This is a genomic window from Pseudomonas sp. RC10, assembly GCF_038397775.1.
In the GTDB taxonomy this organism is placed as follows: domain Bacteria; phylum Pseudomonadota; class Gammaproteobacteria; order Pseudomonadales; family Pseudomonadaceae; genus Aquipseudomonas; species Aquipseudomonas bambusae.
Map to the genome: position 1 here is coordinate 2,617,327 of NZ_CP151650.1, position 57,671 is coordinate 2,674,997.

At 61.5% G+C, this 57,671-nt stretch carries 42 protein-coding genes (2 of these 42 only partly in view); 18 read left to right on the forward strand and 24 right to left on the reverse strand.

The window, feature by feature from the left end; translation table 11 throughout:
• From AAEO81_RS12200 to glcD, 5 genes are all read right to left on the reverse strand, one after another.
• Positions 1-2,067 carry the 5' portion of a malate synthase G gene (locus AAEO81_RS12200; protein ID WP_341963858.1) on the reverse strand. It extends 111 nt beyond the left edge of the window, so the window shows 2,067 of its 2,178 coding nt (coding positions 1-2,067); it begins with the start codon at positions 2,065-2,067; its stop codon lies beyond the left edge, outside the window.
• Positions 2,068-2,312: 245 nt separating this feature from the next.
• Positions 2,313-2,720, reverse strand: coding sequence for a heme-binding protein (locus AAEO81_RS12205; protein WP_341963859.1), 408 nt, complete (start codon positions 2,718-2,720; stop codon positions 2,313-2,315).
• Between the two features lie 45 nt (positions 2,721-2,765).
• On the reverse strand, positions 2,766-3,989 hold the full coding sequence (gene glcF / locus AAEO81_RS12210) for a glycolate oxidase subunit GlcF (RefSeq protein WP_341963860.1): 1,224 nt from the start codon (positions 3,987-3,989) through the stop codon (positions 2,766-2,768).
• A 2-nt stretch (positions 3,990-3,991) separates the two neighbouring features.
• A complete protein-coding gene (glcE, locus tag AAEO81_RS12215) occupies positions 3,992-5,089 on the reverse strand; it encodes a glycolate oxidase subunit GlcE (RefSeq protein WP_341963861.1) in 1,098 nt (365 codons plus the stop codon).
• Positions 5,089-6,588, reverse strand: coding sequence for a glycolate oxidase subunit GlcD (glcD, locus tag AAEO81_RS12220; protein ID WP_341963862.1), 1,500 nt, complete (start codon positions 6,586-6,588; stop codon positions 5,089-5,091). Before glcD ends, glcE begins: the two co-directional genes overlap by 1 nt.
• Before the next feature lie 388 nt (positions 6,589-6,976).
• On the opposite strand from glcD, the gene glcC reads away from it, so the two are divergent.
• Positions 6,977-7,750, forward strand: coding sequence for a transcriptional regulator GlcC (gene glcC / locus AAEO81_RS12225; protein WP_341963863.1), 774 nt, complete (start codon positions 6,977-6,979; stop codon positions 7,748-7,750).
• 6 nt (positions 7,751-7,756) lie between these two features.
• Here the strand turns inward: glcC and AAEO81_RS12230 are convergent, their stop codons facing one another.
• On the reverse strand, positions 7,757-10,726 hold the full coding sequence (locus AAEO81_RS12230; RefSeq protein ID WP_341963864.1) for a C2H2-type zinc finger protein: 2,970 nt from the start codon (positions 10,724-10,726) through the stop codon (positions 7,757-7,759).
• Between the two features lie 170 nt (positions 10,727-10,896).
• Between AAEO81_RS12230 and maiA the strand changes: the two genes are divergently transcribed.
• A complete protein-coding gene (gene maiA / locus AAEO81_RS12235; RefSeq protein WP_341963865.1) occupies positions 10,897-11,529 on the forward strand; it encodes a maleylacetoacetate isomerase in 633 nt (210 codons plus the stop codon).
• A 142-nt stretch (positions 11,530-11,671) separates the two neighbouring features.
• Positions 11,672-12,748 (forward strand): 4-hydroxyphenylpyruvate dioxygenase, encoded by a 1,077-nt coding sequence (hppD, locus tag AAEO81_RS12240; protein WP_341963866.1) that lies wholly within the window; start codon positions 11,672-11,674, stop codon positions 12,746-12,748.
• 201 nt (positions 12,749-12,949) lie between these two features.
• Here the strand turns inward: hppD and AAEO81_RS12245 are convergent, their stop codons facing one another.
• Entirely contained in the window at positions 12,950-13,741 is a 792-nt protein-coding gene (locus AAEO81_RS12245) for an IclR family transcriptional regulator (protein WP_341963867.1), read from the reverse strand.
• Positions 13,742-13,848: 107 nt separating this feature from the next.
• On the opposite strand from AAEO81_RS12245, the gene hmgA reads away from it, so the two are divergent.
• Together hmgA and fahA are read left to right on the forward strand one after the other, a co-directional pair.
• Positions 13,849-15,168 carry a homogentisate 1,2-dioxygenase gene (gene hmgA / locus AAEO81_RS12250; RefSeq protein ID WP_341963868.1) on the forward strand — a complete coding sequence of 440 codons (1,320 nt, stop codon included), beginning with the start codon at positions 13,849-13,851 and terminating at the stop codon, positions 15,166-15,168.
• Positions 15,165-16,463: a fumarylacetoacetase gene (gene fahA, locus AAEO81_RS12255; protein WP_341963869.1), complete on the forward strand. Its 1,299-nt coding sequence runs from the start codon at positions 15,165-15,167 to the stop codon at positions 16,461-16,463. The genes hmgA and fahA overlap by 4 nt, the downstream gene beginning before the upstream one ends.
• A 260-nt stretch (positions 16,464-16,723) precedes the next feature.
• Here the strand turns inward: fahA and AAEO81_RS12260 are convergent, their stop codons facing one another.
• From AAEO81_RS12260 to AAEO81_RS12275, 4 genes are all read right to left on the reverse strand, one after another.
• On the reverse strand, positions 16,724-18,181 hold the full coding sequence (locus tag AAEO81_RS12260; protein WP_341963870.1) for a D-aminoacylase: 1,458 nt from the start codon (positions 18,179-18,181) through the stop codon (positions 16,724-16,726).
• A gap of 3 nt (positions 18,182-18,184) precedes the next feature.
• A complete protein-coding gene (locus tag AAEO81_RS12265; RefSeq protein WP_341963872.1) occupies positions 18,185-19,045 on the reverse strand; it encodes a MurR/RpiR family transcriptional regulator in 861 nt (286 codons plus the stop codon).
• Positions 19,046-20,395: a gluconate:H+ symporter gene (locus AAEO81_RS12270; protein WP_341963873.1), complete on the reverse strand. Its 1,350-nt coding sequence runs from the start codon at positions 20,393-20,395 to the stop codon at positions 19,046-19,048.
• Positions 20,396-20,780: 385 nt separating this feature from the next.
• Positions 20,781-21,761 (reverse strand): helix-turn-helix domain-containing protein, encoded by a 981-nt coding sequence (locus tag AAEO81_RS12275; RefSeq protein ID WP_341963874.1) that lies wholly within the window; start codon positions 21,759-21,761, stop codon positions 20,781-20,783.
• Between the two features lie 110 nt (positions 21,762-21,871).
• Here AAEO81_RS12275 and AAEO81_RS12280 point away from each other — a divergent pair, with 110 nt between their 5' ends.
• Positions 21,872-22,549, forward strand: coding sequence for a DJ-1/PfpI family protein (locus tag AAEO81_RS12280; protein WP_341963875.1), 678 nt, complete (start codon positions 21,872-21,874; stop codon positions 22,547-22,549).
• Here AAEO81_RS12280 and AAEO81_RS12285 read toward each other — a convergent pair.
• Positions 22,546-23,175, reverse strand: coding sequence for a TetR/AcrR family transcriptional regulator (locus AAEO81_RS12285; RefSeq protein ID WP_341963876.1), 630 nt, complete (start codon positions 23,173-23,175; stop codon positions 22,546-22,548). The two genes, AAEO81_RS12280 and AAEO81_RS12285, sit on opposite strands and share 4 nt — an antisense overlap.
• A gap of 217 nt (positions 23,176-23,392) precedes the next feature.
• Here AAEO81_RS12285 and AAEO81_RS12290 point away from each other — a divergent pair, with 217 nt between their 5' ends.
• Complete coding sequence (locus AAEO81_RS12290; RefSeq protein ID WP_341963877.1) at positions 23,393-24,490, forward strand: MBL fold metallo-hydrolase; 1,098 nt, start codon at positions 23,393-23,395, stop codon at positions 24,488-24,490.
• 314 nt (positions 24,491-24,804) lie between these two features.
• Here the strand turns inward: AAEO81_RS12290 and AAEO81_RS12295 are convergent, their stop codons facing one another.
• The 3 genes from AAEO81_RS12295 to AAEO81_RS12305 form a co-directional block, all read right to left on the reverse strand.
• Positions 24,805-24,969, reverse strand: a complete 165-nt coding sequence (locus AAEO81_RS12295; protein WP_341963878.1) for a hypothetical protein — start codon at positions 24,967-24,969, stop codon at positions 24,805-24,807.
• Positions 24,970-25,006: 37 nt separating this feature from the next.
• The gene (locus AAEO81_RS12300; protein WP_341963879.1) at positions 25,007-26,560 is read right to left on the reverse strand and encodes an FAD-dependent oxidoreductase; all 1,554 of its coding nucleotides are present in this window, start codon (positions 26,558-26,560) and stop codon (positions 25,007-25,009) included.
• A 183-nt stretch (positions 26,561-26,743) separates the two neighbouring features.
• On the reverse strand, positions 26,744-27,232 hold the full coding sequence (locus tag AAEO81_RS12305; protein WP_341963881.1) for a GFA family protein: 489 nt from the start codon (positions 27,230-27,232) through the stop codon (positions 26,744-26,746).
• A gap of 183 nt (positions 27,233-27,415) precedes the next feature.
• On the opposite strand from AAEO81_RS12305, the gene AAEO81_RS12310 reads away from it, so the two are divergent.
• The 3 genes from AAEO81_RS12310 (at position 27,416) to AAEO81_RS12320 (ending at position 31,073) form a co-directional block, all read left to right on the forward strand.
• Complete coding sequence (locus AAEO81_RS12310) at positions 27,416-29,041, forward strand: methyl-accepting chemotaxis protein (protein ID WP_341963882.1); 1,626 nt, start codon at positions 27,416-27,418, stop codon at positions 29,039-29,041.
• Positions 29,042-29,214: 173 nt separating this feature from the next.
• A complete protein-coding gene (locus AAEO81_RS12315; RefSeq protein WP_341963883.1) occupies positions 29,215-30,459 on the forward strand; it encodes an AGE family epimerase/isomerase in 1,245 nt (414 codons plus the stop codon).
• Complete coding sequence (locus AAEO81_RS12320; protein ID WP_341963884.1) at positions 30,456-31,073, forward strand: LpxA family transferase; 618 nt, start codon at positions 30,456-30,458, stop codon at positions 31,071-31,073. The genes AAEO81_RS12315 and AAEO81_RS12320 overlap by 4 nt, the downstream gene beginning before the upstream one ends.
• A 142-nt stretch (positions 31,074-31,215) precedes the next feature.
• On the opposite strand, the gene AAEO81_RS12325 is transcribed toward AAEO81_RS12320, so the two are convergent.
• A complete protein-coding gene (locus AAEO81_RS12325; protein WP_341964527.1) occupies positions 31,216-32,295 on the reverse strand; it encodes an AbrB family transcriptional regulator in 1,080 nt (359 codons plus the stop codon).
• 122 nt (positions 32,296-32,417) lie between these two features.
• Between AAEO81_RS12325 and AAEO81_RS12330 the strand changes: the two genes are divergently transcribed.
• A complete protein-coding gene (locus AAEO81_RS12330; protein WP_341963886.1) occupies positions 32,418-33,320 on the forward strand; it encodes a LysR family transcriptional regulator in 903 nt (300 codons plus the stop codon).
• A 71-nt stretch (positions 33,321-33,391) separates the two neighbouring features.
• Positions 33,392-33,598, forward strand: coding sequence for a hypothetical protein (locus AAEO81_RS12335; protein ID WP_166595130.1), 207 nt, complete (start codon positions 33,392-33,394; stop codon positions 33,596-33,598).
• 14 nt (positions 33,599-33,612) lie between these two features.
• On the opposite strand, the gene AAEO81_RS12340 is transcribed toward AAEO81_RS12335, so the two are convergent.
• Positions 33,613-34,134 carry a nucleoside 2-deoxyribosyltransferase gene (locus AAEO81_RS12340; protein ID WP_341963890.1) on the reverse strand — a complete coding sequence of 174 codons (522 nt, stop codon included), beginning with the start codon at positions 34,132-34,134 and terminating at the stop codon, positions 33,613-33,615.
• Positions 34,135-34,287: 153 nt separating this feature from the next.
• On the opposite strand from AAEO81_RS12340, the gene AAEO81_RS12345 reads away from it, so the two are divergent.
• Positions 34,288-35,955, forward strand: a complete 1,668-nt coding sequence (locus AAEO81_RS12345; protein WP_341963891.1) for a VRR-NUC domain-containing protein — start codon at positions 34,288-34,290, stop codon at positions 35,953-35,955.
• Between the two features lie 112 nt (positions 35,956-36,067).
• A protein-coding gene (locus AAEO81_RS12350; protein ID WP_341963893.1) for an IS3 family transposase occupies positions 36,068-37,416 on the forward strand; the annotation gives its coding sequence in 2 pieces (ribosomal slippage) (positions 36,068-36,532 and positions 36,535-37,416; 1,347 coding nt in all).
• Between the two features lie 612 nt (positions 37,417-38,028).
• On the opposite strand, the gene AAEO81_RS12355 is transcribed toward AAEO81_RS12350, so the two are convergent.
• From AAEO81_RS12355 to mfd, 3 genes are read right to left on the reverse strand one after another with little or no spacing between them, the layout of a single operon-like run.
• Positions 38,029-40,734: a DEAD/DEAH box helicase gene (locus AAEO81_RS12355; RefSeq protein ID WP_341963895.1), complete on the reverse strand. Its 2,706-nt coding sequence runs from the start codon at positions 40,732-40,734 to the stop codon at positions 38,029-38,031.
• Positions 40,735-40,747: 13 nt separating this feature from the next.
• Positions 40,748-41,284, reverse strand: coding sequence for a CsiV family protein (locus AAEO81_RS12360; RefSeq protein WP_341963897.1), 537 nt, complete (start codon positions 41,282-41,284; stop codon positions 40,748-40,750).
• Between the two features lie 9 nt (positions 41,285-41,293).
• Entirely contained in the window at positions 41,294-44,746 is a 3,453-nt protein-coding gene (mfd, locus tag AAEO81_RS12365) for a transcription-repair coupling factor (protein ID WP_341963898.1), read from the reverse strand.
• Between the two features lie 169 nt (positions 44,747-44,915).
• Between mfd and AAEO81_RS12370 the strand changes: the two genes are divergently transcribed.
• Entirely contained in the window at positions 44,916-46,379 is a 1,464-nt protein-coding gene (locus AAEO81_RS12370) for a glyceraldehyde-3-phosphate dehydrogenase (RefSeq protein WP_166595136.1), read from the forward strand.
• Between the two features lie 378 nt (positions 46,380-46,757).
• Here AAEO81_RS12370 and AAEO81_RS12375 read toward each other — a convergent pair whose 3' ends face one another.
• Entirely contained in the window at positions 46,758-48,047 is a 1,290-nt protein-coding gene (locus tag AAEO81_RS12375; protein ID WP_166595137.1) for an MFS transporter, read from the reverse strand.
• A 298-nt stretch (positions 48,048-48,345) separates the two neighbouring features.
• Here AAEO81_RS12375 and AAEO81_RS12380 point away from each other — a divergent pair, with 298 nt between their 5' ends.
• Positions 48,346-52,548 carry a DUF6543 domain-containing protein gene (locus AAEO81_RS12380; protein WP_341963899.1) on the forward strand — a complete coding sequence of 1,401 codons (4,203 nt, stop codon included), beginning with the start codon at positions 48,346-48,348 and terminating at the stop codon, positions 52,546-52,548.
• A gap of 1 nt (position 52,549) precedes the next feature.
• Here the strand turns inward: AAEO81_RS12380 and AAEO81_RS12385 are convergent, their stop codons facing one another.
• Complete coding sequence (locus tag AAEO81_RS12385) at positions 52,550-53,116, reverse strand: chalcone isomerase family protein (protein ID WP_341963900.1); 567 nt, start codon at positions 53,114-53,116, stop codon at positions 52,550-52,552.
• Between the two features lie 507 nt (positions 53,117-53,623).
• Between AAEO81_RS12385 and sthA the strand changes: the two genes are divergently transcribed.
• Positions 53,624-55,018, forward strand: coding sequence for a Si-specific NAD(P)(+) transhydrogenase (sthA, locus tag AAEO81_RS12390; protein WP_341963901.1), 1,395 nt, complete (start codon positions 53,624-53,626; stop codon positions 55,016-55,018).
• 42 nt (positions 55,019-55,060) lie between these two features.
• Here the strand turns inward: sthA and AAEO81_RS12395 are convergent, their stop codons facing one another.
• A complete protein-coding gene (locus tag AAEO81_RS12395) occupies positions 55,061-55,783 on the reverse strand; it encodes a glycerophosphodiester phosphodiesterase (protein WP_166595141.1) in 723 nt (240 codons plus the stop codon).
• A 40-nt stretch (positions 55,784-55,823) separates the two neighbouring features.
• Positions 55,824-56,411, reverse strand: a complete 588-nt coding sequence (locus AAEO81_RS12400; RefSeq protein ID WP_166595142.1) for a PilZ domain-containing protein — start codon at positions 56,409-56,411, stop codon at positions 55,824-55,826.
• Between the two features lie 126 nt (positions 56,412-56,537).
• Between AAEO81_RS12400 and AAEO81_RS12405 the strand changes: the two genes are divergently transcribed.
• On the forward strand, positions 56,538-57,671 hold the 5' portion of the coding sequence (locus AAEO81_RS12405) for a lipoprotein-releasing ABC transporter permease subunit (protein ID WP_341963902.1). The gene runs 117 nt beyond the window's last position; 1,134 of the gene's 1,251 nt are visible here — the first part of the coding sequence; the start codon lies at positions 56,538-56,540; the stop codon falls past the right edge of the window.

Here is a 57,671-nt window from a genome sequence, read left to right on the forward strand (position 1 = left end):
CGACTTCTCGAAATTCTCGGTCATCGGCTTGTAGGCCCGGTCCCCGGCGTTCTGTTTGTCCACGACCTTGGCCATGCGCTTGAGGGTTTCCATCGCCTCATGCTCATGAATCACGCCGTGGCGCAGCCAGTTGGCAATGTGCTGGCTGGAAATGCGCAACGTGGCGCGGTCTTCCATCAGGCCGACGTTGTGAATGTCCGGCACCTTCGAACAGCCCACGCCTTGTTCGACCCAGCGCACCACGTAGCCCAGCAGGCCTTGAGCGTTGTTTTCGACTTCCTGCTGAATCTGCTCGGGTGTCCATTTCGGATCGGCAGCGACCGGAATGTTCAGCAAGTCCAGGAGGATCTGTTCGCTCTCGCTGTCCAGATCGATGTTCTCCAGCGTCTGCTGCACGGCCTTCACATCGACCTTGTGGTAGTGCAACGCATGAAGGGTCGCCGCCGTCGGCGAAGGCACCCACGCAGTCGTCGCACCAGCCTGCGGATGGCCGATTTTCTGTTCCAGCATGTCGGCCATCAGGTCCGGCATCGCCCACATGCCCTTGCCGATCTGCGCACGACCGCGCAAACCGCAGGCCAGCCCGACCAGCACATTGTTGCGTTCGTAGGCCTTGATCCACGGGGTGGCTTTCATGTCGCCCTTGCGCAGCATCGGCCCGGCTTCCATCGAGGTGTGCATCTCATCGCCGGTGCGGTCCAGGAAGCCGGTGTTGATGAACGCGACCCTGGCCGAGGCCGCGTTGATGCAGGCCTTGAGGTTCACGCTGGTGCGCCGTTCTTCGTCCATGATCCCCATTTTCAGGGTGTTGCGCGGGACCTTCAGCACGTCTTCGATGCGCCCGAACAACTGATCGGCGAACGCCACTTCCGCCGGGCCGTGCATCTTCGGTTTGACGATGTATACGCTGCCGGTCCGCGAGTTGGTGCGGTCGTGGAGGTCGTGCAGGGCGATCAGGCTGGTGATCACGCCGTCGAGAATGCCTTCGGGAATTTCTTTGTTGCCGTCGTACAGGATCGCGGGGTTGGTCATCAAGTGGCCGACGTTGCGAATGAACAGCAGCGAGCGCCCGTGCAAGGTCAGCCGACCGCCGTCCGCGCCCACGTATTCGCGGTCAGGGTTCAGGCGGCGAATGATTGTCTTGCCACCCTTGACCAATTCTTCGGTCAGGTCGCCTTTCATCAGGCCCAGCCAGTTGCGGTAGATCACCAGCTTGTCGTCGGCATCGACAGCCGCCACCGAGTCTTCGCAATCGATAATGGTCGACAGTGCGGCTTCCAGCAGCAGGTCTTTGATGCCTGCCGGATCGGAGCTGCCGATAGGGCTGGTAGGGTCGAGTTGGATTTCGATGTGCAGGCCGTGGTTCTTCAGCAGAATCGCCGTGGGCTGTGCGAGATCGCCCTGATAGCCGACGTATTTTTCCGGTTGTGCAAGCGGCGACTGGCTGCCGTCGGTGAGGGACACGATGAGCGTGCCGCTGTCCACGGCGTAGGCTTTGGCGTCCACGTGGGAACCGGAGGCGAGCGGGGCGGCCTCGTCAAGCAGCGCGCGAGCGAACGCGATCACCTTGGCGCCCCGCAGCGGGTTGTAACCGGCCTTGATCTCGGCGCCATTGGCGCTGGAAATGGCGTCGGTGCCGTACAGCGCGTCGTACAAAGAACCCCAGCGAGCGTTGGCGGCGTTGAGGGCATAACGGGCGTTGGCGGCGGGCACCACCAGTTGTGGACCGGCTTGCTCGCTGACCTCGATGTCGACCTTGCTGGTGGTCGCCTGGACGGTACCGGGCACCGGTTGCAGGTAGCCAATGGAATCGAGAAAGGCAATGTACGCGGGCATGTCAGTGACCGGGCCCGGGTTGGATTTGTGCCACTTGTCGAGCTGGGTCTGCAAGCGATCACGCTCGGCCAGCAGCTCGCGGTTGATCGGCGCCAGGTCGTGGACCAGCGAATCGAAATCGGCCCAGAACACCTCCGGGCTCAACCCTGTTCCGGGAAGCACGTCCTCGTCGACAAAGCGTTTCAGATTAGCGGCCACCTTGAGGTTGTGGCTGTTGACGAATTCGGTCATCTCGGGGTCCTCGTTAAAAAATACTGAATGAAACTACGCAGTTTTGTCTCTGCCCGACGGACGTGATTCTGGCCGAAGGCCGTGGGAGTTGGCTTGCCTACGATCTGGCGCGAAGCGGCAGCAAATCCTGCAAACTCGGTTGTGCCAGGCACACCGCATACACCGGTTTTACTGCCAGTTCCTGGCAGATCGCAGGCAAGCCAGCTCCTACGCCCTCCGGGCAAAATCAAAAGCGTGGCAGCTACTTAATCTGCGTTCACAGTCGCCACGCCAGCCTTGGCCACTTGCGCGTCCTGATCGGCCTTTACCCCTGACACGCCCACCGCGCCGATGGTCTCGCCACCGACAATCACCGGCACGCCACCTTCCAGCGACGTCAGCAAAGGCGCCGTCACGAACGCGGTGCGCCCGCCATTGACCATTTCTTCATAGCCCTTGGACTCGCGACGACCCAGTGCCGAAGTGCGGGCTTTTTCGATGGCGATGTAGCCGCCGATCGGCGCGCAGCCGTCCAGGCGTTCGAAGCCCAGCAGGTGGCCGCCGTCATCGGTCACGGCAATCGACACCGCCCATCCATTGGCCTGCGCCTCGGCACGGGCAGCAGCGAGGATCTGGGTGACTTCGGTCTGGGTCAATACGGCTTTGGTTTTCATGCAGCGCTCCTTAGGGGTGTGGTCAGTGTGCAAGACGGCCCGTGATCAACTGGGATGCAAGGCGTCTTCGATAAGTTCGATCCAGTGTTTGACCGGGGTGCGCCCGGTACTGGCCAAATGGGTCTGGCAACCGATGTTGGCGGTCGCGATGACCTCCGGGTTGCCGCTTTCCAGCGCATTCATTTTGTTGTCGCGCAGCTGCTTCGAGAGCACCGGCTGGGTGATCGAATAGGTGCCCGCCGAGCCACAGCATAGGTGACTGTCCGGCACGGCGGTCAGGTTGAAGCCCAGCCGCGTCAGGACCGACTCCACCGCGCCGCCCAATTTCTGCGCGTGTTGCAGCGTGCAAGGGCAGTGGAACGCCAGCTTGACACTGGTGCACGCGCCGAGTTTTTCCAGCGGCTCGGCGCGCATCACTTCCACCAGGTCTTTGGTCAGCGCGCTGACTTTCGCCGCCTTGTCGGCATAGGCGGGGTCGTCCCGCAACATGTGCCCGTAATCCTTGACGAACGCCCCGCAACCGCTGGCCGTTTGCACGATGGCTTCGGCCCCGGCCTGCACGCTCGGCCACCACGCGTCGATGTTGCGACGGGCGCGTTCCAGGCCTTGCGCCTGAGCGTTCAAGTGATAATCCACCGCGCCACAGCATCCGGCCTGGGCGATGGATTTGACGCTGATGCCCAGTCGATCCAGCACCCGCGCCGTCGCCGCATTGGTGTTCGGCGACAGGCCTGGCTGCACACAGCCTTCGAGGATCAACACCTGACGGGCGTGCTGCTGGGTGGGACGCGCCTTGGCCGGACGAATCTGGCCCGGAAGCTTGTCCTTCAACGCGCCGGGCAGCAGCGGCCGAAACGCGTTGCCCATCTGGGTCAAGGATTTGAACAGCCCGGCGTTCGGCACCACGGCACGCAGGCTTTCCCGCATCACGCGCTGACTCATCGGACGCGGCACGGCGGCATCGACCACCGCCCGGCCAATGTCCAGCAGGTTGTGGTAATTCACCCCGGACGGGCAGGTGGTTTCGCAGTTGCGGCAGGACAGGCAGCGGTCGAGGTGCAGCTGGGTTTTCTCGGTGACTTCCTTGCCTTCCAGCACCTGCTTGATCAGGTAAATCCGGCCACGGGGGCCGTCCAGCTCGTCGCCCAGCAATTGATAGGTCGGGCACGTGGCGTTGCAGAAACCGCAGTGCACGCAACTGCGCAGAATGCTTTCTGCTTCTTCGGCGCGGGGCAGGCTTTTCGCGTGTTCACTCAGGGTGGTCTGCATGGTCAGATCTCCGCGTACATTCGGCCCGGATTGAAGATTCCGTGCGGATCGAGTTGCGCTTTGAGCTGGCGGTGATAGCGCAAAAGTGGCTCCGCCAACGGCTGAAACGGGCTGTCGTCCAGACCGTGGCTGTAACAGGTGGCGTGGCCGCCGACGGCGGTAACGAGGGCGCGGATTTCGCTGCCCGCGGCGTCGCTTTTCAGCCAGCGTTGCGCGCCGCCCCAGTCGATCAGTTGATCCCCTGGCAGGTCCAGCACCCCGGTGTTCGTCGGCAACGACAGGCGCCACAGGGGGCGGCCATCGGTGAAGAAATCCAGCCGATGTTCGTTCAGCGCGCCCCAATACGCAGGGTCGATGGACTCGCCACCGAGACGGTCGTGGGCGGCGGCCACCGAGCCTTCACCACCTTCCAGACGCAATCGCAGCACGCGCCCGTCATGGCACGCCGCGCTGATCGGCAGCGGTTGCTGACCCCATTCTGCCAGGCGGGCGAGGGCGTGAACGCTGTCCATTTCCAGCGCGAGGCTGGTGCACAGCCGAGGCTTGGGCAGGACTTTCAGCGAAACCTCGGTGATCACCCCAAGGCAGCCGAAACTGCCCGCCATCAGGCGCGACAAGTCGTAGCCCGCGACGTTTTTCATCACTTCGCCGCCGAATTTCAGATGCTTGCCCAGGCCAGTGATGACGCGAGTCCCGAGAACGAAATCCCGCACCGAACCGGACCAGGGCCGACGCGGCCCCGACAGCCCGGCTGCAATCATCCCGCCCACCGTCGCGTCGGTCACGCCGCCGTCGCTGTAGGTCGGTGGCTCACACGGCAGCATCTGGCCCGCCGCCTCAAGCGCGGCATTCAACTCACTGAGCGTGGTTCCGGCGCGGGCGGTGATCACGAGTTCAGTCGGGTCATACGTCACGATGCCGCGATGAATGCGGGTGTCGAGCACTTCACCCGCCACTTCGCGACCGAGAAACGCCTTGCTGTTGGCGCCCTGAATGCGCAGTGGCAGCCCCACTTGAATGGCCTGATTGACCTGTTCCAGCAGCACGTCGCTGGCGTCGCGGTCCGACGCGCTGAGGTTCAATTGACGTTCGGCACCCATCAGAAACGCTCCAGTTCAGGGAAGGGCAGCTTGCCCATGTGCACGTGCATCGAGCCGAATTCGGCACAACGATGCAAGGTCGGAATGTTCTTGCCTGGGTTGAGCATGCCGCCGGGGTCGAACGCGGCTTTCACAGCGTGAAACAGGGTCAGTTCGTCGCCGTTGAATTGCGCGCACATCTGATTGATCTTTTCGCGGCCCACCCCGTGCTCGCCGGTGATGCTTCCGCCAACCTTCACGCACAGCTCCAGAATCTTGCCGCCCAAGGCTTCGGCGCGGTCCAGCTCGCCGGGTTGGTTGGCATCGAACAGAATCAACGGGTGCATGTTGCCGTCGCCCGCGTGGAAAACATTGGCGACCCGCAGGCCGTATTCCTCGGACAGCGCGGAAATGCCCTTCAACACGCCCGGCAGTTCCCGACGGGGGATGGTGCCGTCCATGCAGTAGTAATCCGGCGACAACCGACCCACGGCAGGGAAGGCGTTCTTGCGACCGGCCCAGAAGCGCACGCGCTCGGCCTCGTCTTTGGCCTGACGCACCTCCGTGGCCCCGGCCCTTTCCAGAACGGCCCGCACGCGATCGCAATCGGCGTGCACATCGGCCTCAACGCCGTCGAGTTCGCACAGCAGAATCGCTTCGGCATCCACCGGGTAACCGGCGTGAATGAAGTCTTCAGCGGCGCGAATCGCCAGGTTGTCCATCATTTCCAGCCCGCCAGGAATGATGCCCTCGGCGATGATGTCGCCTACGGCGCGCCCGGCTTTTTCCACCGAATCGAAGGCTGCCAGCAGCACCCGCGCCACTTGCGGTTTGGGCAGCAGCTTGACGGTGACTTCGGTGATGATGCCGAGCATGCCTTCGGAGCCGGTGAACAGCGCAAGCAGGTCGAAACCGGGGGTGTCCAGCGCATCGGAGCCCAACACCATGCGCTCGCCCTCGACCGTCAGGATGTCGACCTTAAGCAGGTTGTGCACGGTCAGGCCGTATTTGAGGCAGTGCACACCACCGGCGTTCTCCGCGACATTGCCGCCAATGGAGCAGGCAATTTGCGAGGACGGGTCGGGGGCGTAATAAAGGTCGTAGGGCGCTGCGGCCTGGGAAATCGCCAGGTTGCGCACGCCGGGTTGTACACGGGCGAAGCGGCCAGCGGGATCGATGTGCAGAATCTTGTTGAAGCGTGCCATCACCAGCAGCACGCCTTTCTCCAGCGGCAGCGCGCCGCCTGAGAGCCCCGTACCCGCGCCACGCGCGACCACCGGTACGCCGCGTTCGTGGCAGATCTTGAGCAGCGTCTGCACCTGCTCGACCCGCTCGGGCAACACCACCAGCATCGGCGTGGTGCGGTAGGCGGAGAGGCCGTCGCATTCGTAGGGGCGCAGTTCTTCCTCGCGGTGGAGGATGTCCAGATCCGGGAGGCGGGTCTGCAGGGCCTGTAGCAGCTGGGCCTTGTCGATGGCAGGCAGCGCGCCGTCGACGCGTTCGTCGTACAGAATATTCATGGTGGGGTTCGCAACCCTGTTTTGTTCTTATTGATTAAGGCCCGTTCACGGTGGGAACGTTCTACGGCTGACTTGCATCATTGGCTGCGCGGGATTTACTGTCCATGTCTGAACGCACTGGTCGAACCAGTTTTTTTTGGCGTTTGCACAATGCGATTTTATAAAACTCAGATAAATCAGTCACATGTTCATAGTCTTCGGTTTAAGGCCGATCTCAATCGGCACTGGTCATACCACCGTCGATACGCGAAAAGACCTGTAGGAGCCCGCTTGTTGGCGAATGAGTTATATCAATCACCTTAACCGGTGCAGCCAGGCCGCTTTCGCCAGCAAGCCGGCTCCTACAAGGGATGCGCGCTTTTCACCCTCTTGCAAGGCATCACCACTCATGGACACTTTCAAACCCGAACGTCCGCAACAAGTCGCCGATGTGGTCAGCGAACGCATTGAGCGGCTGATCGTCGACGGTGTGCTCAAGGTCGGGCAATTGCTGCCCTCCGAACGTCGTCTGACTGAAAAGCTCGGCGTGTCCCGCACGGCGCTACGCGAAGGGCTCAAACTCTTGCGTGCCCGGGGCATTATCGACACCCGCCACGGCCAAGGCTCGTTCGTTGCGCAAATGGGCGGCCTGGGCGTCACCGCGGCTTCCCCGATGATGCACCTGTTCGCCTCGCAGCCTCGCACCCTGTACGACCTGTTCGAAGTGCGCAGCCTGCTGGAAGGAGAGTCCGCACGGCTGGCGGCGCTGCGAGGGACCGACGCCGATTTTGTCCTCATCACCCGCGCCTACGATGCCCTTGTTGCCGCTCACGATCACGAACTGCCTGCGCCCGAACACGCACGGCTCGATCACGCGTTTCACCTGGCCATCTGCGAAGCGTCCCACAACCCGGTGCTGGTGCAGACCCTCCGTTCGCTGACGGATTTGCTGCTCAATACCGTGTTTGCCTCGGTCAACAACCTGTATCACCGGCATGAGCAGAAACGCCAGATCGACCGGCATCACGCCAGGCTTTACAACGCGGTGACAGGAAGGCTGCCGGAGCAGGCGCGCAAGGCCGCCGTCGCGCACATTCAGAGCATTTGCGAGAACCTGCGCGAGATTGAAAACGAGGAGCAGCGGTTGGTAAGAGCGACGTTGCGGTTGGAGGGGTGGGTTTGAAGGGCGTCAGGATCTAGCCTGATGATCGTGGCGTCCTTGGTGGTAATGCAGATTGGCTTTAGTGGAATAACCTTTGGCGCAGACTGGGCAAACATAGGGGAATTCGCCGGTATGTCTTCTTCGATGCGTTTTTAAAGCGCTGGAATCGTGGAAGGACTTGTTGCAATCAACGCAAACATGCTGTCTTTCGCCGGTGTGGATCCGTCGATGGCGTAGCAGGTGGGCTGATTGAGAGAAGGACTGTTCGCAGATGTCGCAGCGATGAGGTTTTTCGCCAGTATGAGACTGTTGATGACGCTGCAGGAGATATAGAAGAGAAAAGGACTTTTCGCAAACCTCGCACCGATAAGGCTTTTCCCCGGTATGAGTCCTTAGATGACGTTGCAGAAGGCTTGGAGTTGCGAAGGACTTCTCGCAATTCTCGCATCCGTACTTCCTGTTGCGTGTTTGTCCGTTGCCCGAACGGCCGGGGACTGCCGAGCGTGAAGCGTCGATGACCCGGTACGACGCTCCTGCAGGACCGGGTATCGCAGTCCAACCTCCCCACTGGCTACCTGTCGCCCTCACGGATGGCCCCGGTATGGCTGGTCTGCGGAATGCTTGATCGTCACTACCAGATGACCTATCGACCTCTTGGGTGGTAGCCACTGGCGCTGGGCTGGCTAGTGGTGAGTCGAACATTTCCATGACGATCGAGGCCGGGCTTGGCGGTGCGGAATTGAATAGTTCAGTAACGACTGACGCCGGGCTCGGCAGTGGCGAACCGAACATTTCAGTATCGAAGGACGCCACCGATAGCGAACGGCTGGGCCGAGGTGGATCACCCGTGTCTGCGGGTTCCCACATCCGCCCATCCCCATCCACCCTCGTCACCGGATTATTCCCGACAAACCCGTACAGATTCAGCCCATCGATATTCCCCGCCGGATCGGGATTCAGCCAGCGACACAACCACGGCGCAAGATACCGATAGCCGTAGTCATAAAGCCCTGTCGCATCGCGCTCTTTACCGCTGTAGCGAAGGGTCTTGAACGACACTTCCACTTCATTGCGACTGGCGATCATCGCCGTGCTACCGAAGGGGTAATACTCCTCGCGGCTGGCCACTTGACCGTGCTCGTCGGTCTCCAGCGTGACTGAGCCCAGCTGATTATCGAAGCCGTAATACAACGAATTTTCCGGCAAGCCTGCGGGCGGCGTGCTGAGCCAGTGCATCCACCTGATCTTTCCTCGCCCGGCATTGATGTTCACCACTTGGCGACGCTGGCCGGTGGCGCTGTCTTCGTGCAGTTCCAGTCCTGGCAAATAGCGGGTCTCCGCGTGATGCATGACGCCGCTGGCGTGGCGATTGGCGTATTTGCGCAGGCGCCTTCCTCCCCCGCCGTAGATATAACGTTCGGCGTCGCTTTGGTTGTTTTCGCGTTCGATCAGGGTGACCTGGGCCAGTTGATTGCGCAGGTCCCAGTGCAGGGTTTGGCCGAGCTGCAATTGGTTGAGGTTGCCGTTAGCGTCGAAGGTGTTTTCGATCTGCTCGTCGCTCAGCCCCTCTCGCCAGGGGATCGATTTGTTGGACAGGTTAGAAACCGCCATGCGCAAGCGGTGTGCCTGGCCATTCTGACCCTGATGCTGCATCAGCAGCAGGTTGCCGCCGGCGTCGTACTGATAGTGCCGGGTGTAGGTGCCGATCAGCGATTCGTCGTTGCCGGAGAAGTCGATCACGCCCGGCAGCTCGGGGCCTCGACCTGCGCCGAGGCGTTCGCGACCGCTGGCTTCGATCAGTTGGTAGAGGCTGTCATAGCGGAATGTCGACACGGGATCGATCCGGCGATTGCTGTGGTATCGGCTTTCGATGCTGTGATCTTCATGACGGACGACGTTGCCCAAGGGGTCGTAAAAATAGGAAATATCCTGCAGGGCTTTGGCGTCATTCGCAGGTTTGCACAGCGAGCGGGACAGTCGACCATCGGCGGGATCGTACGTGGTTTCGGTGATCAGGCCGTTGCCTGCCACTTGTGACTGCACTTGATCGAAGACGTTGTAGCGGATCTGCTCGACGAGCGCGGCAGAGGTTTCCTGCCCTGAGGGCTGTAACGTGCTGACCATCAAGCGGCCTGCAACGTCGAACCGTTGCTGGTGGTGATTCCCCGCCGCATCGGTCATCCCCACTTGTTCACCCCAAGGCGAATATTCCCACCGGCTGAGGAAGCCGTCGCCGGATTCCAGCAGCGCGTCGCGAGCGTCGTTGTCGGCAGGCCAGTCGGGCAACTCAAGGCTTTCGAGAAAACGCTGCCGTTCCAGTTGCGGCAGGCCGTTCAGGTCATACGCATGCAAATGACGAGTGCCTGCGGGATCGTCATGGCGCAGCATCTGCCGACGCAGGTTGTAGGAGGAATCGGCTTGGTCGTCGCCATAGATGAAGCGCTCAACGCACCGTTCGCCTGCACCCCCAGACGCTTCAAACACTGCCATGACTCTGCGCAGGACGTCGTACTCGTAGCGCGTGTAAGTGGCTCGGCTGTCGCGACGCTCAGCGGTCGAGCCATCTTCGTTGTTCAGCGCGACATGCCAGCCAGCATCCGCGCTATCGGACTTCAACGTGTTGCCAGACAGGCTGTGAACCGTCGCCAGGTTCGGCCCAGACTGTGTAAAAACTACTGCGCTCGATGATGCTGCGTTAAAAACAGGCGAAAAATGCTCATTTAGAACACCTAGACTCCGCTTTTTCGCCTGTTTTTGCCTTGCCTCATCATCGCTCATGACGTTTTTACACACTCTGGGCCGAGCAGCGGCAGAAGCAAACAGCCGCGCATCCCGCTGTTCGACCACCCGACCCCACGCATCGAGCCGTGATTGCGAAACCTGTGCTTCAGCCTCGACTTCGCTCTCGGCCCGATACCAGCGAACCGAGCGCACCGTGAGCCCGCGTGGCTCCAGCGCCGTCAGGGTTGGGGTATGGGCATGAAGGGCAGAAGACACGGCAGCAATCCTTGCTAGGTGTACGTTTTACTCTAGCCCCGGCAGTCCGAATGCAGCAGAACGCGTAGGACGTATCTGACGGATGGGCTTTCTTGACACCGCGCACTGGGTGCGTCAACTTACGCACAGCGTAAACCGTTTACGAAAATAACAAAAAGCAGGGCCTGCCCGTGGATCTCTACACCTACTACCGCTCGACCTCCAGCTACCGCGTGCGCATTGCGCTGGCGCTGAAAGGGCTTGAGGTCAACGCCATTCCCGTCAACCTGATCCGAGACGGCGGCGAGCATCGCAAGGCTGATTATCTGGCGGTCAATCCTCAGGGCCGCGTGCCGGCGCTGCGTCTGGAAGAGGGCGAGGTGATCATTCAGTCGCCCGCTATCATCGAATACCTCGAAGAGTCCTTCCCGCATCCTGCGTTGCTGCCCGAAGACCTTTTCCAGCGTGCCCGGCATCGTGAAGTCGCGGCGCTGATCGGTTGCGACATTCACCCGTTGCACAATGTCGCTGTCCTGAATCGCCTGCGTGGCCTGGGCCATGACGAAAGCGATGTGAACGCCTGGATCGGCCACTGGATCACAGAAGGCTTCAAGGCCGTCGAGGCGCTGATCGGCGACGAGGGGTTCTGCTTCGGGGCCGTCGGTCTGGCCGATGCCTATTTGCTGCCGCAGCTGTATGCCGCGCGCCGGTTCAATGTCGATCTGGCGGCGTTCCCGCGTATTTGCCGGGTCGAAGCGTTGGCGCTGCCGCACCCGGCCTTCCAAAAAGCGCATCCTGATGCGCAATCCGACAAGCCGGAGTAACCTTTCCTACATGAAAATCTTCGGTCTGCAATTGATCTTCGGCGACTTCCTCGCCCGCAGCGTTCGGGGCATTCCCTGCGCGCCACCTGCTGAACAGTGATCCTCGCCGCTGTGCATTTCACTTTTTAGCAGGAGCAAGACCGTGACTGATCTCTACGAAAACCCGATGGGCCTGATGGGCTTCGAATTCATTGAATTCGCCTCGCCAACCCCCAACACCCTCGAACCCGTGTTCCAGATGATGGGCTTCACCAAAGTCGCCAACCACCGTTCCAAGAACGTGGCGCTTTACCGCCAAGGCGCGATCAACATCATCCTCAATAACGAGCCTCATAGCGAAGCGTCCTACTTCGCAGCCGAGCACGGTCCTTCCGTGTGCGGCATGGCGTTCCGGGTCAAGGATTCGCAACAGGCCTACAAACGTGCACTGGAACTCGGCGCTCAACCGATTGAAATCGGCACCGGCCCGATGGAGCTGCGTCTGCCCGCGATCAAAGGCATTGGCGGTGCGCCGCTGTACCTGATCGACCGTTTTGGCGAGGGTACGTCCATCTACGACATCGACTTCGTGTTTATCGACGGCGTCGACCGTCATCCGGAAGGGGCGGGGCTGCAATTCATCGATCACCTGACCCACAACGTCTATCGCGGCCGGATGGCATATTGGGCGAACTTCTATGAAAAGCTGTTCAACTTCCGTGAAATCCGCTATTTCGATATCAAGGGCGAATACACCGGCCTGACCTCGAAAGCAATGACAGCGCCTGACGGCATGATCCGCATCCCCCTCAATGAGGAGTCGTCGAAGGGCGCGGGGCAGATCGAAGAGTTCCTGATGCAGTTCAACGGCGAAGGGATTCAGCACGTCGCTTTCTTCACCGAAGACCTGATCGACACCTGGGACCGCTTGAAAGGCTTGGGCATGCGCTTCATGACCGCGCCACCGGAGACGTATTACGAAATGCTCGAAGGGCGCCTGCCGGGTCATGGCGAGCCGGAACACGAGCTGAAGACCCGTGGGATTTTGCTCGACGGCACGTCGGAAGGTGGCAATCAGCGTCTTCTGTTGCAGATATTCTCGGAAACCCTGATGGGGCCGGTGTTCTTCGAATTCATCCAGCGCAAGGGTGACGACGGCTTCGGCGAGGGCAACTTCAAGGCGTTGTTCGAATCCATCGAGCGCGATCAACTGCGCCGTGGGGTGCTGACGGCGGATTGAGAGTCAGCGGTTGAAATTGATTGTTGATGCCATTTCAACTGTCGGAGGCGCCGCAACATTCAGTGCCAGACGCGGCATCAACTGTGGGAGCGAATTCATTCGCGAATAGCCCGTGCGGACCCTGAAAATGTGTCGTCAGGAACACCGTTTCGCGAATGAATTCGCTCCCACAGGATTTGTGTCTGGCGTGAATCCCGGGGCTTAGCCTTTCGGCATTTCCCCGCCCATCCGCTCGCTGATGATCTGCGCCGTCTGCCGCAATTTCCCCGCAGCCGCCGTCTGGCGTTGATCCGTGAACACCGACGCCGAGCCCACCACCGTGATCACGCCCGCCAGTTTGTTGCCCATGCTGAACACGGGGGACGACACCGCATTGACCCCTTCCATCAACAGCCCGTGAATCTGGTGCACGCCGGTGCTGCGGATTTCCTTGAGGTGGCGGTCGATCTCCTTGAGCTGCTTCGCGTTGAGGCTGGCCGATTCGGCTTCACGCAGGGCAGCGGTTTCGGCCGTCGAGAGAAACGCATCGAACACCAACCCCGTGGACGAACTGAGCAGGGGCAGCACCGAGCCGATCTTGGTCACCAGCGTCACCGCGCCCAAGGATTGCTCGACGTACACCACGGTCGGCCCCTTGTTGCCCCACACCGCCAGAAAGCAGGTCTCGTTGAGCTCGTCGCGCAATTCGATCAACGCCGGGGCGCTGGTTTTCAGCACGTCCAGCTGGCTTAGCGCCGCCAGCCCCACCTGCAACGCCGAGCGTCCGAGGCGGTAATGGTTGGTGACCGGGTCCTGCTCGGCGAACCCACTGTCCACCAGGGCCTGTAAATAGCGATGGACCTTGCTGGCGGGCATGGCGACGTGTTCCGCGAGCTTCGACAGCGACGTGGCGGGAGCCAGTTCGGCGAGTGCCTTGAGAATGCCGACGCCCACTTCGGCGGACTGCACCTTCTGTTGGCGCGGGATTGCAGGGGATGCGGAATCGTCTGTCATGGGTCAAGGCGCCGGTCTGAAAGTGCTGTCTTATAGCTTGACCGTTCCGCAAACTCAAATTACGTTATGCGTAATCTGGTTACGTAAAACAAAAATATGAGGTCGAGATGTTCACCCCACCTGCATTCGAGGCGTTGAGCTACCAGTCCGGATTCGGCAATCAATTCAGCAGCGAGGCGGTGCCTGGCGGATTGCCGGTGGGCCAGAACTCCCCGCAGCGCCATCCTCTCGGGCTCTACGCCGAGCAATTTTCGGGCACGGCCTTCACCGTTTCCCGCGCCGAGGCCCGTCGCACCTGGCTGTACCGCATTGCGCCGTCCGCCGCGCACCCGCGTTTCGAGCGTCTTGAACGGCAGATCACCGGTGGTGGGCAGCAAGGCCCGATCACCCCGAACCGCCTGCGCTGGAACGCCTTCGACATGCCCACCGCACCGACCGATTTCATCGACGGCCTGGTTGTGTTGGCCAGCACCTCGGCGGCGGACCAGGCCGAAGGCGTCAGCGTTTACATCTACACCGCCAATCAGTCCATGGAGCGGGCGTTCTTCAACGCTGACGGCGAATGGTTGATCGTCCCGCAACAGGGCCGTTTGCGCCTGATCACCGAGCTGGGGCTGCTGGACATCGCGCCGCAGGAAATTGCCGTCATCCCGCGCGGGCTTAAATTCAGCGTGCACTTGCTCGACGGGCAGGCGAGGGGCTACCTCTGCGAGAACCACGGCAGCCCGCTGCGCTTGCCGGACCTTGGGCCGATTGGCAGCAATGGCCTGGCCAACCCTCGGGATTTCCTGGCGCCTGTCGCGCATTTTGAGAACAGCGCGCAACCCGCCGTGCTGGTGCAGAAGTTCCTCGGCGAACTGTGGGAAACCACCCTTGAGCACACGCCGTTCGACGTGGTGGCGTGGCATGGCAACAATGTGCCGTACAAGTATGACCTGCGGCTGTTCAATACCATCGGCACCGTCAGCTACGACCACCCGGACCCGTCGATTTTCACAGTGTTGACCTCGCCCGCTCCGACCCACGGACAGGCCAACGTCGATTTCGTGATCTTCCCGCCGCGCTGGATGGTGGCGGAGAACACCTTCCGGCCACCGTGGTTCCATCGCAACCTGATGAACGAATTCATGGGCCTGATCGACGGCGCCTACGACGCCAAAGCCGAAGGCTTCATGCCCGGCGGTGTGTCGCTGCACAACTGCATGAGCGCCCACGGTCCGGACAACGCCACTGCTGAAAAAGCCATGGCGGCCGACCTCAAACCGCACAAGATCGAGCAGACCATGGCTTTCATGTTCGAGACCGGCAAACCTTTGCGCCCCAGCCGCCACGCGCTGGAGTGCCCGCAATTGCAAAGCGACTACGATGCCTGCTGGAGCGGCATCGCCAGAACCTTCAAACCTTTCGATACGGACGGCCAACGATGAGCACTTCCCATCCTTCGCGCAGTTGGGTGACCTCTGCCAACGACCACCCTGATTTCCCGCTGCAGAACCTGCCATTTGGTGTCTTCAGTCGTGCGGACGGCAACCGGCGCGGTGGCGTGGCCATTGGTGAATGCATTGTTGATTTGCGTGTCGCCTTCGATGCAGATCTGTTCAGCGGCGCGGCCCGGGAAGCCGCCGAGGCGGCCAGCCGCGGTCAGCTGAATGCCTTTTTTGCGCTGGGGGCCGCGCCCCGCCAGGCGCTGCGTCGCGAGTTGCAGGGGCTGCTGGAAGAAAACAGCCCGCACCGTGAGCGCTTGCAGGCGCTGGGTGAGACATTGCTGGTGCCCATGGGCGACTGCCAGTTGTACGTGCCTGCACAGGTCGGGGATTACACCGATTTCTACGTCGGCATTCATCACGCGATGAACGTCGGCAAGCTGTTCCGTCCGGACAACCCGCTGCTACCGAACTACAAGTACGTGCCGATTGCCTACCATGGTCGCGCCTCGACGCTCCGTGTGTCGGGCACGCCGGTCAAACGCCCCAACGGCCAGACCCTCGCGCCTGGCGCTGAGGCACCGACCTTCGGGCCGAGCAAACGCCTGGACTACGAACTGGAGCTTGGCGTGTGGATGGGGCCGGGCAATGAGGCCGGCGAGCCGATTGGCATTGCCGACGCCGGTGATCACATTGCCGGTTTCTGCCTGCTCAACGACTGGTCCGCTCGGGACTTGCAAGCCTGGGAGTACCAGCCACTCGGACCGTTTCTTTCCAAGAGCTTCAGCACCACGATCTCCCCGTGGGTGGTGACGGCCGAGGCACTGGCTCCGTTCCGCACCGCGCAGCCCAAGCGGCCCGAAGGTGATCCGAAGCCGCTGGATTATCTGTTCAATGAGCAGGACCAACAGCAGGGCGCGCTGGATATGGAACTGGAAGTGTTGCTGCTCACCGCGCAGATGAAGGAGCAGGGCCTTGCGCCTCATCGTCTCGCGCTGAGCAACACCCTGAACATGTACTGGACCTTCGCCCAAATGGTCACGCACCACAGCGTCAACGGTTGTCAGTTGCAGCCGGGCGACCTGTTCGGCACCGGCACGCTGTCGGGGCCGAACGCGGGGCAGTTTGGCAGCCTGCTTGAGATGACCGAAGGGGGCAAGCACGCGGTCGAGTTGCCCAGCGGCGAGACGCGGACCTTCCTGCAGGCGGGGGATGAGGTGATTCTCAAGGCCCGCTGCCGCAGGGATGGCGAGGTGAGCATCGGGTTTGGCGAGTGCCGTGGGGTGATTGTCGGGTAGCCAGCGGGTGCGGTGAGTCGGACTGTGCGTGTGTGTCAGGTCCGCCGCTTTCGCTGCCGTCGTAACCTCCGGCGTCTCCCACAGGTTTGATGTCGTTTGCAGAATGTGCGATCGACTCTGAACCGGTAGGAGCGCCAGGCACGATTTTTCAGCAATTCGCCGATCCTGTGGGAGACGCCGGAGGTTACGACGGCAGCGAAGGCGTCAAGCCTGACACACCGCCACCGCCACCGCCGGCAAGCCGTGCTGCTACGAAGGCGTCAGATGAACCCCGGCACCAACGACCCGCTCCGGGGCAAGAACCGGCCTTGCCGCTCACCCTGCGGTTTGCCATCGGCATAGCTCAATCGTCCATTCACCCAAACCCCGTCGATGCCTTCGGCGGCGCGTTTCGGCTCTTTGAAATCGGCAACGTCACGCACGGTGTCCGGGTTGAACAGCACCAGGTCCGCCCAATAGCCCTCGCGTACGAAACCGCGTTCATGCAAGCCGAAGCGGGTGGCGGTCAGTCCGGTCATCTTGTGGATCGCCCGGTGCAGCGGGAACAGCCCAAGGTCGCGACTGAAATGCCCCAACACCCGGGGGAACGCGCCCCACAGACGGGGGTGCGGGAAGGGATCTTCCGGCAGGCCATCGGAGCCGATCATCGAGAGCGGATGTTTCAGGATGTTCTGCACATCGTTCTCGTCCATCCCGTAGTACACCGCGCCCGCCGGTTGTAGCTGGCGCGCGGCATCGAGCAGCGACAGGCCCCAGTCGGCCGCGATGTCTTTCAAATCACGTCCACTCTGATCCGGGTGCGGCGTTGACCAGGTGATGGTGATCCGAAACGCGTCGGTCACTTGCTTCAAATCCAGCGTCGATGAACTCGCGGCGTAGGGGTAACAATCGCAGCCGACCGGGTGGGTCAGCGCGGCGTTTTCCAGCGACGCCAACAACTGTGGACTGCGCCCCCAATTCCCCGCGCCTGCGCATTTCAGGTGCGAAATCACCACCGGCGATTTGGCGTGACGGCCAATGTCGAACGCTTCGTCCATGGCTTCCAGCACCGGCTCGAACTCGCTGCGCAGATGGGTGGTGTACACCGCACCAAACGCCGTCAGTTCTTCGGCCAGTTGTTTGACCTCCTCGGTTTCTGCCGAGTACGCAGAAGCGTAGGCCAGGCCGGTGGACATTCCCAGCGCGCCGTCTTCCAGGCTCTGACGCAATTGCTCGCGCATGGCGCTGATCTCGGCCGGGCGGGCGGTGCGGAACAGGTCGTCCAGATGATTGCTGCGCAGGGCGGTATGGCCGATCAGCGCAGCGACATTGACCGCCGGACGGGCCTTGTCCACGGCATCGCGGTAATCGCGAAAGCGCGGATAGGCAAATGCCTTCGCCGGTCCCAGCAGGTTCATCGGGTCAGGGGGATCGCCCGCCAACGTCACGGGCGAGGCGCTGATCCCGCAGTTACCGACGATCACCGTGGTCACGCCCTGGGTGATTTTCGGCAACATGTCTGGCTGACGAATCACCACCGTGTCGTCGTGGGTGTGCACATCGATGAAGCCTGGCGCCAGCACCCGACCGGCCGCGTCGATGTGTTCTCGGGCCGAGACGCCGCTCAAATCTCCGATGCGCTGAATGCGCCCGTCATGCACCGCCACATCGGCGCGTAAGCCCGGCGTGTCGCTGCCGTCGATCACCAGCGCGTCGCGAATGATCAGGTCGTAAAGCATGGGTCAGTCTCCAAGCGGCAGGCCGTCGTCGCCGCCGCGGTAATCATCGAGGGCCAGCTTGATGCGGCGCAGGCGTTCCTGATTGTCGTCAGGGGCGATCAGCGCCAGCTCCGTAGCGAGCACGTCGAGGGTCAGCAGCATGCCGTAGCGCGCGGCCGTGGGTTTGTAGATGAAATTGGTTTCGGCGATTTGCAGCGGTAGCAGCACGTCTGCCAACGCCGCCAGTGGCGAGCCGGGGAGGGTGATTGCCAGAATCTTCGCGCCGTAGCTGCGGGCCAGGGTCACGGCGTCCAGCAGCTCCGGGGTCAGCCCACTCAAGGAGCAGACGATGAGGCTGTGGTCGGGACCTAGGGTGGCGGCGATCAGGCGCATCATCACCGGGTCGCGGCAGGCGGCGATGGGGTAGCCGAGACGGACCAGCCGGGTCTGCAATTCCTCGCTGCACAGGCTCGAACAGCCGCCCATGCCGAAGCTGTGAATCATGCGGGCGGGGGTGAGCAGGGCGACGGCGGCCTTGAAACGGGCATCGTCGAACCCGGCGAGGTGCTGGCGCAGGGTCGATTCGATGTCGCCAACGATCTGGCTGAAAAACGCCGACTGCTCGGGCGCCTGTTCCGGCTTGAGAAAACGGCTGCCGACGCCGCTGGCCTGGGCCAGTTGCAAGCGCAGATCGCGCAGGTCCTTGCAGCCCACCGAGCGGGCGAAGCGCGACAGCGTGGCGCTGCTGACTTCGGCACGGGCGGCCAACTCGTCGAGGCTGGCGCTGGCCGAGAAAGCGACATCGCTCAGAATCAGCCTGGCAATGCGGCCTTCACCGGCGCTGAACGAATCCTGCCGGGCGCGGATTTGATAAAGAATGTCCACTCAGAGCACCTGTGCCAGGCCGAGGGTGAGGACGAACGCGATCACTGAAATCAGCGTTTCCAACACCGTCCAGGTCTTGAAGGTCTGTGCCACGGTCATGTTGAAATACTCCTTGATCAGCCAGAACCCGCCGTCGTTGACGTGGGAAAAGATCACCGAACCCGCGCCCGTCGCCAGCACCAGCAACTCCGGGTGCGGATAACCCAGGCCCATGGCCACGGGTGCAACGATGCCCGACGCGGTGGTCATGGCCACGGTGGCCGAGCCGGTCGCGATGCGCATCAACGCAGCGAACAGCCAGCCCATGAGCAGTGGGGAGAGGTGAAAATCCTGGGCCAGCCCGACGATTTCGTTGGTCACGCCGCTGTCCACCAGAATCCGGTTCAGGCCGCCACCGGCGCCGACCAACAGTGTAATGCTCGCCGTCGGCGCCAGACATTCCTGAGTGAACTTGAGGATCGAATCGCGGCTGAAGCCCTGAGCAATCCCCAAGGTCCAGAAACTGAGCAAGGTCGCCAGCAGCAGGGCGATCACCGAGTTGCCGACGAACAAGAGAAAGCTGTTGAAGGCGCTGCCCGGCGTCGACAGCAGGTTGGCCCAGCCCCCCAGCAACATCAGCAGTACCGGCAGCAGAATGGTCGCCATGGTGATCGCGAAACCGGGCAATTGTTTGCGCGGTTCGCGGTCGAGGAACTGTTTGGCCAGCGGATTTTCGTCCGGCAGGTGAATGCGCGGTGCGATGAATTTTGCGTACACCGGCCCGGCAATGATTGCCGTCGGGATGCCGACCAGGATCGCGTAGAACAGGGTCTGGCCCACCGACGCCTGATAGGCCTGGACTGCCAGCATCGCGGCGGGGTGAGGCGGCACCAGTGCATGGACCACCGACAGGCCCGCGACCATCGGCAGGCCGACCATCAGAATCGACACCCCGACCCGGCGCGCCACGGTGAAGGCAATCGGCACCAACAGCACAAAGCCCACTTCGAAGAACAGCGGCAGCCCTACCAGAAAGGCGATGCAGACCATGGCCCAATGGGCATTGCGCTCGCCAAAGCGGTCGATCAGCGTCCGCGCCACCCGCTCGGCGCCCCCGGACTCGGCCATCATCTTGCCAAGCATGGTGCCCAGCGCCACCACCAATGCGATGTGGCCCAAGGTCTTGCCGACCCCGCCCTCATAGGAGGCGACCACCGATGTCGCGGGCATCCCGGCGACCAGCGCCAGGCCCACCGACACCAGGGTGATGACGACAAAAGGGTTGAGGCGAAAACGGGCGATCAGCACGATCAGGGCAATGATCGCGATGGCGGCGTAGATCAACAGGGACAGGCCGGTAGACGGAGGCATGCAACGGTTCCTTGCAGAGAAAAGGGTCAGTCAGGCGAAAGCACGGCGGAGGTCAGTCCGAACGGGGCTCAGCGATGAAAACGGTCTCGGCAGTGGGTGTCGCGAAAGGGGAGCGAGGTGCATCAGGGGTCGAAAAACGACGATCACAGGCAGGCATTATTTTTATCTCTGAGTTCGTGATGAAAATTAAATTACACGAAAACGGGTAAAAATATCAATTTATGAAAGTTAATTTCTTTTCGACGTCGCACGGTCAATCGTCTGTAGGAGCGAATTCATTCGCGATCGGTGGTGCATCCAACACGTCTTCTTCGGATGCACCATTGCCTCGCGAATGAATTCGCTCCTACAGGGGGATTACGCTCGTCCTTGGGATTGGCGACATTCACCCTGCACTAAACCGCTCCCGATACGCCTGCGGGGTCACCGCCACCGCGCGCATGAAGCTGCGGCGCAGGGTTTCTTCGGTGCCGAAACCGCAACGGTCGGCGATGCGTTTGATCGGCAAGGCGCTGTCTCCCAACAACCGGCGTGCCGCTTCGACCCGCAACTGTTCGATGGCGCGGGCTGGGGTGTTGCCGGTGTGGGCGCGGTAATGGCGGACGAAGCTGCGTTCACTCATGCCCACTTGGGCGGCGAGGGTGGCGACGGAAAGGTCGCTCGCGAGGTTGTCGAGCATCCAGGCGTGCAAATCGCCAAAGCGGCTGTCCTGACTGCGCGTGGCGTGCTGCATCGACAGCGCGGTGCTGAACTGCGATTGTCCCCCTGGCCGTTTGAGAAACACCACCAGGTCCCGCGCCACGGCCAGTGCCACCGGGCGTCCGAGGTCGGCTTCAACCATCGCCAGTGCCAGGTCGATGCCCGCCGTCACGCCAGCCGAGGTCCACAGCGCGTCTTCGTTGATGAAGATTGGCTCGGGGTCGACCTGCAAGGCCGGGTAGCCGACGGCCAGTTGGTCGCAACTGTCCCAATGGGTCACCACGCGATGCCCGTCCAGCAACCCCGCTTCCGCCAGCAAAAAGGCGCCAGTGCAGACCGACGCTACCCGCCGCGCACCTGCCGCCTGATCACGCACCCATTGCACCAGCGTCTGATCCTTCAACGCGGTGTGAACCCCTCGACCACCTGCAATGATCAAAGTGTCCGAGGGCGTTTCCGGCAGGGGTTGCGTGTGCAGACCCAAGCCCGCCCAGGACACGACGCTGCCTTCTTGTCTGGCGATGACGGCAGGGGCGTACGGGGTTTCGAAGCCTTGTTCCACTGCGTGTTCGTTGGCCGAGGCGAAGACCTGCAACGGACCGGTCACATCAAGCAACTGCACATTGGGGAAGGCCAGGATATGGATGGCTCTGAGGGCGTGGGTCATGGCCGGACTCGACTGAAGGGTTGGCGGAAAATGTGGGCTTAATGGCGTATCCGCCAGAGCCTATCTCGCTACAGTGAATTCGTCCACTTCACTCAATCAGGAGCACCCTCATGACCCTGCACATCGGCCTGCTGGTCTTTCCCAAGGTTCAACAACTCGACCTCACCGGTCCTTATGACGTGTTCGCCAGCCTGCCGGGCGTCACAGTGCACCTGGTCTGGAAAAACCTCGATCCGTTGCTGTCGAGCACCGGCCTCGGGTTGATTCCGACCCAGACTTATGAAAACTGCCCGGACCTTGACGTCATCTGCGTGCCTGGCGGTGTCGGCATCGATGCGCTGCTGGAAGACGCCGAGTCCTTGGCGTTCATCCAGCGTCAGGCAGCAAACGCGCAATACGTGACGTCCGTCTGCACCGGCGCGCTGGTGCTGGGTGCAGCAGGGTTGCTGGAAGGCAAGCGCGCGACCACGCACTGGGCGTCTCACGGTTTGCTGGAGAAATTCGGGGCGATTCCGGTTCATGAACGTGTCGTTCGGGATGGCAACCTGATGACCGGTGGCGGCGTAACGGCGGGGATCGATTTCGCTCTGACCCTGATCAGCGAACTCTTCGATGCAGACACCGCGCAGGCCGCTCAGCTGCAAATCGAATACGCGCCCGCGCCGCCGTTCGATTCAGGCCGTCCGGACACCGCGCCCGCTCACATCCTTGCCCTCGCCCAGCAGCGTGCGGCCGCTGGGCTGGAAGCGCGTCGGCAGATCGTAGAGCGCGTGGCGGCCAACCGCTAAGCGGTTCGGGCCTGCAACGGTATTTCGTACCAACAGAGGAAGAGGTCCAGCGCCGACTCCACCACGGACGCCTGTTTTTCGGGCGTCAGGATCGGTTCGTTGAGGGTGACCTGCGGCCAGAACGCGAACGCCTTGAGCAACGCGTGAATCTGCGACGCAGCGAACCCCGGCTCGACGGCTTTCAAACGGCCGTCCTGCTGGGCGCCTCGCACCCAGACGGTAAACGTCTCTTCGCGTTCGTTGAGGCGGTTGACCCATGCTTGGGCGCGTTCGGGGGAGTGAATGGTGGCGCTGATGGCGACGCGCGCGAGGTCGAGGAAGTTGCTGTCAGCCAGGGTTTTCATTTTGGCGTCGAGCAAGTCGCGCAGTTGATCGCGCAAGGCCACGCCGGGCCGATAGATGGCCTCGGGCTGTGCCGTGGCCCGTGCCCATAAGCGATGGAGCATTTCCGAGAACAGCTCTTCCTTGCTCGGGAAATGGTTGTAGACAGTGCGCTTGGAGACCTCAGCCCGAGCGGCGATGCGGTCCATGCTGGTGACCTCGAAACCGTTGTCGCGAAATTCGGCAATGGCTGCCTGCACGATGGATTCACGTTTTCGGTCGGTCAGTCGTTCGGGCGCAGTCATGGCATCGCTTCTGGAAGGTGAGGCTGGGAATGATCGCCAGCGAGAAAATTACACCGAGCAGTTTACTTCTCTTTGCGGTTCGTGCAAGCTTGAAACTACACTGTGTAGTGTAAAAGCCTGTTACAACTTCTCGCTTACTTCTTTCCGTCGTATGCAACATTCTGCAACGCGTCCGCCGTTGCAGAAACCTCCACCCGTTTCATGGAGTCAGCACCTCATGGCCTCGATCGAAAAAAACCTCGATAACGCTACCCCGTTGCCCGTTCTTTCTCGCGAGGAGGGCCGCTACCGCAACCAGAAGCCGATGCAGCGCTCCGGGTTCCTGAAGACGCTGCGGATTTTCTGGAACGCCATGGTCAACAAACCTCGCCACACCCGTCCGGTCGGCGAGATTCCGGTCCAGCCGCTGTCTCGCCAGCAATTGCTGGCCGCGCCGAACAACACGGTGTATCGCCTGGGCCATTCGACGGTGCTGCTCAAGCTGCGCAATCAATACTTTCTGACCGATCCGGTGTTTGCCGAGCGTGCGTCGCCGATTCAATGGGCAGGTCCACAGCGTTTTCACCAGCCGCCGATCAGCCTTGAGGACCTGCCGCCACTGAAAGCGGTGATTCTGTCGCACAACCACTACGATCACCTCGACCACATGACCATCCAGGTGCTCAAGGACAAGGCTGAGCACTTCATCGCGCCGCTGGGCGTGGGCGACACGCTGATCGAATGGGGCGTGCCGGCCGAGAAGGTCCAGCAACTGAACTGGTGGCAGTCGACGGAGATTCACGGCATTCGCTTCGTCGCCACGCCCGCCCAGCATTTCTCCGGGCGCAGCCTGCGCGACGGCAACCAGACGCTGTGGTGTTCGTGGGTGATGCTCGATGGCGAGCAACGGATTTTCTTCAGCGGCGACACCGGCTACCACGCGGGCTTCAAGCTGATCGGCGAGGAGTACGGCCCGTTCGACCTGACGCTCATGGAAACCGGCGCCTACAACGTCGACTGGCCAGACGTGCACATGCAGCCGGAAGAAACCCTGCAAGCGCACATCGACGTGCGCGGTAAATGGCTGTTGCCGATCCACAACGGCACGTTCGACCTGGCGATGCATGCCTGGCACGAACCATTCGACCGGATTCTGGCACTGGCCTGGGATCGGAGTATCTCGATCACCACACCGGAAATGGGCCAGCCGTTCTACATCGATTACCCGAGCCGAGGCGAGGCGTGGTGGATGAAAGTCGAAAAAGCGTCGGAGACCCCGGCGAAGCGTCGCCACAGTCGGCGATGCAACCGACAGCAGGCCGCGAGCCGCGGGTAGGCGGGCCAGACGGGCCGGGGAATAGCTTCTGTGGGAGCGAATTCATTCGCGAAGCGATGCGGCGGGCGACAGATATGCATCGCCTGTCAGATTGTTACGCGAATAAATTCGCTCCGACAGTCAGGTCCTCGTCAGGCCCCTAATCGTGCGGCGAACCCGGCCTCCTGTAGGAGCGAATTCATTCGCGAACGATGGATCAGACGACACAGACCTAACGGCTGTACGACCGCATCGCGAATGAATTCGCTCCTACAGTTTCAAGCCGCGTGAGGTTCCACGCGGCGCGGTGTGCTCCAGCTTCTGTGGCAATCACCTCAAGGTTTGTTCCGGTTGCGATCCGTGTCCTGAGCGTTGTCTTTCGGGTGCTCAGGATGACGAGGCTGCTCACCTTGCTGGTTCGCCTGTTTGTGCTGCTCACCGACCTTGCCGGCATTTTCCGGCGCGTGTTTCAGGTCTTCCCGGTCTGAGGCTTTCGTCATGGCTATGTCTCCTTCGAATCGATCGTCGTGCGCGTTGTCACGCACCTTCGCTCATTTGCTTGATCAGCATCAGCGCCTCGTCCTTGAACAAGGGCTGTTTCATGCGTTCGGCCAGCAGGGCGACTTCCCGTTCGCGCTTGCAACCGACCACGGCAGCAACGGCCCCTTGCTTGCAGATCAGCGCCAGAAACTCGAAGGTCTCCGGTTCGCCGAGGTAAACGATATCGTCCCATTCGGCCGCGTGACCCAGATAGTCCAGCCGCTTACCGAAATGGAAGGTCCAGAAATACGGCACGTCGCTGTAATGTTTTTCAGCGCCCAGCATGTTGCTTGCGGCGATCCGCGCCTGCTGTTGCGCCAACCGCCAGTGTTCGATCCGCAGGGGCTGGCCATTGATCGGGAAGGTGGCGATGTCGCCCGCCGCCCACACGTCCTTGCCTGCTTTCATCCCTGAGTCCACGCTCAGCGAACCGTCTTTTTCCAGTTGCAGGCCGTCGACAAATTGTGTGGACGGGGAGACGCCAATGCCGATCAGCGCGAGGTCCACCGGCAGCCGCTCACCGTTATTCAGCAAGGCGGTTTCCAGACGTTTCTTCCCCCCATGTCCATCGCCTTCGAAGCGGCTAACGTCCACATGGGTGCGAAACAGCACGCCATTTTGCTCATGAAGGGCGCGCAACGCTTTACCGATTCGCTCGCCTAATTGATCGGCGAAGGGCACCTCGTGGTGGGCGAGCACGGTCACGTTAACCCCGTGTTTGCGCAGCGCGGACGCGGCTTCCAGGCCGATGAAGCTGTCGCCGACGATCAGTGCCTGTTTGCCCGGCTTGGCGGCGGCGAGGATTTTCTTCGCATCGTCACGGGAACGCAGGGTCAGGACTTGCGGCAGGTCCGCGCCAATCAACGGCAGGGCACGCGGTTCGCCACCGGTGGTGATCAGTACGGCGTCGTAGGCAAAGCGGCGGCCGTCCGACAAGGTCAGACGCTTGTTGACGACGTCCAGCTTCATGACCTCGCCTTCGATACGCTCGATGTGGTTTTCGTCGTAAAACGCGTCGTCGCGAAGGGGCGGGGTTTCGTCGGGGCGCATGTCGGCCGCGAGTACGAATTTGCTCAGCGCCGTCCGGTCGTAACCCGGCGCAACCTCCCGGTCCACCAGCAACAGGCGGCCATTAAAGCCTTTTTCCCGCAACGCGCACGCGGCGGCCGTTCCGGCGGCACCGGCGCCGATGATGACAAAGCAGCGGTCGTCGTCGGGGCGGGTGTCGTGCTCGACAGAAAGCGCTTGATCGTCGACGTGAATCTGATCGTCGATCACTTGCAGCGGGTAGCGGGTCAGGGCGTCCAGCGCAGGCGGTTCGCACAGATGCCCGTCGGAAATGGCAAATTCTGCTTTGTGCCACGGACAGATCAAATGGCCGTTGCACACCGCACCGTCGGCCAGGGGCGCGCCCGCGTGAGGGCATTCCGCCTGATAAGCGCGAACCTCATCGCCATGGCGCACCAGTACGACTTTTTTCTCGCCTGCTTCAACCTGAATCCCGCGATCTCGACGAAGATCGGCCAGGCTCGCGACTCGATGCATTGCCATGTTCAATTCCTCCCAGGCTTTCTGTTGGGAGTCGGCGGGCTCGATAGAGGTTCACCGATTTTTCAGCTGCAAGCTTCGAGCGGCAAGGTGCCAGCTACGAGCAGCAAGCTACAAGCTGCAAGCAAAAACGCAATCGTGAGCATCTTGAGCGCTGCTTTTAGCTTGCCGCTTGCAGCTCGTCACTCACCGCTCTAAACCCAGGCGTTGATGCCAGTCGGCAATTGACTCTTCCGGATACTGTTCGAACTGCTGATCCTTCGGCCCGGCCTGGACTTCGACCCACGACGCCTTGGAGTCGAGCAATAGGTGCGTGTGCTCGGGCGGGGTGGGCAGGGGCGTGTCGATGGCGGAGGCGAACGGGTGAATCAGCTCCGGCCATTCCGGGCTGAACAGCCACAATGCACTGCCGCACTGCTGACAGAAATGCCGCTCGGCGCTGCTGGTGTGCACGTGTTTGTGTTCATCGTCGCGCATCTTCGCGTGGTAGATGGCGATGCTGCTTTTGCCTTTGACCTTCAGGCTTTTGGCGTCGCCACCGAGATTGATGGCATAGCCGCCTCCGCCTTGAGTCTTGCGGCAGATCGAGCAATAGCAGCGTTGATAGGGGTAGGGGTGGGCGCTGTTCAGGCTGAACTCCACCGCGCCGCAATGGCAGGAACCTTCCAGATGCATGATGGGCCTCCGTTCTCACTGGGGTCGACTCATAGGTCTAGACCTCGCGCTGGCCCAAGGTTTCCCCGAACGTTCGTTCGGATGTTTCATGAAGTGTTCGCTAAAGAAGCCCTGCTAAGCGTCGATAAGCAGAAGTCGTACGACAACTGCGACCACTGCCACCACAATAACGAGCCTACGGTCATGAACCTACGCAACCTCACCATCGCCCGACGTGCGGGCCTCGGTTTTACCCTGATTTCCCTGCTGGTCGCGTTGCTGGGCTGGTTTGCATTAAGCCAGATGTCCACCATCCGTCAGAGCGAGGTAGCGGTTGAGAGTAACTGGATGCCGAGCATGCGGCTGGTCAGCGAGATTCGCGAAGCCATGTTGCGCATCCGCACGATTTCGCTGCGCATGGCGCTGGACACCGATCCCAAGAGCGTCGGCACCTATAAGGGCCAGATGGACGCACGGGTCAAGGTGCTGAACGACAAACTGGGGACCCTCGACACGTTCATCGACACCCCTGAAGAGAAGGTGTTGTACGACAAATTCCGCAGTACGCTGGCCGATTACCAGCGCGGCCTTAGCCAGTCGTTCGTGTTGGCGGAAAGTGGCGATTCGAAGGCCATGAACACGTTGCTGCTGGTGGACATGAAAACCGCCGTCGATAATTCGGGCGCGCAACTCGGCGACCTGACGGACTTCTATTCGCAGCAGGTCGAACAGGAAGGCAAGGCTGCAGAGTCTCAGTACCGCGCCTCGCGCAATGTTGTGTTGGTGTTCGTGCTGATCGCGGCGCTGGCGACCGTCATCCTGGCCCTGTGGCTGACCCGCAGCATCATCCAGCCGCTCGAAGACGCGGTCACGGCGGCGGAATTCGTCGCCAAGGGCGATCTGACCCACGATATTCGCGTCGAAGGCAAGGATGAGGTCACGCGTCTGCTGACCGCGCTGCGTCTGATGCAAACCAATCTGCGCGGCACCTTGAGCCTGATCGGCAGTTCTGCCAGCCAATTGGCTTCGGCCGCCACCGCTCTCAATACGGTCACCGAAGACAGCCATCGCGGGCTCAATCGACAGAACGCGGAAATCGAACAGGCCGCGACGGCGGTCAACGAAATGACCTCTGCCGTGGAAGAAGTGGCGCGCAACGCGGTGTCCACGTCCCAGGCGTCCAGCGAATCCAACGACGCGGCGCAAGACGGGCAAGCGCGGGTGATTGAAACCGTGACCTCGATCCAGAACCTCTCCAGCAACGTGCAACACACCTCGGTACTGGTGCAGACCCTGGCCGATCAGTCTCAGGACATCGGCAAGGTGCTGGACGTGATTCGTTCCATCGCGGAGCAAACCAATCTGCTGGCGCTGAACGCCGCCATCGAGGCCGCACGCGCCGGGGAGTCGGGACGCGGCTTTGCGGTAGTCGCCGATGAGGTGCGCGCACTGGCCCATCGCACCCAACAATCGACGCTTGAAATCGACAAGATGGTCTCGACCATGCGCAGCGGTTCCAGCGACGCGCTGGCGTCCATGTTGGTCAGCCGCACGCGGGCGACGGAAACGCTGGAACTGGCGCAAGGCGCGGGGGAGTCGCTGACCCGCATCACCTCGTCGATCAACCAGATTTCCGAACGCAACCTGGTCATCGCCAGCGCCGCCGAAGAACAGGCGCAAGTGGCGCGGGAAGTGGACCGCAACATCGTCAACATCCGCGACCTGTCGCAACAGTCGTCCTCCGGTGCCAACCAGATCAGCGCGTCCAGCACTGAGCTGTCGCGCCTCGCGGGGGAGTTGAATCAGGTGGTGACGCGGTTTCGCGTGTGATCTGATTGCTGATGTCGCCGCTGCGGTTTGGCGTATGTCAGCGTCCTCCCGGTCAGACGTTGCTTAAAGGATTCACCTCATTCACTTGCCTGACCCGGCGTTGGCTTGCATGATTCTCCCCGTCTAATAATTCCTGGCGGGCTGAACCTGCCGAGCAGATAGGTGACAAGGCAATGGATGATGTGAATCGCGGTTTCAGCAGTTGGTTGCGCGCCCCTGGACACAAGGCGTGGTTGGCACAGGAGGGCAATCGACTGTTGGCGTTCGCCAAGGCGGCCAGGCTGCCTCAGGGCTTCGGTAATCTGGACGAGCAGGGACGGTTGCCCGCCGACGCCGTTGCGGAAACCATGAACACCGCCCGCATGACCCATAGCTTTGCCCTCGCTCACATCAATGGCATTCCTGGTTGCGCCGAGCTGGTCGACCACGGCGTTGCGGCGCTGGCGGGACCGTTGCGGGATGCCGAGCATGGCGGCTGGTTCGACAAGCCCCTCGATAAAGGCGGCAGCACGGGCAAAGCTGCCTATCTGCATGCCTTCGTTGCGCTGGCCGCTTCCTCGGCGGTCGTTGCCCAGCGCCCTGGCGCCAAGGCTTTGCTCGATCAGGCGATCCAGGTCATCAGCCAGCACTTCTGGAGCGAAGAAGAAGGCGCCATGCGCGAGTCCTTCGCCCGGGACTGGAGCGACGAAGAAGCCTACCGCGGCGCCAACAGCAACATGCACAGCACTGAGGCGTTTCTGGCCCTGGCCGATGTCACCGGCGATGCGCGCTGGCTGGACCGGGCGCTGAGCATCGTCGAGCGAGTGATTCATCAGCACGCTGCGGCGAACAATCATCAGGTCATCGAGCATTTCACCCTGCAATGGCAGCCGGTGCCGGAGTACAACGCCGACAAGCCGGACGACGGTTTCCGCCCCTATGGCACGACGCCGGGCCACGCCTTCGAATGGGCGCGGCTGGTGCTGCACCTGGAAGCGGCGCGTCAGGCGGCGAAACTGGACACCCCGGCCTGGTTACTGGAGGACGCACGTCTGCTGTTCGAAAACGCCTGCCGCTTTGGCTGGGACGTCGATGGCGCGCCGGGCATCGTGTACACGCTGGACTGGGATAATCGCCCGGTGGTGCGTCATCGTTTGCACTGGACCCACGCCGAAGCCGCAGCCGCGTCGGCCGCCTTGCTTCAGCGCACCGGCGAGCAGCAATACGAAACCTGGTATCGGACCTTCTGGGAATTCAACGAAACCCTGTTCATCGACCGCGAGCACGGCAGCTGGCGCCATGAGCTGAATCCGCAGAATCAGCCGAGCGCTGATATCTGGCCGGGCAAGCCTGACCTGTATCACGCGTATCAGGCGACGTTGTTGCCCGTCTTGCCGCTGGCGCAGAGCCTGGCGACGGCATTGGAGCGTTTGCAATGATCCGCATCGGCGACTATATCGAATCGCTGGACACCTCAGCCCTGTCGCGCTGGGCCTCGCTCACGCCGTGGGAACTGGTCAGCCGTGCCCCTGAAATCGTTCGCGAACTGTTGGTGACGCTGGGCGACGACTACGAAATCCGTGGCGACATTGCCGTTCACAAAACGGTGGTGGTCGAGGAGGGGGCGGTGCTCAAAGGGCCATTGATCATTGGGCCTGAGTGCTTCGTGGCCACCGGCGCGTACCTGCGGGGTGGTTGCTGGGTGGGTGAGCGCTGCATCTTCGGTCCCGGCGCGGAGCTGAAAACCTCGTTCGTTTTCGATGGCACCAAGCTCGCGCACTTCAATTTTGTGGGGGATTCGGTGCTGGGCGCGGGGGTGAATCTGGAGGCGGGCAGCATCGTCTGCAATTACCGCAACGAGCGCGACGACAAGGAAGTCCGCGTGCGCGTCGACGGCCGTCTGCGTGCCACGGGCTGCGACAAATTCGGCGCGCTGATCGGCGACCGCTCCCGCATCGGCGCCAACGCCGTGCTGGCGCCGGGGGCGTTGCTGGCCAAGGCGACCATCATCCGGCGCGGTGAGGTGTTTGACGCAGAAAGCAAGCCGTTGTAGCCGCACGGCTTGCCTGCGGTGGCATCAGGTCAGCCAGCCCCTGTGCCACCGCTCCACCGCGTGCACCGGATTTGCCATCGCTACGCAATGGATCGTAGGCAAGCCAACGCCTACGGGTAGGCGTACCGCATGCGGCGGCCCGTCACGCCAACCGTTGGGTCACGCGAATCACTTGCCGCGCGATGTAGGCGCCGGTGACGATTACGCCGAACAGGCGCAGGGTCTGCATGGCCAGCACAAAGCCGACATCCGAGTGGGTGTCGATGGCGATGATCGCCATGGCATCGAGCCCGCCGGGGCTCGTAGCAAGGTACACCGAGAGGAAATCCTTGCCCATCATTTCGGCGATCACCCAGGCCGAGAGGGCGCACAGCAGGATCAACAGCAGCGCCCCCAGGATCATTGCGGGAAGGCGACGCCATACATAGTTAATCGTCACCCGGTCAAACCGCAGGCCGATGTAGCTGCCGATGGCGCCGTAGGCAATTGCCAGCAGCCAGGTCGGCATGGTGATCTGCAAAATGCCGCTCAATTGCAGCGCGCCGCCCAACAGGAGCGGGACCAGCAGTGCACCAGCCGGTACTTTGGCGCCGAGGGTCACGCCGACCACAATGGTCAGCACAGTCAGGCCCAGGCTCAGGAGGTTCACCCCTTGCAGCATCGCATGGGTGCTGTGCGCATCGGTGCCGCCGACATCGGCGCCAATTGCCCGGCTCACCAGCGCGCCGACCATCACCACACACACCACCCGCACGTATTGCATGGTCGCCACGACCCGCGAGTCGGCGCCGTAATCTTCGGACATCGCCACCATCGCCGACGCCGCCCCCGGCGAAGTGCCCCATGCCGCCGTGCTGCCCTGAATCCCGCCCCAGCGCGCCAGCCCGATGCCCACCACGGCGCTCAGCGCGATGGTCAGCACGGTGGCGAACACCATCACGTGCCAGGAATGCATGGCCGTGAGCAACACACCCATGGTCATCGAGTGCGCCACCAGTACCCCCACCGAGCCTTGGCCGAGACGGAACACGTGTTTGTTGATCCGGATCGACGCACCGGACACGCCAAAGCCGATCGCCACCAGCATTGGGCCGAGAAACAGCGCAGCAGGAACGTGGAAGTAGCGGAACAGTTGGCCGGCGCTGCCGGCGAGAAGGATGAGCAGCAGCCATTGCAAAAGCGGGTGCAGGGTGTCGAGGGAAAACGGGGTGGGGCGCGACAACGAGGATCTCCAAAGCATGGGCGGTTTCCTGATGGAGTTCTGTCCAATGCGCAAAATTATCGACACTTCAATTGATCAAGTCTATTTTCTAATAATCATGAATCGATAACTTTGGTTGATATATGGACCTGCGGGACCTCACCTATTTCGAAACCATCGCCGAGCTCGGTCACCTCGGTCGAGCCGCTGAAAAGCTCAATCGTAGCCAGCCCGCGTTGACCAAAAGCATTCAGCGGCTGGAAGAGTCATTTGGCACCAAGCTGTTTCAGCGCGACGGTCGCCGGATCAAACTGACCCCGGTGGGCGAGCTGTTGCAGGCACGGGGCAAGATGTTGCAGCAAAGCATCGCCCAGACCCAGCGCGAGGTGCGGGATTTCGCCAGCGGCGCTGTCGGGGAAATTCGACTGGGTTGTGCGGCGACGATGGCCGAATACCTGTTGCCCGAGCTGACCAATGCGCTGCTCAAACGGGCGCCGGACATCACCCTGAAGCTGGTCATCGGCCAGGACGACATGCTGCGCGAGCAACTGCGCTCAGGGCATCTGGACATGATCATCTGTTCCCAACGCGGCGTTGAAGACGAAGTCACCGCCTACCCGATCCTCACCGACGAAGCGGTGGTCATCGCCAGCCGCAATCACCCGATCTTCAACGCCCCCTATCAGATGAGCGACCTGTGCAACTACCGTTGGGTGTTGCCGCCGTTGGGGGTGTCGTCGCGGATCTGGGTCGATGAAGCGTTCACCCGTCATCACCTCCCGCTGCCCGTGGTGCAGATCGAGGCCAACTCCATTTCCCTGTTGCCGAGGCTGATCGCCCAGACGAGCCTGTTGAGCTTCATCGCCCGGGAAACCCTCGAATATGGCAAGAACATGCAATATCTGCGGGAGGTACCGCTGGAAGCTACGACCATGACGCGGACCATCTGCGTCATTCTGCGCCGCGAGGGCTACCTCTCGCCCGCGGCCCACGCGATGGTGCAAATGCTGCGCGACGACGGGGGCTCGTTTTTCAGTTGGGTGTAATCCCGAGGCGTTCGGGAGTAGCCTTGAAACAGACAGCAACAACAGTGAACAGCCATCTGGAGGCTAGAAGCATGCAGGCACAGCCACACGAATACACCCGGATTCCGTATTTCATGAACCACGAAGACCAGCATTTTGGCGGCGATCAATCGCCCCTCAACGACGCCGACGCGGACGAAGACAGCGACCCGGAAGGCGATCTGGACCTGGGGGATTTGCGGCTGGATGAGTTCGAGGATGCGGACAAGCTGGACATCGGGTCTTCGACGTTGGGGTAACGCCGCGCCGACAGCTATATCGCGTTGCCGGGTGGTCGTTTCAAATGCCCGGCCAATGCCTCAACGGCCGCTTCCACCGTCCCGCTGAACCCCACCCACGTACACGCCAGCATCAGGTTCTTCGGCAGCTGAAAATCCTCCACCTGATACCCTTGCGCATCAAATCCTTTGGCATCGTGCTCAATCTGTTCGCGCAGGGGCCGGGCGTCTTCGAAGTAGGCCCAGACCGGCTTGCCCAGCGCCACTGCCATGCCCACTTCGAACGCCGTTCCGGAGTCCGGCTCGATTCCCCGGAAAGGGTTGAGATTCGCCAGCACGGCGTCGCAGCGTTTGATCATGTCGATGTTGGCGTGGCAGATCCGTCTGGCGGTGTCGTGGGGCGACAGGCCCTGTTCGACCTCGTTGTCGAACGGGTACAGGCCTTCCAGCCCGTGGGCCTCGCACAGCGATTTAAGGTAGCGCCCGTGTTCAATGGCATCGGCGCGAAAGACATCGAAACCCGCCAGATAGATGCGCGGTGTGGAAAGGGAAGGCATCACAGGCCCCTCGCAAAAACAGTGGCCCGATTGTAGCCCCTCGCTCGGTTGCCGTTGATCGGTCCAACGCAAAATCCTCATCAGTGGGGGCTGGAATCTGTACGGATAACCAGTATCCTGACGCCTTTCCGCCAGCCGTAACGTGACCGCGCCGTGAGCACTTCCCCCCTCGACAATCCGTTCTATTACCTGGAGAACTTTCGCCAGGTGTTGGGCTGGATCGGCCAGCGTTACGACGACCTGCTCAACGAGGAAGAACGCACGTTCATCGACGACTTCGCCCAACTGCCACAGCCTGCGCAGGCCTTGTTGGTGCGGATGGTCATGCGCAAGGGCGTGCTGTTTCGCGCCAGCAAGCTGACCTACGCGGAAATCGGTGATGCCCGCCAGGCCGTTGCGCCGTTGCTGGCGTGTGGTTGGGTTGACGATCAGCCACATCTCGACCTTTCAGCGCTGTTCGCCCTGTTGCGCAAGGACGAACTGAGCCAATGCTTCAAGGCCCATGGCGTCAAAGCCACCGAGAAAAAAGCCGATCTGCTGGCGCGTCTGCTGCCGGTTTTCGAACACATTCAGCCGCTGGATCACTGGTTTTCAGGCGTCGATGAAGTGATTTTCGCCTTGCAGGTCATGCCGCTGTGCGACCGGTTGCGCTTGTTGTACTTCGGCAATCTTTACCAGGAATGGTCCGAATTCGTGCTCGCGGACCTGGGCATTTATCGTTACGAAAAGGTCGAGTTTTCCCTTGAATCGCGAGGCATCAGTCAGCGCGAAGACATCGACACGTGCCTGAGCCTGCACAGCTGTCGGCAGGCGCTGGACGAAGCGGAGCAACTGGAAGAGCTGGCGATTCAGGCCCTGGCGATCCAGACCCTCAATCCGTGGCTGTCGATGCGCCGGGCCAAGCTGCTGTTCCAGATTGGCCAGCAGGCCGAGCGCCAACAGGCATGGCCGCTGGCGCTGAGCGTTTATGCCCAGTCCAGCTACCCCGGCGCACGGGTGCGCAGGGTTCGGGTGCTGGAACGTGGCGAGCAGTACGCCGAGGCCATGGCCCTGTTGCAAGAGGCTCAGGCCACGCCTGAAAACGACGAAGAGACCCAGCACCTGCTGCGGATTCAACCACGGCTATTAAAGAAGCTGGGGCAGGGCGGAGGGGTGAAACGCAAGGCGCGGACAGTCACGCGGCTGGACCTGAGTGTGACGCCGCTGCCCGACCACAATGTCGAGCGGCTGATCCAGCAGCACTTGGCCGAAGAGGGCAGCGAGGTGCACTACGTCGAGAATGCGCTGGTCAATTCGCTGTTCGGGTTGCTGTGCTGGCCGGCGATTTTCGCGCCGCTGCCGGGGGCGTTCTTCCACCCGTTCCACAGCGCGCCGAGCGACCTGTACAGCCCCGACTTTTATCAGCGGCGGGCGGCGTTGTTCGAGGAATGCCTGTCGCAACTGGACGATGAGCGTTATCTGACGGTCATCCGCGACACCTACGTGAACAAATTCGGCCTGCAATCGCCGTTCGTGTTCTGGGGCACCCTCACCCCGGGCCTGCTGGAGCAGGCGCTGCATTGCCTGCCCGCCGCTCACCTCAATCGCTGGTTTCGGCGTTTGTTGCAAGACATCAAGGCCAACCGCACGGGCATGCCCGACCTCATCCAGTTTTACCCCGAACAGCGCCGCTACCGGATGATCGAGGTGAAAGGGCCGGGCGACCGGTTGCAGGACAACCAACTGCGCTGGCTGGATTTCTGCGCCGAGCATGAGATGCCAGTGGTGGTGTGTTATGTGCAGTGGGCACAAGAGGTGGCGGGTCAGTCTGTTGTAGCGTGACCGAACCCTCGCTTCGTCCGATCGCGGCCCGTGCGGTCGTTACCTCCGGCGTCTCCCACAGGGATGAACTGCCCCCAAGAAGTTGGACACCCATCCAACCCCTGGGGGATCTATGGTCAAGTACACCGAGCAGTTCAAGCTCACGGCGGTCACCGCCTACCTGAACGGCACCAACGGCTTCCGAACAGTGGCCAGACATTTTGGCATCGACTTCAGTCTCCTTCGACGCTGGGTCGCCAGTTATCGGACTGGCAACAGCATCAAGCCAATGTCGTATGCGCGGCGGTACAGCGAGGATTTCAAGCGCCAAGTCTTGACCTACATGCATGAGCATCGACTTTCGCTACGCCAGACCGCTGCGCATTTTGACCTTGGGCGGTCCTCCCTGATAGGCATCTGGCAACGCCAGTATTACAGTGACAGTCCTGTCACCCCTACTGCCATCCAGCCAGCCGACACGCCCATGAAAATCAAACCCGCCAAACCCACCGACACCAACGATGCACAAAAGCCACGAGAGCAGTTGATGGCTGAACTTGAGTACATGCGCATGGAGAACGCTGTCCTAAAGGAGCTCAAGGCCCTGCGCGAGGAAAAGGAGCGAACACGGGGGAAAAAGTCCTGATCGTCCGCAAACTCAAGCACCGATTCCCATTGCCCGACCTCCTTGAGCTGGTCGGGCTGGCACGCAGCACCTTCTATTACCAGGTCAAGGCTGAGCAGAAACCGGACCGGCATGCGGCGCTCAAGGAACGGGTGCAGCAGGAATATCACAAGCAGAGAGGGCTGTATGGCTATCGGCGTATTGCGCTTGCGCTCAGAAAGGAAGGAACGCTGGTCAACAAGAAGGTCATCGAACGGCTGATGGCCGAACAGGGTTTGCAATCGGTCGTACGGCCCAAGAAATACCGTTCCTACCGGGGGACTGTTGGCAAAATCGCCGCGAACCTGCTGGAGCGTAATTTTCATGCACCCCGGCCAAAACAGAAGTGGGTAACCGACGTCACCGAGTTCAAAGTGGGTCAGCAGAAGCTCTACTTGTCTCCTGTGATGGATTTGTACAACGGCGAAATCATCGCGTACGAAACAGCCAGTCGGCCTTACTACGAGTTGGTGGGGAACATGCTCGACAAGGCGTTGGCTTGCTTGGGAGACGCGCCCAAACTGGTCGTTCATTCGGACCAGGGATGGCACTACCAACAGCCACGCTATCGCCACGCGCTCAGCGAAAAAGGTGTGAAACAGAGCATGTCCCGCAAAGGCAATTGCCTGGATAATGCGGCGATGGAGAGTTTTTTCGGCACGCTGAAGTCAGAGTTTTTCTACCTGAAGCGTTTCGAGAGTGTGGAAGAATTGAAGGTCGGCCTGGATGAGTACATTCATTACTACAACCATGACCGCATCAAGCTGAGGCTCAATGGCATGAGTCCTGTTGAATACAGGACTCAGGCTGCGGCGTAAACTGTCCAACTTTTGGGGGGCAGTTCAGGGACAGCGCCGAACCCTGGGCATGCCGCGCCATCACCCTTGTAGGAGACGCCGGAGGCACGACGGCAGGGACAGCGGTGGGTCAGTGGAAGATGCGTCGTCTGAACCACGGCAGCTCCCACAGGGTCAGCATCGAACCCTGGGCATGCCGCGCCATCACCCTTGTAGGAGACGCCGGAGGTACGACGGCAGCGACAGCGGTGGGGCAGTTGAAGATGCGTTGCCTGAACCACCGTCTTCGCGGCCGTCGCACAGCTCCGGCAGCTCCCACAGGGTCAGCGTCGAACCTTGGGCATGCTGTGCGCCATCACCCTTGTAGGAGACGCCGGAGGCACGACGGCAGCGACAGCGGTGGGTCAGTTGAAGAAGTGTTGCCTGAACCACCGTCTTCGCGGCCGTCGCACAGCTCCGGCAGCTCCCACAGGGACAGCGTCGAACCCTGGGCATGCTATGCGCCACCCCCCCCTTGTAGGAGACGTTGGAGGTTACGATGGCACGGGCCTTGATCGGACGAAGCGGTGAATCAGTCGATAGGAGGTGATTGGCTCGCCGCAATCGCGAATGAATTCGCTCTCGCAGGAGGGGTTACCGCTTCACCCGCTTCGGCGGCAGGGGCAATGGCGCGAACAGCGCTTCGATGTCGTCGTCCTGCAGTCGCCAGTCTCCCGACATTCGGCCATCCAGCACACCCGCCGCCAGCGCTGATTTCTCGTGCTGCAACTGCTGGATTTTCTCTTCCACGGTGCCCCGGGCGATCATCTTGTAGACGAACACCGGCTTCTCTTGGCCGATGCGATACGCCCGGTCCGTCGCCTGGTTTTCCGCCGCAGGGTTCCACCAAGGGTCGTAGTGAATCACCGTGTCCGCCGCCGTCAGGTTCAAACCCGTGCCCCCGGCCTTGAGGCTGATGAGGAAGACCGAACGCTTGCCGCTCTGGAACTCCTGCACCGGCGTGCGGCGATCCTTGGTCTGGCCGGTCAGCAGGGCGTATTCGATGCCGCGCTGGGTCAATTCCGCTTCGATCAGCCCCAGCATCGACGTGAACTGCGAGAACAGCAGGATCTTGCGATTCTCCGCCAGGAGTTCTTCCAGCATGTCCATCAGGCTTTCCAGCTTGGCCGAACTGGATTGACGAGCGCTGAGGGGTGCGCTGTTGACCAGACGCAAGTCGCAACAGACCTGCCGCAATTTGAGCAAGGCTTCGAGAATGATGATCTGACTGCGCGCCGCGCCCTTGCGCGTGATTTCGTCACGGACCTTTTTGTCCATCGCCAGCCGCATGGTCTCGTACACGTCGCGTTGGGCGTCGTTGAGTTCGACCCAGTGCACAATCTCGGTTTTTGGCGGCAGCTCGGTGGCGACCTCCTCCTTGGTCCGGCGCAACAGAAACGGCTTGATCCGCGCATTCAGGTGCTGCAACCGGGCGCCGTCACCGAGCTTTTCGATGGGCGTGCGGTAGTTGCTGCCGAACTGTTTGGCATCCCCCAACCAGCCGGGCATCAGGAAGTGGAACAACGACCACAACTCGCCCAAGTGGTTTTCCAGCGGCGTGCCACTCAGGCACAGACGCTGGCGGGCGTTCAGTTGACGCGCGGCCTGCGCCGCCTTGCTGTTGGGGTTCTTGATGTACTGCGCTTCGTCCAGCACCAGCACGTGCAGGAGTTGCTTACTCAGCAACTCGACGTCGCGGGGCAGCAGGGCGTAGGTGGTGAGGATCAGGTCGTAATCCTCAAGGCGATCGTAGTCCTGATGCCGATTCGCGCCGTACAACGCCAGTACGTTGAGCTGCGGGGTGAAGTGTTTTGCCTCGTCTACCCAGTTGGGGATCAGGCTGGTGGGCATCACCACCAGCGCCGGGCGATCCAGGCGTCCGGCCTGTTTCTCCATCAGCAAGTGCGCCAGGGTTTGCAGGGTCTTGCCCAGGCCCATGTCGTCGGCCAGCACACCGCCAACTTCCAGCTCGCGCAGGGCCTGCATCCAGCTCAGACCTTCCAGCTGGTAAGGCCGGAGTGTGGCGTTCAGCCCTTCCGGTGCAGTGACCGGTGCGTCCTTGATGTTGACCAGCCGTTCGGAAAACTCCCGCAGCCGGTCGCCGCCTTGCCACACCAGCGGCAGGTCGTCGAGGTGCTTGAGGCGGGCGGCGTCGGCGGTGCTCAGGCGGATGGCGTTATTGCCGTCTTCACGCCAGTAGAAATCGCCGAGGGTCGCCAGCACGGTTTTCAGGCGGCCATAGGGCAGCGCCACTTGAATCGGCACGCCGCCGCGCTGGGTGAAGTGATTGAGCTGCACCAGCAGCTGCTCGTCGTCCCGACGTTTGGCGATGCCCGCCGCGGTCATCAATTCCGGGTGGGTCCGCAGCAGGTTGATCAGAATCGGCAGCAGGCTCAGGCGTTCACCGTTGACGATGATTCCCAGTTCCAGGTCGAACCAGTCGCGCTCCGGCTCGTCGTCGACCACCGCGTACCAGTCGTCCACGGCCGTGACGTCAAACCCGAAATCGTCGTTCATTTCGACCTGCCAGCCTTTGTCCCGCAGCTTGGGCAGTTCTTCGAGGATGAAGCTCAGCCAGGCCTTGTCGGTGGGCAGTTCGAACATTTCCCCGGCACTGTCCGGCAAGGCTTTGCTCTGGCGGGTGGCGATGCGAAAGCCGAGGTCCTGCAACTGCCTGCGGAACTGCGCTTCGACATCCAGATGCCGCCGGATGCGCAGGGTTTCGGTTTTCAGGTGCCAGAGCAGATCGCTGGAACGGCCAGGGCTTGGGGTGCCCGAGGCGTACAGTTCGCGATAACGGAAGGCCAGCGCGGCGCGGTGCTGGATGTGCCGCTGCATCTTGCCGTTGCGCGGTTCGTAGGCGCTGAATTCGAAGCTGGCGAGGATCAGCCGAGGCTTGGGCTTGATGTTTTTTTCTAGCTTTTCAGGCAGGTTGGGCTTCGGCTGGACAACGGTGGCACGGTCGGTGGACTGGCGGTTGACGACGGCCAGTATGTCCGGCTGGTTTTCCGGCGCCTGCAGGTAGAACAGCGCTGCCGCACAATGCTTGCAGTTGGTGCGGACCGGGCAGGTGCATTTGCCGATCACGAACGTGCGCGTGCGCTCAGGGTCCTTGAACATCAAGGTCTGGGTGTACATTTCCAGGCCCGAACCCCGGCAAACCGTGCGCACAAGGTCGCCGCTGAGGTGTTCGACGGCCACACGTTTCTGCTGGGCATACTCAAGCCCGCGCTCCACGCTTTGTGCTTTGAACAGGGGTTCCCATGGCAGGGCCAGGACTTTTTCCAATAGGGATGACACGTCTTTTCCTACGTCAACGCGGTGCTTGAAGAGGAGTGACCTTGATCAACATGGCCAGACTCCCGTTATCCATGTAGGTCAGTTCTCCGTTCCTGACCCGGGTTGCCTGACGCATGCGTTCGCTGGTGACCAGCACGCCATGCTCGTCGAGCTGATTGACCCAGAAGTTGGCGTCGATGTCCGTGAAGCGCGCCAGGCCCAGGCTCACCGTGCCCTCGATGGGGTAATGGCCGAACTGTTCCTGGCCGCTGCTGATCGCCACCTTGCTTGGCGTCGCGCTCAGGGGTTGTTGCCAGGCGCGGTGCAGCAGCACTTTATAGGTGTCGCTGGATTCAAGCTTGCTCACCAACGCGTCCAGCCCGGTGGAGGTCTGGTTGTCGGCGCCCAAGGGTTGCGCACCCGCAGCCCAATCTTCCGGAGCCGCCTGATTGGTGGCCGCAGGCTCGCCGTTCTGACGGAAGAGAATCAGCTCTACCTGATAGATGCCATCGGCGAAGGCTGCCGGGGCGATCAGCACCAGGAGCAGGGTGAGCGAGCGAAGCACACGCATGGTGAGTCCTTAGGCAGATGTCGGGGTCAGGCGCTCGAACAGCGCTTCGATCGTATTGAAACGCTCCTCGGGACGTTCCATCGGCACCGTGAACTTGAACAGCGTGGCACCTTCGAATTTGTAGCGTTTCGGTTGGCCCTGAATCAGCTTGATCAGCGTCAAGGGTTCTACCGGCGTATCGGCGGCAAATTCGATTCGTCCACCCTGAGGGCCGGCATCGACTTTCTTGATGCCCAACTGCTCGGCCTTGAGCTTGAGCGACGTCATGCGCACCAGGTTCTTGGTCGGCTCCGGCAGCAGACCGAAGCGGTCGATCATCTCCACTTGCAGGTCCTTCAGGCCTTCTTCGTCGGCGGCGTTGGCGATGCGCTTGTAGAGAATCAGCCGCGCATGGACGTCCGGCAGGTAATCCTCTGGAATCAGCCCCGGCACCCGCAGGTTGACCTCCGGACCGCCACCCAGCGGCTGGTCCAGGTTCGGCTGCTCGCCCTTGCGGATCGACTTCACTGCGCGTTCGAGCATTTCCATATAGAGGGTGAAACCGACCGCCTGAATCTGCCCGCTCTGGCCTTCGCCCAGCAGCTCGCCCGCCCCACGGATTTCCAGGTCATTGGTGGCGAGCACAAAGCCCGCGCCGAGGTCCTGGGTGTTGGCGATGGCTTCCAGACGCTTCTCGGCGTCCGGCGTGATCTGCTTGCGCGGCGGCGTCAGCAGGTAAGCGTAGGCCTGGTGGTGACTGCGACCGACCCGGCCGCGCAACTGGTGCAACTGGGCCAGACCGAACTTGTCAGCCCGTTCGATGATGATGGTGTTGGCGCTCGGCACGTCGATGCCGGTCTCGATGATGGTCGAGGCGATCAGCACGTTGAAACGCTTGTGATAGAAGTCGCTCATCACCTGTTCAAGATCGCGTTCGTGCATCTGCCCGTGACCGATGCCGATCCGCGCTTCCGGCACCAGTTCGGCGAGGTCGGCGGCGCATTTCTCGATGGTCTTCACGTCGTTGTGCAGGTAGTACACCTGACCGCCGCGCAGCAGTTCACGCAACAGCGCTTCTTTCACCGTGGGCTTGTTCTGCTCCATGACGAATGTGCGCACCGACAGACGTCGGGCGGGCGGGGTGGCGATGATCGACAGGTCGCGCATGCCGGCCACAGCCATGTTCAGGGTGCGCGGGATCGGCGTGGCGGTCAGGGTCAGAATGTCGACCTCGCTGCGCAGGGCCTTGAGCTGTTCTTTCTGGCGCACACCGAAACGGTGTTCTTCGTCGATGATCACCAGGCCCAGGTTCTTGATCTTGACGTCGTCCTGCAACAGCTTGTGGGTGCCGATGACGATGTCGATCTTGCCCTCGGCCAGGTCGGCCGCGGCGGCGTTGATTTCCTTGGCAGACTTGAAGCGGCTCATCACCTCGACCGTCACCGGCCAGTCGGCGAAGCGGTCGCGGAAACTGTTGTAGTGCTGCTGGGCGAGCAGGGTGGTCGGCACCAGAATCGCCACTTGCTTGCCGCCGTGTACGGCGATGAACGCCGCGCGCATGGCCACTTCGGTCTTGCCGAAACCCACGTCGCCACAGACCAGACGGTCCATCGGTTTCGGCGCGAGCATGTCGTGGCGCACGGCTTCGATGGTGGTCTGCTGGTCTGGGGTCTCTTCGAACGGGAACCCGGCGCTGAACGTTTCGTAATCCAGCTTCGGATCGGCAAACGCATAACCTTCGCGGGCGGCGCGGCGAGCATAGATGTCGAGCAGTTCGGCGGCGACGTCGCGCACCTGTTCGGCGGCCTTGCGCTTGGCTTTCTGCCAGGCCTCGGAACCGAGGCGGTGCAACGGCGCGAGTTCGTCATCGCTGCCTGTGTAGCGGGCGATCAGGTGCAGGTTGGCCACCGGGACGTACAGCTTGGCGTCCTCGGCGTAGGCCAGCATCAGGAATTCGGCGACCTGATTTTCCACTTCCAGCGTCGCCAGCCCAAGGTAGCGGCCCACGCCGTGGTCGATGTGCACCACCGGCGCACCTTCGCGCAGCTCAGCGAGGTTTTTGATCACCGCATCGCTGGAGTGGCCGTCCATGCGCTTTTCGCGACGGCGGCGTTGCATGACCCGCTGACCGAACAGCGGGCTTTCGGCGACCAGCGCCAGGGCTGGCTGTTCAAGCACCAGACCCTCGTCCAGCGGCGCAATGGTGATCGCCAGCCGCTCTTTGCTGTCGACGAACTCCTGCCAGCTGTCGAGGTTTTTCGGCCGCAGTTTCAGGCGCTCCAGCAACTCCAGCAGCACCTCGCGACGACCGGCGGATTCGGCAGTGAACAGCACGCGACCGGGGAATTCGTCGAGGAAGGTCGAGAGTGCCGCAAGCGGCTGGCTGGCCTTGGCTTCAATGGCCAGATTCGGCAGTGCCAGCGCCGGAAAGCGTTCGCGACCGATGCCGGTTTCAACGTCGTCCTGGCTGGCGACCACGCGGGGCCAGCTTTTGAGGCGGGCAAAACAGTCTTCGACCGGCAAAAACAATTCAGCGGGCGGCAGCAGCGGACGGTCGGGGTCGACGCGGCGTTCTTCATAGCGGTTACGCACGTCCTTCCAGAAGGTTTCCGCCGCCGCTTCGATGCCCGGCAGCGAGAACACCTGCGTGTCCTGGGGCAGGTAGTCGAACAGCGTGGAAGTTTCTTCGAAGAACAGCGGGATGTAGTACTCGATGCCTGCCGGGGTGATGCCGCTGTTCAGGTCCTGGAAGATCGGGCTGCGGCGGAAATCGACGTCGAAGCGCTCGCGGAAACGGGCCTTGAAACGGGTGACCGCTTCTTTCTGCAGCGGGAATTCCTTGGCGGGCAGCAGACGCACCGAATCGACCTTGTCGATGGAGCGCTGGGTTTCCGGCTCGAAGGTGCGCAGGGTTTCGATTTCATCGTCGAACAGATCGATCCGGTAGGGCAGTTTGCTGCCCATGGGGAACAGGTCGATCAGCGCGCCGCGCACCGTGAACTCGCCGTGCTCGTAGACCGTGTCGACGTAGCGGTAACCGGTCGCTTCGAGCCGGGTGCGCATGGCTTCGACGTCGAGCTTCTGGCCGACGTCCAGCACCAGGCTGCTGCCCAGCAGGAACTTGGTCGGCGCCAGGCGGTGCAGGGCCGTGGTGATCGGCACCACCAGCACGCCATGCACCAGTTCCGGCAGCCGGTACAGGCTGGCGATGCGCTGGGAGATGATGTCCTGATGAGGCGAGAACAGATCGTAGGGCAGGGTTTCCCAGTCAGGGAAATGCAGCACCGGGAGATCGGGGGCGAAAAACTTCAGTTCCTGTTCCAGTCGCTCGGCACTTTGGCTGTCAGCGGTCAAAAGCAGGGTGAAGCGTTTCGCGGCGCTTGCAGCCTCGGCGATGGCCAGGCTTTGAGCGGCACCGGGCAGGTTGCCCCAATGTTGTTTGCCTGCGGCAGCAGGAAGAATCGGTAGGCGCAGAACGGGCACGGAAGATAAAGCTCCAGGCGTTGCGGCAAAGCCGGGGATTGTAACTAAATCGGGAATCCGCTGTCAGTTTTGTGCTCGCCGAATTATGTAGTGCCGGGGCCGTTCAAAACTCCGGATTGCTCATAAACAAAGGCTTGGGCATAATGTAGTCCCTTTTTTCAGCCCCTACATGTGGAAGGTTCCCGTGACTCAGAAGCCCGACCAGTGTCTTGGTGAATGGATCGATCGTGAAGCGCTCGCCGAGGCGATGATCCCGCTTATCGGTCAGCTCTACCGCAATAACAATGTGGTGAGTTCGATCTATGGCCGCACCCTGATCAATCGTTCAGTGATTGCGATTCTCAAAGCACACCGCTTTGCGCGTCATCGTCAAGCCGACGCGACCGAGTTGTCCGTACACGAAACTTTCCCGCTCATCAAAGCGATGAGCGAGCTTAAACTGGGTGCCGCTTCGGTGGACCTGGGCAAGCTGGCCGTTAAATACAAGGCCGAAGCCAATGGCCGCACGGCCGAGCAGTTCGTCCGCGAAGAAATGGCTGAAATCGTTGGCCAACAGAATTCCGGCGACCGTAAGGGCACCGACGTCGTGCTGTACGGTTTCGGCCGTATCGGTCGTCTGCTGGCACGCATCCTGATCGAAAAAACCGGTGGTGGCGACGGCCTGCGTCTGCGTGCCATCGTCGTGCGCAAAGGCGCCGAGAACGATCTGGTCAAGCGCGCCAGCCTGCTGCGCCGTGACTCGGTTCACGGCCCGTTCGACGGCACCATCACCATCGACGAAGCGAACAACACCATCAGTGCCAACGGCAACCTGATTCAAGTGATCTACGCCAAGAGCCCGACCGAGGTGGACTACACCCAGTACGGCATCAAGGACGCACTGTTGGTGGACAACACCGGCGTATGGCGTGATGCCGACGGCCTGGGCCAGCACCTGCAATGCCCTGGCATCGACCGCGTCGTGCTGACCGCGCCGGGCAAAGGCAAGCTGAAGAACATCGTTCACGGCATCAACCACCAGCAGATCACCGCCGATGACAAGATCATCTCGGCCGCGTCCTGCACCACCAACGCCATCGTGCCGGTCCTCAAGGCGATCAACGACAAGTTCGGTATCGTCAACGGTCACGTTGAAACGGTTCACTCGTACACCAACGACCAGAACCTGATCGACAACTTCCACAAAGGCGATCGCCGTGGCCGTAGCGCCGCGCTGAACATGGTCATCACCGAAACCGGCGCTGCCACCGCGGCTGCGAAGGCGCTGCCTGAGCTGGCCGGCAAGCTGACCGGCAACGCGATCCGTGTTCCGACGCCGAACGTGTCGATGGCGATCCTGAACCTGAACCTGGGCACTGAAACGACCCGTGAAGAAGTCAACGAATACCTGCGCCACACCGCGCTGTATTCGGACCTGCACAAGCAGATCGACTTCGTGGCGTCGCAGGAAGTGGTCTCCACCGACTTCGTCGGCTCGCGCCACGCCGGTGTGGTCGACGCCGAAGCTACCATCGTCAACGACAACCGCGTCGTGCTGTACGTCTGGTACGACAACGAATTCGGTTACAGCTGCCAGGTGGTTCGCGTGATGGAAGACATGGCCGGGGTCAACCCGCCTGCTTTCCCGAAGTAAGGTAGAAGCAGCGGCAAGCGGCAAGTTATAAGCTGCAAGCTGCTAAAGCGGCGACGAGTCACGAGTTGCAAGCCGCAAACCAACCAAAAAACGCCACGACCGGAGCACCCGGTCGTGGCGTTTTTGTTTGCGGGGTTTAAGTCCGGCCAAATTCCGAGCCTCGGCGGATTCCCTGTGGGAGCGAATTCATTCGCGAAAAACGCGTCAGGCGGCAAAGGTGTATCGGCTGTAAGGCCCATCGCGAATGAATTCGCTCCCACAGGGGAGTGGTGTCAAAACAGATGTCGTCGGCGTTGCAGAAAAATGTTCATAGACCGCCCAACAAAAAACGCCCTGAACCAGTCAGGGCGTTTGCGTTTCCACTGCAGCTTGCAGCCTTTAGCTCGTGACCGCTTCCACGTGCGCATGACCGCCTTTGCGGAACAGCACCAGCGTGGCGATCAGGCCCAGCACGGCAGCGCCGCTCAACCAGATGCCGGGAGCTGCCTTGTTGTTCAGCTCATGGATCAGGTAGGTACAGGCCGCCGGGGTGAAGCCACCGAAGGTCGCGGTCGCCAGGCTGTAGGCCAGGGAGAAACCGGTGGTGCGCACTTCGACGGGCATGATTTCGGTCAGGGAGACCACCATCGCGCCGTTGTAGGAGCCGTACAAGAAGGACAACCACAACTCGACCATCAGCAGGTTGCCGAAGCTCGGGTTGGCGGTCAGCCAGGACAGGGCAGGGTACGCCGTGACGATGGCCAGAATGGTCGCCGCCAGCAGCAGGGGTTTGCGACCGATCTTGTCAGACACCGCGCCCATCACCGGCAGCCAGATGAAGTTCGAGATACCGACGCAGACGGTCACCAACAGGCTGTCCAGGTCGGACAGGTGCAGTTCGTTTTTGCCGAAGGTTGGCGTGTACGCGGTGATCAGGTAGAACGACACGGTGGTCATGACCACCAGCGCCATGCCGGCGATGACGATACCGAAGTTCGAGCCAATGGACTTCATCACTTCGCCCATGGTTGGACGGTGTTTGCGAGCACGGGCTTCGAACTCAGGGGTTTCTTCCAGCGAACGACGGATGATGAAGATCGCCGGAACGATCGCACAGCCCACGAGGAACGGCACACGCCAGCCCCATTGGCCCATCTCTTCCGGGCTCAGCCAGTGGTTGAGGCCAACACCCAAGAGGCCTGCGAACACCACCGCTGCCTGCTGGCTTGCGGACTGCCAGCTGACGAAGAAGCCTTTGCGGCCCGGCGTCGAGATCTCAGCCAGGTACACCGACACACCGCCCAGTTCCACACCAGCGGAGAAGCCTTGCAGCAGACGGCCGATCAACACCAGCAACGGCGCGGCAACGCCCAGCGTGGCGTAACCCGGTACGCAAGCGATCAGGATCGTACCCATCGCCATCATGGCCAGGGTGATGATCAGACCTTTCTTACGGCCATGGTGGTCGATATAGGCGCCGAGGAAGATGGCACCCAGCGGGCGCATGAGGAAGCCTGCGCCGAAGGTGGCGAGCGACAGCATCAGGGATGCGAATTCGCTGTCGGCCGGGAAGAAGGTTTTGGCGATGGCTGTGGCGTAGAAGCCATAGACCATAAAGTCAAACATTTCAAGGAAGTTGCCGCTGACAACGCGAAAAATCGCTTTGCCTTTGCCTGTGGTCGAGGCCATTTGGAATTACTCACTTAGGCTGTCTAGCTGGGGGAAATCCGTTGTATTTGTACGTCCTCTGCCGCGCGGCACGGGCTTGGCCTCGCACTGCACAGATTTGTAACGATATGTGTAAAAGTGGCGGATGGCAATCAGAAGCCTTGCATCTGGCTTCTCGCATCACTGCCCTGAGCGGGCCATCGCACTATTTGTTTATGTCACCTCGTTGGCCCGTGTGCCTTTAACTCGCCTGATCTGTTCGGCCGTGCCCGCTGTTTACCTCGAAGGTCACGGCTCATTCTTGCGAGTTGAGTGCACAATGACTGACAAATTTGACCTGATCGATCTGTTTTCCCGACGCCCCTCCCTGTCTGAGCAGGCCCGCGATTCGCTGAGGGCTGCCCTGACGTCTTACTTCCCTGACGTTCACCTCGACCCCGACGTGGCCGTCGTCACTGGACAGGCCGAAAACGGAGAAGCGAGGACTGCGACGCTGACCGCCTGTTTGCGGCGGTTTTTTGCCAGCGGCCAGACACCCCGCTGGAAGAACGGGGCTGATGCGCTGGTCGTCGATCCAGCCTTCTCACTTGTCGCCGTTCCTGACGTCGACATGGAGGCGCTGGCCATCCTCGTCGACACGGTCTCTCTGGGTCTGCTCGATGATTTCACCGGGTCCTTGATCGCTTTTTGGGATCGTGCGGGTGCAGACGGCGCCACGCCCTGTACCCGCTTGGCGAATGCCTTGGCTCAGCGGCGCCCGGAAAACACTGACGCGAGCGTTTTCGAACAGCAGGCGCTGGCGATACTTGATGCGCAACTCGCCGATCTTCAGGCCATTCCCTCGCTTGGCCTGAATGACTTCGACGAGATCGAGCGCTACGTGGCCAAGACCACGGACATCCTGCCGTGGCTGAGCGACGCACAAGACGCCGCGATTGCCCGGCACCTGTCACGGATCGAGCAGGTGCCGGGCTGGTTGAGCCGTGCCTCGTCCGCCGACCGTCTCGATTTCAGCCGCCGACTCGCGGCTTTGGCGGTCGTGAACGCGCGAGCGGCGGGACGCTGCTGGGACGATGACGTGCCGCCGCTGCTCGATTACGCGCGCAAGACCCTGCAAGACCTGATGCGTGGCGATCACCCGGACGTCACCTGGCTGACACTGGACGACGTCACGGTGCACATCGACAAGGTGGTAGCCGTCCCTGTGCCGTCGGCGGGGCAGTTCATTCCCATTGGCAGCATCGAACATCAGCGCATGAGCGTGGCCCACTTTGCGTTGGGCAACCTGTGCAGTGTTCCCAGCGGCACGATCGTATTGTCGTTGCGCGATGGCGGACCGCTGCCGCGATGGCTGACGATCGACTACCTTAAGCAGTTGGTGGTGCGGGCTGACATCGGCCGTGCGTATCCGACGTTGGTGCGTCAGTATTTGATGACTGACCCTGTAGAGGTGTCGCGACGGCAACGGCTGTTCGGCGACCAACTGCGTGTGCAACTGCCGCTGAAGGCGCTGGAGCAGAAACTCCGTGGCGAAGGTGGGCTGACGGACGCGGGCTATCGGCGGGTCTGTTCGCTGTTTGGGCGTTCTGCTGCACACCTTGGCAGCGACACGGTGTTGCGCCCGCTGGCGTGGGTGGCGCAGCCGGGCGCCGTGGCGGATGACGTCTGCAACCAGTTCGTGATCGGTGCGTCGGATACCGCTGTGGGTCCGTTCGTGTTGTATCGACCCTTGGCGCCGATGCCGCTGATGGAGTTTGCCACGTGGCTGGAACTGCGCAGTGCCATTGCCAGGACAGGCGAACTGCAAGACGACGCGCTCGTCTGGATGACCGATCATGGGCGGCAGCGCTACGCCAACGGCGGCTTCGATCAACCTCACATCGTCCGTTTCGGGCTGGGCTCCGATTTCACGCCGATCGAGAACCCCGCACCGGCGCAACTGGCGGTCGCCAACGTGGACGGTGACGTGCTCGTTGCCCTGTTCAATGCGAACGCCCGGGCGCTGGTGGAGCTCGCGGATCGCGACTCCGTATCCAATGCCGAAAGCCGCTGGGCCATGATTCAGCGGGCAGGCTGGCTCGGGCTGGACCTGGTGATGCCGTTTCTGTCGGGCGCGGTCGGCAACGCGTTGTGGCTCGTGCAGCTGATGAGTGCCGTGGATCAAGTGCTGGTGGCGCGCAAGCGTGCGGTCGGTCACCCGGAGCGGCAAGCGTGGACGGCGCTGTTGCTGACGGTGTCCATGATGCTTATGCACGAAGGATTCGTGCCCCGCCTGCGAACGCCCCGAGCCGAAGTCGCGGAGGGGGAGGCGACGCGGGCAGGGCATGGGCCCACCGAAGCGCCGGAGACGGTGGTCGGCGAGTCGCAGGCGACTGTCCTGACACCCTTGCTGGATTTTTCCTGGTCCAGCGTGCGGCATCGGCTGACCCCGGCACAGGCCCGAGACCTTGAACGTCTGAAAGTCATGCCTGAGCCGGACTTGGGTGCGCTGTCGGCGGAACCGGGCAGGGAAGGCCTGTACTTGCACGACGGACAGTGGCACGCCCGGCTGGACAGCGGCGTGTACCGCGTGGCGTTCAGGGATGAAAACGTGCGAGTGATCGACCCTCGGTCCTCGGCAATCGTGGGTCCCAGGCTACGGCGCACAGGCGGGCGGTGGACACTGGATCTGTCCCTCGGCTTGCGGGGCGGAGGTCCGAAACGTAACGCCCGACAGGTTGCCTTGGAAAACGCCGCAAAGCTCAAGGCGGTGACTGAGCGTGAAGCGGTGCTGGATCAGCACCAGGTCGTGCTGTTTCGACGGTTCGTCGGCTGGAACAAAACGTGTCGAGGTGCGAAAACGCAGCTGCCCGGCACCTTGTACGACCTGATCGAAACCGACCTGAACGAACTGAAAGCCATCGTTGAGGAACGCCAGCGCTTACAGGCTTCCTTGCGACCCGCCGACCGAGCACCCGAGACGACCGTGGCCAAAGACCTTCAGGCGCTGGTCCGACGTATCGCGTTTTACGAGGGCGTGTTGCTGCAAAACCTCGTCAAGCTGGCGCGCAACCAAATGGACCGGCTTGAAGCGGTTTCAGTGTCGGCGGTGACGCAAGAGAACGTGGACGGCTACGTGGCGCTGTTCGAAGACATGTTGCAGATCGAAGAGCGGGGGACCCAGTGGTCCGGACTCAGGGAAAGCCTGTGGCAGCAACTGCGGGACGTGCCCAAGGTGGGCGAAAAAATCTGGCATGACGAGGTGCTGGATCTGGTCCGCAGCAATGTGTTTACCCAGTTGGACTGGCGGGCGACGCGTTTGTGGTCGCTGTTGGAACTAAGCTTCAGCAAGGATGTGATTCTGTCCAAACAGGGCAGCCTGGAGCTCAAATCATTGCGCACGGACGACCGCCTCCATGCGGCGGTCAGTTCTCAGATCGAGCTGGAAAAACCCAACGATTACACCCTCGCCGAGCAGATCGACGTGCTTGAAAGCTCGTTGCGTGAATACGATCGAGGCATCCTTATCGCTGTGTGCGCCCAGCAAAGCGTGCCCGAAGCGTTCGACCCGGTGCGATTCACCCGTTTTCTGGAGGAGTTTGGCTGGATCGCCGACCGGGCGGAAAAACGCTTGTCGGATCTGATCCGTGAAAGCACCGAGCCTGTGGCGCGTCCTGTGGATTACGCGCCACGCGTTCGGCAGCCGCGCAAACGGGTGTTCAAGACCCGCGCCCACCGCACGTTGGTGGGGCAGTTGCGCGAAGGCGAACCCGATATGCCGGGTGCGGTGGTCGATGTCACGCAATCCATGGGCAACACCGTGATCGAGACGTACCACCTGCATGAGAACGGGGAGTGGGTCGAGGTTGAAACGGTCGCGCCTGCTCAACCTGAAAAGCCCGTGCCTGTGGTGGCACTGGCGGAACTCAAACGTCAGGCCACCTCGTTGTTGGAGCGCGTCGAGGCAGACATTGCCAACGCCCGGCGTCAGTCGAAAAAGGCGGATGAGCCTGCGGACATGCAGGACATCCTGACCCACAAGGCCGACCGGCTGACGGCGCTCGCGGAAAAGCTCACGAGCACGACGGACAGTGACGAAGCGGCTCAGGTTCAGGTGAGCGCGTTGCGGGCGTCGGCCTCCCGGCTGGTGGAGGAGGGACGGACCTTGCGCATCGAGATGATCAAGGCGCAACCGCCGACGGCGGGACGTCTCGCCTGGTTGGCTCAGGAGCGTGAGGTGGACATCGCCCGGTTCGAGGGGCGCAAGAATGTGTCAGGCGCCAAACGAAACGATTTCCTGCAGGAATACGTGATCCGTGACACGGATCAGCGGGTGCTGTGGTGGGCGCATTTTCATTACGCCAGTGAAAACGCGGCAGCCGAGGCGTTCACCGCTGCTCACCTGAAACTCCCGGAGCAGCGGTTTGTGGGGTACAAGGCGCAGGTCAAGGCGGCGAAGGAGAGCAAGGACGTGATTCGCGTGTACCGCAGCGCCATCGGCAAGGAGATCGCGCAGCGGTTGTTTCTGAGCCTCGCGGGCTAGCTTATTTAAGCAGGGCCTCGCGCAGGTCAGTCGACAGACCGTCCGGCGCCAGCCAGATCGCGAAATACACCTTTGCCAGCTCAGGGTCGGGGCTGGCAAAGATCACCTTGCCATTGCGCGTCAGGTTCAAGCCATCGGTGCGGTCCCAGGTCAGGTCGTAACGGTCGCCTTTGACGATGTTCTGGAAGCTTTGGTGCAGGCGGTCGAGTTCGGGTTTCAAGCGAACGAGGGTGTCTTGCGGCTGTTGTTTTTCGAGGGCCGCGTTGGCGGCCTTGATCACGTCCTGGCGGTCGATGTCCCGAAAATAATACAGCTCAAGTTTCTGGGGTGACTGGGTGAACGCAGCCTGTTTGGCGCTGATTGAAGGCTCGGCATAAAAGGCGGCGGCGTAAACGTCGGTCCAGAGGTAGGTGAGGATCGCCTGGTTCTTGCGCTCCAGCGCCGGGGAATGGCCGTCGAGCCGGGCAGGGAAGTTGGCCTGCTTGAGCAAGTCCGCCTGAGACGCCATGGCCATCGGGCTGGCGAACGCGGCAAGCAGGAGCATCCAGTGAATGAGGCGGTGGCGCATGAGGGTGTCTTCTGTGGCGAGGGGGTGAGGTAAGGGTATGACATTTTTAGCGGTGCGCGGTGCGGCGGGGTATGCAAACGGCCTACGCTATTCGCACAGACATGGCGGTGCATCTCCAGCGACCGATAGATTTTTCGCGAATAAATTCGCTCCCACAGTGAAGACCGCATCCTGCCTGATGCCGAGTCGCGCCGTCGAATCCCTGTAGTTGTACGGCAAAAAACGCCCTCCACGCCTCAACCCCACAAAAAATGCAGCTTTTATTGGGATTCCCCCCACCAACACATTTATCATCCGCACCCATTGGGCATTTTCCGCGCCTCACCAGGGTGACGAGTGTCACGTAACGCAGACAAAATTGGCCTGCGACGCGACCAAGGGTTAATGTTCCCCGCGACGCCGGACGATTAGACTGCGCCGCGAGTTTCGATTCTTCATGCCGCCAGGCGCGGCATGGGTTAGCCAGAGACGCCAGAGTGGCGCCTCGGCCTGTTCTAAGGAGTACGCATGGCTGTCTACAACTACGACGTAGTGGTACTGGGTTCCGGCCCAGCTGGAGAAGGCGCGGCAATGAACGCCGCCAAGGCTGGGCGCAAGGTAGCCATGGTCGACAGCCGTCGGCAGGTCGGCGGCAACTGCACCCACCTGGGCACGATCCCGTCCAAGGCGTTGCGTCACTCGGTCAAGCAGATCATCCAGTTCAACACCAACCCGATGTTCCGGGCCATTGGCGAGCCGCGCTGGTTTTCGTTCCCGGACGTGCTGAAAAGCGCTGAAAAAGTCATCAACAAACAGGTCGCATCCCGCACTGGCTACTACGCCCGCAATCGCGTCGACGTGTTCTTCGGCACCGGCAGCTTTGCCGACGAGCGCACCGTTGACGTGGTCTGCGACACCGGCGTCGTGGAAAAGCTGGTCGCCAACCAGATCATCATCGCCACCGGCTCACGGCCTTATCGCCCAGCGGATATCGACTTTTCCCACAAGCGTATCTACGACAGCGACACCATCCTCAGCATCAGCCACACCCCGCGCAAGCTGATCATTTACGGGGCTGGCGTGATCGGTTGCGAATACGCGTCGATCTTCAGCGGTCTGGGCGTGGACGTCGAGCTGATCGACAACCGTGACCAGTTGCTGAGCTTCCTCGACGCCGAAATCTCCCAAGGCCTGAGCTATCACTTCAGCAACAACAACGTGATGGTGCGCCACAACGAAGAGTACGAGCGCGTCGAAGGCCTCGAAAACGGCGTGATCCTGCACCTCAAGTCCGGCAAGAAAGTGAAGGCCGACGCCTTGCTGTGGTGCAACGGTCGGACCGGCAACACCGACAGACTGGGTCTGGAAAACGTCGGCATCAAGGCCAACGGCCGTGGCCAGATCGAAGTCGACGAGGAGTACCGCACCAGCAAGCCCAACATTTTTGGCGCGGGCGACGTGATTGGCTGGCCGAGTCTGGCGAGTGCAGCGTACGACCAGGGGCGTTCGGCGTCGGGCAAGGCGGTGGACAACGGCACCTGGCGCTTCGTCAACGACGTGCCGACTGGCATTTACACCATCCCGGAAATCAGCTCGATCGGTCAGAACGAACACGACCTGACCCAGGCCAAGGTGCCGTACGAAGTGGGCAAGGCATTCTTCAAAAGCATGGCCCGTGCGCAGATCTCCAACGAGCCAGTGGGCATGTTGAAGATCCTGTTCCACCGCGAAACCCTGCAGATTCTCGGCGTGCATTGCTTCGGCGACCAGGCGTCGGAGATCGTGCACATCGGTCAGGCGATCATGAGCCAGCCCGGCGAGGCGAATACCCTCAAGTATTTCGTCAATACCACGTTCAACTACCCGACCATGGCCGAAGCCTATCGGGTCGCGGCATACGACGGCCTCAACCGGCTTTTTTGAGCGGCTCCGGCCGGTGGCCTGAGCCGGCCGGGGAGACCGATTTCAGTAATTCCCGAGGGTGGCGCTGGCCAAACCGGGAAAGTCTGTAATCAGGCTGTCAACGCCGAAGTCGGCGAGTCTGCGCATCAGCGCGGGCTCGTTGACGGTCCAGACGGACACATGCAGGCCCAGGGTCTGTGCTTTCTTCAGGCGCTCGGGCGTGCAGTGCGTCCAGTTCAGCGCCAGAATCTCGCAGCCATAGCTCGTGGCGACCTTCAACGGGTCGAGCCACGCGTATTCCGCCACCAGCCCTCGCGACAGGTCCGGGGTCAGCTCCAGCGCCGCCTTGAGCACTTCCCGCGAACTCGACGTAATGGTGACCCTGTCCAGCAGACCGTGACGTTGCGCCATCTCGCGGATCGCCAATACGGTCGTGGCCGCTCGGGTGCGTGACGCGCTCTTGACTTCCAGTTGCCAGTGGTCGAAATCGCATTTCTCGAACAGCTCTTCCAGGCGCGGAATCGGGCACGGATTGACCCAGCCCGGGCCGCCCTTGCGCGCGTCGTAGGTCACCAGGTCCTTCGCATCATGCTCGACCACTTTGCCGCGCCGGTCGGTGGTGCGTTTCAGGGTCGGGTCGTGGATGACCATCAGTTCGCCGTCACGGGACAGGTGCAGGTCCAGTTCACAACGCTTGACCCCGTGCTTCAGGCATTCCTGAAAGCTGGTGAGGGTGTTTTCCGGTGCTTCGCCTTTAGCGCCGCGGTGGCCATAGATAAGGGTCACAAATACTCCTTGAATTACGAAGGCGCCTACAGGCTCAAAATCAGGATGGATCAGGGGTGTTTTGCTCTCGGGCCAGGCGTCGTTGCGCGGCTTGTCGTTGCAGGATGTGTCTGGCCAGAAGCTGTCGCTGGGCATCGCTCAGCTCGACCCACTCGGTGCCGATCTCGAAATCGCCAAGGGTGAGGGACTGGGATTGCGTGACCCTGGCCCGCAGCATCATCCCGGACGCCTGGGGCATGAGCACCATTTTGACCGACAACAGGCTGCCGACGGGGAAGGGCTGGTGAGCGTTGAATTGCAGGCCGCCCTCGGACATGATCACTTTTTGCGGAGCGCCGAGCTTGCCTAGAACCGTCTGAGCCACCACTTGACCGAGCAAATCGATTCGTTTGCTCATGGCCCGCAGGAAGCTGTTGGTGGTACGGTCGCGGTCGTCGAGCTGGCGCAGCAGATGCTGCGATTCGAACTCGGCGACGTGCAACTCGCTCAGCAGATCGAAGAGGGTCGAGGTGTCCCGATGAGCGAGCTCATCGACCGAGCCGGACGCTGGAATGCGTTGAATTTCCAGTGCGACGCTGTCCTCGATACGGTAGTATTCGCGGCGTTCTTCTTCATCTAATGTCGACATGGCGAACCCATGGTAGCGGCGGTTGTCAGAGTGATTGCTCTCGTTTGCGACTCAGCGATTCGAGTGTAAAGCCGCAGGCCCAGGCCCGCCACAAGGACGTTCCCATTCCTCCGAACAAGCCCCTACATGTTCAGACCTCTTTTTGTATTTATCGGCACGCGTTACACCCGTGCAAAACGCCGTAATCATTTTGTCTCCTTCATTTCCCTGACGTCGATGATCGGTCTCGCCCTGGGCGTCGTGGTGATGATAGTCGTGTTATCGGTCATGAACGGTTTCGATCATGAGATGCGCACCCGCGTCCTTGGCATGGTGCCCCACGCGACCATCGAATCCGGCGAGCCGATCAGCGACTGGCAAAGCCTCGCGGCGAAGGTCAAGCAGAACCCTCAGGTTGAAGCCATTGCGCCGTTCACCCAGATGCAGGGCCTGCTGACCAACAACGGCAATGTGCAGAAAATCCTGCTCAATGCCATCGACCCGGTTCAGGAACGCAAAGTTTCGATTATCGATGGCTTCATGAAACAGGGCCGACTTGACGACCTCGTGTCAGGCGGCTTCGGCGTAGTCATCGGCGACAAGGCCGCGACCAAGCTGGGCGTCGGCATCGGCGACAAAGTCACTTTCGTCTCGCCTGAAGTCACGGTCACGCCCGCCGGGATGTTCCCGCGCATGAAGCGCTTCACCGTGGTCGGCATCTTCCACGTCGGCGCGGGCGAACTCGACGGCTACCTCGGCGTGACCAACCTTCAGGACCTGGCCCGTCTGCACCGCTGGAAGCCTGATCAAGTGCAGGGGCTGCGCCTGAAATTCACCGACCTGTTCAAGGCACCGCGCACGGCTTACGACATCGCCCAGAGCCTCGGCGATCACCAGTATTACTCCCGGGACTGGACCCGCACCCACGGCAACCTGTATCAGGCCATCGGCATGGAGAAATCCATCATTGGCCTGCTCTTGCTGCTGATCGTGGCGGTGGCGGCGTTCAACATCATTTCGACGCTGGTGATGGTGGTCAACGACAAGCGTGGCGACATCGCGATCTTGCGCACGCTGGGGGCGACGCCAGGGCAGATCATGGCGATCTTCATGGTGCAGGGCACGGTGATCGGTGTGGTCGGCACGGCGATTGGCGCGGCCGTCGGCACTCTTGCTGCACTGAACGTCAGTGCCGCGATCTCGGCGCTGGAAGGCCTGATCGGGCACAAGTTTCTCAACGCGGATGTCTATTTCATCGACTATCTGCCTTCGCAATTGATG

Excerpts from the sequence above, each read along its gene's own strand:
- AAEO81_RS12380 (WP_341963899.1), top strand. The coding sequence starts at position 48,346 with ATGACTGACAAATTTGACCTGATCGATCTGTTTTCCCGACGCCCCTCC.
- AAEO81_RS12285 (WP_341963876.1), bottom strand. The coding sequence starts at position 23,175 with ATGACTGCGCCCGAACGACTGACCGACCGAAAACGTGAATCCATCGTG.
- hmgA (WP_341963868.1), top strand. The coding sequence starts at position 13,849 with ATGTTCACCCCACCTGCATTCGAGGCGTTGAGCTACCAGTCCGGATTC.
- AAEO81_RS12205 (WP_341963859.1), bottom strand. The coding sequence starts at position 2,720 with ATGAAAACCAAAGCCGTATTGACCCAGACCGAAGTCACCCAGATCCTC.
- AAEO81_RS12360 (WP_341963897.1), bottom strand. The coding sequence starts at position 41,284 with ATGCGTGTGCTTCGCTCGCTCACCCTGCTCCTGGTGCTGATCGCCCCG.
- AAEO81_RS12330 (WP_341963886.1), top strand. The coding sequence starts at position 32,418 with ATGGACCTGCGGGACCTCACCTATTTCGAAACCATCGCCGAGCTCGGT.
- AAEO81_RS12375 (WP_166595137.1), bottom strand. The coding sequence starts at position 48,047 with ATGGCCTCGACCACAGGCAAAGGCAAAGCGATTTTTCGCGTTGTCAGC.
- AAEO81_RS12310 (WP_341963882.1), top strand. The coding sequence starts at position 27,416 with ATGAACCTACGCAACCTCACCATCGCCCGACGTGCGGGCCTCGGTTTT.
- AAEO81_RS12290 (WP_341963877.1), top strand. The coding sequence starts at position 23,393 with ATGGCCTCGATCGAAAAAAACCTCGATAACGCTACCCCGTTGCCCGTT.
- glcE (WP_341963861.1), bottom strand. The coding sequence starts at position 5,089 with ATGGGTGCCGAACGTCAATTGAACCTCAGCGCGTCGGACCGCGACGCC.
- AAEO81_RS12320 (WP_341963884.1), top strand. The coding sequence starts at position 30,456 with ATGATCCGCATCGGCGACTATATCGAATCGCTGGACACCTCAGCCCTG.
- sthA (WP_341963901.1), top strand. The coding sequence starts at position 53,624 with ATGGCTGTCTACAACTACGACGTAGTGGTACTGGGTTCCGGCCCAGCT.
- AAEO81_RS12295 (WP_341963878.1), bottom strand. The coding sequence starts at position 24,969 with ATGACGAAAGCCTCAGACCGGGAAGACCTGAAACACGCGCCGGAAAAT.
- AAEO81_RS12280 (WP_341963875.1), top strand. The coding sequence starts at position 21,872 with ATGACCCTGCACATCGGCCTGCTGGTCTTTCCCAAGGTTCAACAACTC.
- AAEO81_RS12275 (WP_341963874.1), bottom strand. The coding sequence starts at position 21,761 with ATGACCCACGCCCTCAGAGCCATCCATATCCTGGCCTTCCCCAATGTG.
- AAEO81_RS12315 (WP_341963883.1), top strand. The coding sequence starts at position 29,215 with ATGGATGATGTGAATCGCGGTTTCAGCAGTTGGTTGCGCGCCCCTGGA.
- AAEO81_RS12400 (WP_166595142.1), bottom strand. The coding sequence starts at position 56,411 with ATGTCGACATTAGATGAAGAAGAACGCCGCGAATACTACCGTATCGAG.
- AAEO81_RS12270 (WP_341963873.1), bottom strand. The coding sequence starts at position 20,395 with ATGCCTCCGTCTACCGGCCTGTCCCTGTTGATCTACGCCGCCATCGCG.
- AAEO81_RS12305 (WP_341963881.1), bottom strand. The coding sequence starts at position 27,232 with ATGCATCTGGAAGGTTCCTGCCATTGCGGCGCGGTGGAGTTCAGCCTG.
- fahA (WP_341963869.1), top strand. The coding sequence starts at position 15,165 with ATGAGCACTTCCCATCCTTCGCGCAGTTGGGTGACCTCTGCCAACGAC.
- AAEO81_RS12370 (WP_166595136.1), top strand. The coding sequence starts at position 44,916 with ATGTGGAAGGTTCCCGTGACTCAGAAGCCCGACCAGTGTCTTGGTGAA.
- AAEO81_RS12300 (WP_341963879.1), bottom strand. The coding sequence starts at position 26,560 with ATGGCAATGCATCGAGTCGCGAGCCTGGCCGATCTTCGTCGAGATCGC.
- AAEO81_RS12245 (WP_341963867.1), bottom strand. The coding sequence starts at position 13,741 with ATGACAGACGATTCCGCATCCCCTGCAATCCCGCGCCAACAGAAGGTG.
- AAEO81_RS12340 (WP_341963890.1), bottom strand. The coding sequence starts at position 34,134 with ATGCCTTCCCTTTCCACACCGCGCATCTATCTGGCGGGTTTCGATGTC.
- AAEO81_RS12260 (WP_341963870.1), bottom strand. The coding sequence starts at position 18,181 with ATGCTTTACGACCTGATCATTCGCGACGCGCTGGTGATCGACGGCAGC.
- AAEO81_RS12335 (WP_166595130.1), top strand. The coding sequence starts at position 33,392 with ATGCAGGCACAGCCACACGAATACACCCGGATTCCGTATTTCATGAAC.
- glcF (WP_341963860.1), bottom strand. The coding sequence starts at position 3,989 with ATGCAGACCACCCTGAGTGAACACGCGAAAAGCCTGCCCCGCGCCGAA.
- glcC (WP_341963863.1), top strand. The coding sequence starts at position 6,977 with ATGGACACTTTCAAACCCGAACGTCCGCAACAAGTCGCCGATGTGGTC.
- AAEO81_RS12385 (WP_341963900.1), bottom strand. The coding sequence starts at position 53,116 with ATGCGCCACCGCCTCATTCACTGGATGCTCCTGCTTGCCGCGTTCGCC.
- glcD (WP_341963862.1), bottom strand. The coding sequence starts at position 6,588 with ATGAATATTCTGTACGACGAACGCGTCGACGGCGCGCTGCCTGCCATC.